We start from the raw sequence: 57,671 nt of genomic DNA on the forward strand, positions 1-57,671 counted from the left end.
TTAGAGATGTTCTTTAGTTACCGTGCTAAAGCAAAAAACTATGACTTTAAAGATACTTCAACAAATGTTTATTTTGCTCTTCTAAACTTTGGTTTAGATCTTTTAATGAAGGTAACTTCATTTGCTATTATGGGCTTTTGTTATCAATATAGAATTATTGATTGGGAAGGTAACATGTCTTGGGCATACTGGTTATTAGCTTTTATTGGGCAAGATTTCTTGTATTATATACATCATTACGTAGATCACCATTCACGTTTTTTCTGGGCTGTGCACGTAACCCACCACAACTCTGAATATTATAATATTTCAACAGGTTTCCGCTCACCTGTGTTACAACCACTATTCCGTTATATGTTCTTTCTGCCATTAGCCTTTTTAGGTGTAATGCCATTACATATCATGTTTGCGTATGCAATGAACCAAAACTACGGAACTCTGTGTCATACAAACTTTATTAAAAGCAAATTAGGATGGTGGGGTTATTTTTTCGTTACTCCTTCTCATCATAGGGTACATCATGCTTCCAATACAAAGTATTTAGACAAAAATATGGGGATGGTATTGATTATTTGGGATCGTATTTTTGGTACTTTTCAAGCAGAAGAAGATGAAGTTGAGTATGAAAAACTAAAATACGGTTTAACTAAACCATTAGAAGATAAAGGCCCTATCAATATTATTTTTCATGAATGGAAAGAAATTTTTAAAGATTTTTTTCAACGAAAGAAAAGTCTTCCTTTAGGTACTCGTCTTAAGTATGTTTTTATGCCACCAGGTTGGAGTCATGATGGAAGTACAAAAACAAGTAAAGAATTACAGGAAGATTTAAAAAGTGAATCAAAAGAAGAGTTAGAAATATTACCAAAAGAATTAAGGGTCCAAGAAATAAAAGTCGAGTAAAAACTCGACTTTTTCTTTTATAAATATCTGATTTGTTACTTCAATATCTGATTTGCGTGTTCTTTTGTTTTCACTTTTAAAATTACATCTTCTATCACTCCATTTTCATCAATAACAAAAGTAGTTCGGTGAATTCCGTCATATTCACGTCCCATAAATTTTTTAGGCCCCCAAACTCCAAAAGCGTTAATTACTTCTTTGTTCTCATCAGCCAATAAAGGATAAGGCAATTCATTCTTATCTATAAAATTTTGTTGACGCTTTCCTGAATCGGCACTCACACCAAGCACATCATATCCTTTCGCTAAAAAAGTTTGATAGTTATCACGTAAATCACAAGCTTCTGCTGTACATCCTGGTGTACTTGCTTTTGGATAAAAGAACAATACTAATTTTTTCCCTTTATAATCAGAAAGCTTTACTGTGTTTCCTTTTTCATCTACCGATTCAAAATTTGGGGCTTTATCTCCTACTTTTAATGTTGTCATTTTAATTTCTTTTCTAAATTATTCCTTCAAAGTTACAAAGTAGATTTTGATTATCTATAAATATAAAACGCTTCTTCGTACATTTGAGTCTTTTAAACAACAGAAAATGACCAAAGCTGAAAAAGTTCAATTTGTAATAAATACTTTAGAAGACTTATATCCTGAAACTCCCATTCCGTTAGATCATAAAGACCCTTACACCTTATTAATTGCTGTGTTGATGTCAGCTCAAAGTACAGATGCTCGTGTAAACACCATCACTCCCTTACTATTTGAAAAAGCTGACAATCCTTACGATATGGTGAAACTTTCTGTTGATGAAATTCGAGACATTATCAAGCCTGTTGGCTTATCTCCTATGAAATCAAAAGGAATTTATGGATTGTCAAAAATTTTAATTGAAAAACACAATGGAGAAGTTCCTGCTGATATGGAAGCTTTAGAAGCATTACCTGCCGTAGGGCATAAAACAGCTAGTGTGGTAATGTCACAAGCGTTTGATATTCCAGCTTTTCCTGTAGACACTCATATCCATAGATTAATGTATCGTTGGAACTTATCTAATGGAAAAAATGTTGTTCAAACAGAAAAGGATGCTAAACGTTTATTCCCTGAAGAATTGTGGAACAAACTGCATTTACAAATCATTTATTACGGGCGCGAATACTCACCTGCTCGTGGTTGGAAACTAGAAAACGATATCATTACTCGAACTGTGGGAAGAAAATCGGTAATAGACGATTACCTTCAAAAGAAAGCTTAAAAAAAGCCCCAACCTAGTTGAAGCTTTTTCCACTCTTAATTCAAATTCAATTCAATGAGATAGTTTGATTTCGTTTTAACTACTGTTAGCGATTTAGAAAAATTAATCAAATATTGAACTGTTTCTTGTTTTGGTTCCATTCTAAAATCCGAAGATTTTTCAGAGTAAATCTTTATCATATATAATCCCTTTTATTATTTATAATCAATGATTTAACGAGGGATTTTTATAAATATTGTCTAATTTACTAAAATAATTTTATTTTTTTCAATTATTTTTCTAAGGTTGATTAAAGCATAACGCATTCTACCCAATGCTGTGTTTATACTAACTCCCGTATTCTCTGATATTTCGTTAAAACTCATATCATTATAAATACGCATTTTCAATACTTCTTTTTGTTCTTCAGGAAGTTCCTCAACCAATCCTTTTACATCAGATAAAATCTGTTCTTTAATAATTTTATTCTCTGCATTTAATGCTCCATCACTCAATACCGAAAAAATATCAAACTCTTCACTATTATTGTTGAATGTTGGAATTCTATTATTTCTTCTAAAATAGTCTATAATTAAATTATGAGCTATACGCATAACCCAAGGTAAAAACTTTCCTTCTTCGTTGTAATTTCCTTTTTTTAGCGTACGTATTACTTTTATAAAAGTGTCTTGAAAAATGTCTTCTGTAGTATCTCGATCTTGTATTTTACTGTAAATAAAGCTATACAATCTCTGTTGGTGTCGTTTAATCAATAGTTCAATGGCTTGTTCTTTACCATTAATGTAGTCTTTTACCAATACACTGTCATCTACTATGTTTTGCATAATAATTACTTTTTTTAAAAGAGTAACTAGGTAGTTCTCTTTTGGTTAGGGGATTTTAAGTTATAAAAGTAATTATCTAATCTATAGGCTTTATTTATTGATTAATAACGAGTTACAAATATTAAATTTTTTATTATAAAATACAAAAAAAACTATTAAAAAAGAGAAAAATACTGTTATTTACTCAATAAAATCACTATAAATTGGTATTTTTATCGCTTATTTTTCGAGCACATGAAGACCGATATTTCAACAGTAAACCCTAAAGAAAACATCATTATTAAAGGAGCTAAACTCCACAATTTAAAGAACATCGATGTCGTTATTCCTAGAAATAAATTAGTAGTAATAACTGGACTTTCTGGTTCTGGAAAATCTTCTTTAGCTTTTGATACTTTGTATGCCGAAGGACAACGACGTTATGTTGAAAGTTTAAGTTCATATGCTCGTCAGTTTTTAGGAAAACTACACAAGCCAAAAGTAGATTATATTAAAGGGATTGCCCCGGCCATTGCTATTGAGCAAAAAGTAAACTCTACCAATCCTCGTTCTACCGTAGGAACTTCAACCGAAATTTACGACTATATTAAGTTACTATATGCCCGTATTGGTAAAACCTTCTCTCCTATTTCTGGTGAAGAAGTAAAAAAACATACGGTTTCAGATGTTGTCAATCATGTAAAAACTTTTGATGAGCGCACCAAACTTTTACTACTTGCACCTATTGCTATTAACGAAAAAAGAGATGTTAAAACCGTTTTACAAGTACTTAAACAACAAGGATATGCGCGTTTGAAGTATAAAGATACGGTTTATAGAATTGAAGATTTTCCTGCGGATGATTTTAATGGTGCTACCCTATTTTTAGTAGTTGATAGAATTGTTGTTCAGGATGAAGAAGATTTTTATAATCGTTTAGGAGATGCTATTCAAACAGCTTTTTTTGAAGGAAAAGGAATCTGTTATATTGAGAATTTATCAGATGACAGCACTACTGAGTTCAGTAATAAATTTGAGTTAGACGGAATTTCTTTTTTAGAACCTAACACACACTTGTTTAGTTTTAACAATCCGTATGGAGCTTGTCCAACCTGTGAGGGTTATGGAAATGTGATAGGTATTGATGAAGATTTGGTAATTCCTAACACAGGATTATCCATTTATGAAGATGCTATTTTTCCGTTTAAAACAGATAGCTATAAAAAATACAAAAACGATTTAATTATACATGCCGAAGAGTTCGGAATTTCTATTCACAAACCTTGGTTTGAATTTTCCGAAGAACATAAAAATTTAATTTGGAACGGGACCAAAAAGTTCAAAGGAATCAATCACTTGTTTAAAAAGCTAGAGGAGAAAAGTTACAAAATTCAAAACAGAGTAATGCTTTCTCGCTATCGCGGAAAAACAAAATGTACCGAATGTGAAGGTAAACGTTTACGCAAAGAAGCTAATTATGTGCAAGTATATGGTAAAACAATTTCCGAGTTAGTTACACTTCCGCTAGACGAGTTAGCTGTTTTTTTCAATAGTATCCAACTAAACAAATATGAAGAAAAGATAGGAAAACGACTATTAACCGAAATCAACAATCGTTTACAATTTTTAACCAATGTTGGATTGAGTTACCTAACCTTAAACCGTACCTCGAACACACTATCAGGAGGAGAAAGTCAACGAATTAATTTAGCCACTTCCTTAGGAAGTTCCCTTGTAGGTTCGATGTATATTTTAGACGAACCTAGTATTGGACTACACCCAAGGGACACAGAAAGGTTAATTGGAGTATTAAAAAATTTACGTGATTTAGGAAATACTGTTATTGTGGTAGAGCATGATGAAGACATCATGAAAGAAGCTGATTATATTATTGATATAGGTCCTGAAGCTGGAACTTACGGAGGAAATGTAGTTGCAGAAGGCACTTTTGATGAAATTCTACAATCCGACTCGTTAACCGCTAAATACTTATCCGAAGAATTAAAAATTGAAGTTCCTACAAAACGAAGAAATTCAAAGAATTTCATCAAAATTATTGGTGCACGTGAAAACAATCTCAAAAACATCGATGTAGCTTTTCCTTTAAACAATCTAACAGTAATTACGGGAGTTTCAGGTAGTGGAAAAAGTACCTTGGTAAAGAAAATCTTGTATCCTGCAATGCAAAAAAAGCTAATAGGCTACGGTGATAAACTAGGACAACATACAGATGTTACTGGAAGTTTTGACACTTTAAAACATGTAGAGTTTATTGATCAAAACCCTATTGGACGTTCGTCTCGTTCAAATCCTGTTACTTACATCAAAGCATACGACGATATTCGTAAATTATTATCTGACCAAAGATTATCAAAAATCAGAAACTACCAACCCAAACATTTTTCTTTCAATGTAGAAGGTGGTCGCTGTGAGGTTTGTAAAGGTGAAGGTGAAGTAACCATCGAAATGCAATTTATGGCAGATGTGCATTTAGAATGTGAAACTTGTGGAGGAAAGCGCTTTAAAAAAGAAGTGTTAGAAGTTACTTTTGAAGGAAAAAATATCGATGATATTCTAAACCTAACTATAGACGATGCTGTCGCATTTTTTACAGCACACGAACAAACAAAAGTTGCTAAAAAACTAAAACCTTTGCAAGATGTTGGTTTAGGTTATGTACAATTAGGACAATCATCGTCTACACTATCAGGTGGTGAAGCGCAGCGGATCAAACTAGCTTCCTTCTTAGTAAAAGGAAATACCAAAGATAAAGCGCTATTTATTTTTGATGAACCAACAACTGGATTGCACTTCCACGACATCAAAAAGTTATTAGCTTCTTTTAACGCTTTGATAGAAAGAGGACACTCTATTATTGTTATTGAACACAATATTGAATTAATTAAATGTGCCGATTATATCATAGACCTCGGTTTAGAAGGTGGTAAAAAAGGTGGCAATTTGATTTTTGCAGGCACCCCAGAAGAACTAGCTAAAAATAAAGAATCGTACACCTCTAAATATTTGAGGGAAAAATTAATTTATTAAAAATTATCCTATTTTTTAACTAATACTAGCTTCATATTTCATTTATAATATGGAGCTAATTTATTTTATAAAAGAGTCTTTACTTATCTTTTCTACGAATTCTAATTTATCCTCTACGAATTCTAATTTACTCCCAATTTACCTGTACTTCTCTTGTAATTTTGATCATATAAAAACAACAATTATGTGGTCAAATAACAATTATTCATCGGTATTAAAAATGTATTTAGGAAAATACACAAGCTTAAAATTACAAGTTAACACAGACGGATTAATCGCTTCTGTTGAAAAGCAAGAAAACGGTCAATGGATTAGCGATAGAAACCTTCCTAACATCTTAAATAAGCTATCAACTGACTTTAATTTAGGAAAAGATGTAACCATCATCTTACAACAATAACATTATAACTATAACCTTAAAACAAAAACTATGAAACAAAACATTTTAAAAGTAGGTACAGTAATGGGATTACTACTACTTATCGGAGTATTTGCTAGCTGCAACAACACTAAAAAAAACGACAAAAGCCAAGAATTGGGAAACATTGCTCAACTAGAAGAAACTACTGAAAAACCAGTAGTAGAACCAAGAAAGCCTGTAGTTTTCATCACTGAAAACGACAAAGGAAACAGTCATTTTTACGACAGTGCTCGTGTGTACTTTAAAGAAAAAAACTATGAAGTTATTAACGGAAAGTACTCTGTAGAAGAAATTATTTCTTGGATGAACAAGAATGCTACCGAAAACCCTTACGGAGAAGTTCATATTGTAAACAACAACAATCCGTTTAAAGCAATGAACTTAGAAACAGTAGTAAATGGTGAAAAGGTGACTGTAGAGAGTTTACAAAAAGCTATAAATGAAGACAGATTACCCTCTTTAAAAGATAAAGCAATAACAGACGATACAAAAATTATTTTCCACACCAATCAGTTAGCTACAAATACTGATTTAATAAACACCTTAAAAAGTGCCTTTATTACAGAAAGTAAGATTCCACAAGTAGTTGCTTCACCATATTACAACATTTTTGGAGGAGAGTTTTCAAACCATTATTTAGCACAGCCATACTATGTATTTTACCCAACTGCTAACTCACCTGGAAAAGTAGATTTGTCTAAAGAAATTGCAAAAAAGTATCCAGAAGAGAAAGAAATTGATTGGTACAACGCTTTGAATAATGAAAGAGAACGCTATGTTGGGGAACCATATACAATTCAGTATAGCATTCCTGTAAATCTTGAATTAGACTATCATAATTCAGATAATGAGATTCCACATTTTGTGATGCAAGAAGAAATTATGGATTTTATTGCTGGCGAAGAAGCCTTAATGAAAGAAGTAGAAAAAACGAATATTCCTGTTGAAAAATTTAGATGGACGTACATCGTAAAAGATAGTCAATTAATTATCAAAGGAAAGTCATCAGCTTTATGTGTATTAAAACCACTAATTAAGCCATACGGTGATTTAGAACACGTAAAACCAGATACCAATAACAAACGTTTATACGCTATGAAATGAGCACTTAACAAAAGTGAATAGTAACTAAAAAAATTATTAGCGAATTACATCTGACCTTTTACAAACAATAAAAACTAACAGATGAAATAACAAATAATTGTTGAACAAACGTCATTACGAACAAAGCAAAATCAATTGATTAAGAATGATAACTTCACCCTCTTGCTTTCGTAATGACGTTTAAATTAAGTATGTTTGTTACAATGAAGTTTTTTAACCACACAATTACTACAACAACCTCTAAAATTAATTTTGTATTGAAAGCTCACATGCTCCAAATACAAAATTTTGTTTGTACTTTTTTGTGTTTTTTTTTCTTCGGAATTATAAACTCTTTAGCCCAAAACCATCACCTAAAAAACTTCTCTAAAAATGAAGGGCTCCCAAGCTTACGCATACAAAATTGTACGCAAGACAATACTGGCTATTTGTGGTTAGCCTCTAACAAAGGGTTAGTTCAATACGATGGAAATGAATTTGTAACTTTCACTACAAAAAATGGTTTAATCTCTAACAACGTTACCATTGTTTCTGCTAAAAACTATACACTATTTATTGGAACAGACAAAGGACTCAGCATCAAAAACCACAGTGGTTTCCAAAATTTAGAAGGCAACAAAATCAACTGTATTTTAACTGTTAACAACAGTACTTTTTTAGGAACAGACAAAGGAATTGTCCGTGTTCGTGAAGGTTACCTGTCTCCTATTCGTACCAATTTTCAAATCGATTTAAACTTAATAAATGATATACAGTTTGACGGAAATTTTTATTGGATTGCTACGAACAAATCTCTTTGGAAACTTGATAAACTTATCAATCCAACACTTTTAAAGAGAATCGATTTAGATAATTACACCTCTATTCTTATTGAAAACAAAACCATAGTTGCCACCTCTTATAACAATGGTATTAAACTCATTACTGGAGACGCCATAAAAACAATAACCACTACCGCACAAAACATAACGGAGATCAAAAAAATTGATAACCAATTTTGGATTGTTTCTGAAAATGACGGTATTGAAATTCTGGATATCAATTTTAATTTTGAAAGAAGTATTAACAAATACAATACATTAAACACAAACCAAATAACCTCTGTTTTTCAAGATATTGAAAAGAACACTTGGATTAGCACATCCAATAATGGTCTTTACCTTATTAAAACAGACAGTCCAACACAAAAAAAACCTGCCATTGCTTTTGAAAATATTTCAGTTGTTTATCAGTCATTGGATAGTATTAACATTAATAACTATCCAAAAATCTTACAGCTTCAACCTGACAAAAACCATATTTCATTTTACTTTAAAACAGTCGATATTAACAACCCTAACAACATAGAATATCGTTATAAATTAAATAATCAAATAAGTCCTTGGACTACTAAAAACTCAGTTGACTTAGCTTATTTAACTCCTGGGAATTACACTTTTTCTGCTCAATCAAGAATTGGTAAATCGGAAAGTACCCCTATCGAGTTTAATTTTTTTATCGATACTCCTCTGTATAAAAAAAAGTGGTTTATAGCATCTTGTTTTGCTATTGTTTGTCTGGTTCTTGGCATTTTTATTTGGTTATATATTAGAAAAATACAAGCAAAAAACAAAGCCAAATTAGCTAAACTACAATTAGAAAATCATTTGTTGGCTCTAGAACAAAAAGCGTTGCAATTACAAATGAATCCGCATTTTATTTTCAATGTTTTAAATGGGATTAAGGCTTTAGGAAATTCAGGAAATTTAACCGAATTGAATTCTACAATAAGCAAATTTGCAACACTCTTACGTGGTGTTTTACACAATTCTAGGCAAGAAGAGATAAGTTTAGCTGAAGAAATCAACACTTTAAAAAACTACATTGAGTTAGAACAACAAATGAACTCAAATACATTTGATTATACAATAAACACTCAACTTTCGGTAGACGCTGAAGAGGTATTAATTCCTCCAATGTTGATTCAACCCTTTGTTGAAAATAGTATCAAACATGGTATTTCTTCGGTAAAAAATGGAAAGATTGATATTAACTTTTCTATTAAAAATGATTTTTTATATTGTGAAATACTAGACAATGGTATTGGTATTCATCAATCAAAGAAACTAAAAAAAACAAGTACTCATCAATCGATTGCTCTAAATATTACACAAGAGCGAATTCAAAGTTTATCAAAAGAAAGTACTATTTCTATAAGTGAAACATCTGAAAACAACAAAGTAACTGGAACCAAAATTGTATTTAAAATTCCTTTAAAAACTGACTTTTAACTATGAAAAAACTTACTGCAATTTTAGTAGATGATATGCCTACAGCTCTAGAGATGTTACAAAACGACCTTACCCTATTTCATCCCGAGATTGAAATTATAGGTACCGCTAAAAGTGTAGTAGAAGCTTCAAAAGTTTTGCGAAAACAACAACCTGACATCTTATTTTTAGACATTATGCTAGGTGATGGTACTGGATTTGATGTGTTGGAAATTCACCCAAACCTTTCTTCAAAAATTATTTTTGTTACTGCAAGTGACGAATACGCCATCAAAGCCTTTAAGTTTGCTGCTATTGACTACGTTTTAAAACCTTATTCTAATGAGGATTTAACCAATGCTATTCATAAAGCTAAAAATCAAATTCAACCAGATAAAGAACAACTAACAGTATTACAACAGTCCATTACACAACCCAATCAACGACCTAAAAAAATATCATTAAATACTTCTGATAAAATATTGGTTGTAAATTTAGATGATATTATTCGTTGTCAATCTGATAATAATTATACTGAATTTTTTATGAATGATGGGCAAAAAATATTGGTTGGTAAAACCTTAAAATATTTTACCGACATACTCAAAGAATATGGTTTTATAAGAGTACACCAAAGCCATCTTGTTAATACTCAATTCATTAAAGAATTCATTAAATCTGATGGTGGATATTTAGTTTTGAAAAATAAAACTACGATTCCTGTTTCTGTTCGAAAAAGAAATGAAGTTATTGATATTTTAGCTAAAATATAAGCACGGTTTTTTTCCTCTTTTTCCTCGTATTTTAACACTATTGTTAAATTTTTATTAAATTTTTATTTACCTTAGTGTTTATAAATTACAAAGCATGGTCGTACTTAAACCAGAAAAAGGTAGATTGTTAATTGCTGACCCAGCAATTTTGAATGATTGTTCTTTTAAGAGAACCATTGTATTGCTTACTGAACATACTTCAAAAAGTTCAGTAGGTTTTATTTTAAATAGACCTTTGAACTATGCGCTTAGTGATTTAGTACCTGATATAGACTGTGATTTTACAGTTTATCAAGGAGGTCCTGTAGAACAGGATAACTTATATTTCATTCATAAAATACCTCATTTACTACCTAACAGTATTGAAATAGCCAACGGTTTATATTGGGGCGGTAATTTTGAACTTCTAAAAGAGCTTTTAAATAATAAACAGCTAAAATCGACAGATATTAGATTCTTTTTAGGGTATTCTGGTTGGGCTCCAGACCAACTAGACGAAGAACTTTATATAAATTCATGGTTTGTTGCTGAAAACGATTATGAAAACATCTTAGCTGCCAATGATCAAGATTTCTGGAAAGATAAGCTACTTCAAAGAGGAGGTAAATATAAAATATGGGCAAACGCTCCTAGTGATATTCAAATGAACTAACTCGTTACCGTTGCTAGCTGTAAACTATTCTTTATCTTTTCTGTAATCTCAGTTACAAACTCTTTTTTTCGATAATTAGTCACCGATTGAATTCCAATAATTGCATTAGTAATAAAAACCTCGTCTGCTTTTTGAATTTCAAATGGAGAAATTACAGTTTCTTCAATAGTATATTCCGGATGCTTCTCTATAATTTCAATTACTTTTTTTCTAATAATTCCTTTAATACACCCTTCTTCTAATGCAGGAGTTTTAACCACATTTCCTTTTATAATGAAAAGGTTTCCATTAATAGCTTCCACTACTCCTTTTCGCTCGTTCAATAAAATACAGTTATCTAAATCATTTTCATCAGCAAAAACCGCTGCTAAAGTATTCAACATTCGGTTGGTTGTTTTTACTGTTGATAACAAGCCTGAATAATTATAAAAATCTTTAAAAACATCTATTCTGTAAACTTCTTTAGTACTTACTTCCAAAGGAGCTCCTTCAATTATATAATCTACCTCATTAGTAATAGGTGTATACAAACCACCATCTTTTCTAAAAACAGTCAATCGTATTCTATATGTTGAAGAACTTGGTAATTCTTTTGTTAGCTTTAAGATTTCTTCTTGTAAAAACTCAAAGGTAAATTCCATAGGAATTCTCATGCGAAGCATACGCATTGAAGCCATTAATCTAAAATAATGATCTTCAATAAAAACAACTTTACCATTTACTACTTTTATGGTTTCAAAAATGGCATCACCATATTTAAACCCTCTATTTTGAGTTGAAAGTTGCACTTTGCTATCTGCAATTAAAGTTCCATTAAAATTTACCATTCTTATAAAAATTTAAATGCAAACTTACAATTTAGGTAAGTATTAGCCACAAAAAAACTCGACAATTTGCCGAGTCTATATTTTATCAAAATATAATTAGTTTAAGCTCCTATAGTATGTTTCAATTCTTCAATTTGGTTCTCCCAAAGCATTTTAGCCTCTTCAACATCATCTTCATCATCAGCAAAATCTGTAATAATTACAGCAACATCTTTTGTTAATGGATCTACCTGAATTTTAAATTCAAAATAACTTTCATCGTCTTCACTTTCAGTCCATTTAAATTTAATACGCTCATCTGCTTTTTTGGTAATTATTTTAGCTTCTTCTTCAGAACCATCCCAAAAAAAAGTAATTATTTTACCTCTTGAATTTACTTTGTCTGCAAACCACTCTTCTAAACCTGCAGGTGTTGCAAAATATTGATATAACATGCTTGGAGAAGCATGGATAGGAAACTCTAATTCAAATTTAACCTTGCTCATCTATTTTTTTGTTTAACCGCCAATATATATAATTATTTTTTAAAAAAAAATTATAATGTTTGTTGTCTAAAACCAAAAAGTATTTATATTTGCACCCGCAATCAGGCGAGGTAGCTCAGTTGGTTAGAGCGCAGGATTCATAACCCTGAGGTCACGGGTTCAACTCCCGTCTTCGCTACAAGACCCAAATCATTCAGATTTGGGTTTTTTTATACTTATATTTTAGCATACATTTTATAATGAGGACCTACTTTTATCACTTCAAATTCCTCTCCTATAATTTCAAAATCTAGACCTTCATAAAATCCAATAGCTTCTTTTCTAGCATTACACCATAAAACAGCAATTCTCTTTTCTTTTAAAATGCTTTTTGCCTTTTCAATCAATAGTCTTCCTGCTCCTTTACCTCTTACTTCAGGCAAAGTCGCCATTCCTCTTAGCTGATAATGCTTTCCTTCAAAACTTTCTAAATCTTTTTTTACAAAAGTTGCAATTCCTACCAATTTCCCTTGGTAAAAAGCTCCTAAATGAAAAGTACTTTCATCTTTATCTCCTTCAAATTTAAAAGGCAAATCAATATTATTTCGCAAAACAGTTAATCGTATGTTATACGTTTCTTGCGCCGATATATTTTTTATTTTTATCATGTAAACTCTTTAACTCAAAAATACAGAATGAATATACATTTTAAGTCCATAAACAAAAAAGATATCCTTAGTATTCTTCCGCTTTTACAAAAAATCAATACAACTACTCCTCATGATATATTAAAAGCAAGAGTTTTAGAAATGATTGAGTGTCCAAATTATGAATGCGTTGGAACATTTGACGGAAATAAACTTATCGGTATTTCTGGTCTCTGGTATAGTATTAGACATTATGTTGGTAAAAGTGTAGAACCTGACCATGTTATAATTGATGAGACTTACAGAGGTAACAACATTGGTAAACAGTTTTTTAACTGGATTTACGAATATACAAAATCAAAAGGCTATGAAGCTATTGAATTAAACACTTATACTGGCAACCGAAAATCTCATAAATTTTATTACAACGAAGGATTTGAAATCTACGGCTTTCATTTTGTAAAAGTTTTAAGAGAAGACAATACCTTTTACTAGCAAAGACATTAAAAAAAGCATCATAAAACCATACTTATATTATGGCTTATTTAACTTGTTAATCATTCAACCTATACTATTATTAGGGCTACAAAAATTACAGTTAAAAAGATTTTTTTACGGTTAAACCATACTTTATTTATGGTTTTTTCATTCTCCTATTCATTAAATTCTAAGTAGCTTTGTAGTCACTTAAGAGACGTCTTAAGTTCTTTTTCATAGCAATTTTCCCACTCAATCTTTTTGAGTGGGTTCTTTTTTTATCACTCATGCTATTTTTTTATTTATAAATTAATTTTATATGTTTAATAACACAACATATAATCGATATTATATTTATAACTCTTTTATTACTCTTGAGCTTTGAGTTTAGATTTTCTTTTTATTTTAAAGGATGATTAGTTTAAAAATTGAACATAAAAAAAGACTATCTTTTCAGATAGTCTTTCTCGTATAATTATGTGTAGGTTATAAACTAACCACAACTTTAATCTACAACTTCTACATTAAAAGCGTTTAAGCCTTTTCTACCCTGTTCGGTATCGTAACGTACTTTGTCATTTTCTCTAACATCGTCAATCAAACCTGAATTATGTACAAAAATATCTTCTCCTGATTCTGATGATGTAATAAACCCAAACCCTTTTGAGTTATTAAAAAATTTTACGGTGCCTTCTTGCATCTTACTTAAATTTTAAATTATTATATAATGTTGTGTAAAAGAAGAACCTTTATATAATCTTTTATAATGTTATTACACAACTATAAAAAACTATTATACTTATAAACACTTAAAAAATAAAGGAATAATGAAATAAAAAAAAGACAAGAAGAGAATAAACTCAAAAAAACTAATTACTATATACTACCACGAAATAATTAAGGTGTTCCACTTGAACGTGACAAAGATAGTCCTTTTTTATTGATTATGGGGAAACTAGCTTCTTTTTTAATTTTTAAACCATGTAAACTTCATAATTCATAATACTATACAGAAGTATTAAAACAGGTTTTAGTACCTTTTATTACCGTAAAAATTAGATTTTATGTTCATATCCATAAATACTCTTGTAGTCTATAAAATATTTTCAAACTTATATCATTCACTTTCTGAAAGTTATAAATAAGCACTAAAATTTTATTAATTTTTTCAAAAAAATTCTTTGCAGATATTAGAAACAGTCTTATATTTGCAACCGCTTTACTGCGGGAGTAGCTCAGTTGGTAGAGCGTCAGCCTTCCAAGCTGAATGTCGCCGGTTCGAACCCGGTCTCCCGCTCAAAAAAACCGAAACAAATGTTTCGGTTTTTTTTATTTACTTATTTATCTATTTAACCTTAATTTACCTCCAAAGAAAAATAATCCCGCAATAATCAATGCCATTATACCAACCATAATTGTATGGTTAGACACTACACTTGGTCTTAGTATCAATGTTATTAAATACCCTCCTATAGCTCCTCCTAAATGCGCTGAGTGACCAACATTTCCTACTTGATTTTTCATTCCGTAAATTGAATACAACAAGTAACCAACTCCAAAAACATATCCTGGAATCGGAACAGGAATAGGCAACATAATTAACTCCATACTTGGGTACAACATTATTGAAGAGAAGATAACTCCTGAAACCGCTCCTGACGCTCCCACAGCACTATAATACAATTCTCTTTTGTGTTGATACAACGAATACATACTCCCAGCTATTAAACTGGCAAAGTATATTAACACAAAATTGATTGTTCCAAAACTAGAATCTACCACCTTACCAAACAGATATAAAGCATACATGTTAAAACCTAAATGCAACCAATCAACATGTAAAAAACCCGATGTCAACATTCTTATTTTCTCTCCTCCTAATATTTTTTGAACCTGAAATTTATATCGATCAAAAAATACTGAGTCGCTAAACCCTTTAATCGACATCAACACATTTGCTACAATTAATCCTATTATTATTTGACTCATAATTTATTTATATACCCACAAACATAAACAAAAGTTAATAAAGTAAATGATTGATAATTTAATGCGATATTTGCCCAAAATATAACTTAATGAAACTACTCATATTTATTATTGTCTACCCACTAATATGGATATTATCAATTCTACCCATGAGATTATTATATATAATTTCTGATTTTTTTCGTCTTGTTGTTTTTAATTTTATAGGATATCGTAAAAAGGTGGTTATTCAAAATTTAAAAATGGCTTTTCCTGACAAAAATGACAAGGAAATAAAAAGCATTGCAAAGAAATTCTACAAACATTTTATCGATTTAATTTTTGAAAGTATTAAATCTTTTACCATATCAAAAAAACAAATTGAGAAAAGATATGTGTATAAAAATATAGAGGTAATAAACAACCTTGCTGCTAAAGGTAGAAGTATTATTTTATCTGGTTCTCATCAAGCGAATTGGGAACTGTCTTTCGGACTTCCTCTTAAAGCTAATCTTAGCTGTTATGGAGCATACACTAGAATTCAAAACCCTTATTTTGAAAAAGTCATCAAATCATCAAGAACAAAATTTGGCTACGATGGTGTACCTACAGGGCTTTTCAATAAAAAGCTAGAAGAACGAGTAAAAAACAACATCCAAAGTTTATATATTTTACTAAGCGACCAATCTCCCCAAGTACATAAAACTAGGTATTGGGCTACTTTTTTAAATAATTGGGTTCCTGTACATACTGGAATGGAGGTTTTAGCAAAAAAATACAATTTTGCTATTGTAAATATGAACATCACCAAGGTAAAGAGAGGTTATTACGAAGCGAACTTTGAACTTATAACAGAAAACCCTAAAGAACACGATAATTTTGAAATTACCGATAAATACTTAAAAATTACTGAAGATCATATTCTCAAACAACCAGAATACTATTTGTGGACTCATAAACGTTTTAAGCATAAAGACAAATACGAACAATGGCTAGAAAACAGAAAAGCTTCTCAATAAACTGAGAAGCTTTTTTTATTCAATCCTAATTTTAAAAAGTAAATTTAAAACACAAAAAAACCTTCTCAAATTGAGAAGGTTTTGGGTGAAAGACCGGGTTCGAACCGGCGACCTCCGGAACCACAATCCGGCGCTCTAACCAGCTGAGCTACAATCACCATGTAACTTGCGGGTGCAAATATACAAGCTTTTCACATTGTGACAAAATTTTTTTTAAATTAATTTACTAAAATTTTCTACAGCCACATAACGTTCTGAGGTAAAGCCTTCTGCAAAATCAACACCAATCAATCTTCCTAAATCTCTTGCTCTATATTCTATACTATCTGTAAAATTTTTGCTTGTAATTGGGGTTTCTGGCTCATCACTTTTCGGATCATAAAACTGTGATGAGTATGCCATTACTGAAGCTACTTTCTTATCTATAAAACCAGTTACATCAATCACAAAATCAGGTTCTATATTTTTCCATTGGATGTAATGATACACTTGCTTTGGTCGCCATTTTTCTTGCTGCTCTCCATCCAATACTGTTTCTATCTTTAACAACCCACTTAAAAAACAGGCATCTGAAACCAACTGACTCCCTTTGGGATGATCAATATGACGATCATCAATAGCATTGCACAACACTATTTCTGGTTGATACTTGCGTATCATTTTGATGATTTTTAACTGATGTTCTTTATCATTTCTAAAAAAACCATCTGCAAATCCTAAGTTTTCTCGTACTGAAACTCCTAAAATGTCGGCTGCTATTGATGCTTCTTTATCTCGTAACTCTGCAGAACCTCGCGTTCCTAATTCACCTCGAGTTAAATCGACTATTCCTACTTTTTTTCCTAACGAAATTTCTTTGGCTATAGTGGCAGCACATCCCAATTCAACATCATCAGGATGTGCACCAAAAGCTAATATATCTAGTTTCATTTTATATATTTAATGAGATTTTTGATGAAAAATAATACTCATTGTCTAATTTATAAATTGAACAATCAAAAGTATCTTTTTTTACTTTATTTAAAACTTTGAATTCCTCAATTACATCATAAGAATTTTCAACATTATAATTAAATTCTTTTAAGTTTAGAACTCTAAAGTTACTAGTATCAATCTTGTTTTTAAAACTCTTAATAACTTCTTTATTAATTTTAAGAATATAATTCCTCCAAGTTACTTTACTCTTTTTACAAATAGTATTTTGTTGTTCCTTTATATTTCCCCAAACCAAATTATATATTGAATCTGACAAAACTAAAGGATCTTGACTTAAATATTGTTCATGCTTTTCATTTCTTTTTACAGTATCAATTTCTACTTCTTCTTCAAAATATTCTTCTTCATTAAAAATTATTTCTTGGTGAACTTCATAATAAATAACAGTATCTTGGCTTTTCTTTCCCAATAATGTTACATCTACTCCTGGAGACCATTTGTATCCATTCTTATACAAAACATCACACGTTACATTTTTATCTATAACAAAAGGTAGGTTAGATAGTTTTTTCTTTTTACAAGAATAAAAAACCAATATAAATATTAAAATTTTTAAAATATTCTTTATCATTTTTTTCTAGCTAATCTACTAAATCACAATTAAACTTGAACTGTTTTCCATTTTCCTTTTCTAAATAGCCAAATTCCTACAATCGCAATTAAAACTTCCGCTAATGTAATTGCTGTAAATACACCAACAGGACCAAAGTCAAAGGTTATTGCCATCAGATACGCAAACGGTAATTGGAACAACCAAAAACACACAAAATTGATATAAGTTGGTGTTTTGGTATCTCCTGAGCCATTAAACGATTGAATTACCACCATTCCATAAGCATAGGCAATATACCCTGCTGCAATAATCTGTAAACATAAGGCTCCATTTTCAACTACTTCGGTATTATCTGAGAACCAATCTAAGAATGTAGGAGCAAAAAATATGTAGATTACCGAAACAGCTCCCATAAAAAAGGCACAATATTTACTGGTTATCCAAACCGACTTCTCTGCTCTACTAGGTTGTTGTGCTCCTAAATTCTGGCCTACCAATGTAGCCGCTGCATTACTCATTCCCCATGCAGGCATCAAAGTAAACATCATAATACGTATTGCAATTGTATAACCAGCTAAAACTTCACTACCAAACTCAGAGATAATACGCATTAAAAATACCCAACTAGAAGTACCGATAATAAACTGTCCTATGCCACCTAACGATACTTTGATTAAGTTAACCATTACTGAAACTCTTATCATCAAGTCTTTTAGAACTAGTTTTATTTTTCCAGCTCCAAAAAACAGCACCGATAATTGCGCAACTACTGCAGTTCCTCTACCAATAGTTGTTGCAATCGCCGCTCCTTCTACTCCATAAGCTGGTATGGGACCTAAACCAAAAATGAATATTGGATCTAAAATAATATTCAATCCGTTTGACAAAATTAAGGTCCACATAGCTATAGAAGCATTTCCTGCTCCTCTAAAAATGGCATTAATTAAAAAGAGTAGCATCACAGTTATATTCCCTCCTAATAATACACGAGTATACCCATAGCCTTCTGCGATTAAACTAGGTTCCCCTCCCATCAATCTTAGTATTTCTTTCGGATATACAATTCCGACAATACTGATAAGAATTGAAATAAATATTCCTAAAAAGATAACTTGTACAGCTGTTTGGTTTGCTCCTTCACTATCTTTTTCTCCTGTTCTTCGAGCCACCAATGCAGTTGCTGCCATACTCAATCCTATAGCTACGGCATACACTAAAGTCAACACCGATTCGGTTAATCCAACTGTAGCTACCGCATTCACACTTACCCTAGAAACATAAATAATATCTACCAAAGCAAAGATAGATTCCATTAACATTTCTAAAATCATCGGAATTGATAGCATGAAAATTGCCTTTTTTATGCTTCCTGTGGTAAAATCTTGCTGTTTACCTAAAACAGCGTCTTTAAAAAGTGAAAATATAGTTTGTTTTGAAGTTTGATTGTTATCAGTCATTATAAGTTTTTTAAATACATAAATTACCTTAAGAAAAAACTTAAGGTGTAACTATTTGTTGCTCAAGCAACGGTGCTATGTGGGCGACTTAGACAATCATAATGATACAAATATGCGAAAATAATTTTAATTAAATTCAATATCTTCGTGCTATGATTAAGATTGTCATTATAGGAGGCGGTAATGTAGCCACACATTTAGCCAATGCTTTTAGTAAAACAAACGATGTATCTTTGGTACAGGTTTATGCTAGAAATATTGAGCAAATTGAGCATTTAAAAGCAATTACTTCTATAACAAATAGCACAGAGCTTTTAAAAGAAGCCGATGTATATATTATAGCGGTTTCTGATGATGCTATTGGAAGTGTTTCAAGCAAAATTAATCACCCAAACAGTTTAATAGTTCATACTTCGGGGAGTGTAGAAATGCAATCGATTCAAACCAAAGGTCGCAAAGGTGTTTTCTATCTTTTACAAAGTTTTTCAAAAGATAAAAAAGTGAATTTTGATGAAATTCCTTTTTGTTTAGAAGCCGAAAATGATAGTGATTTACAGCTATTAGAAACCTTAGCTAAATCCATCGGAAAAAAGATATATCATATCAATTCAGAACAACGAAAACGATTACACGTTGCCGCAGTTTTTGTAAACAACTTTACGAATCATATGTATAAGATTGGTGCTGATATTTGCAACGAATACCAAGTTCCGTTTGAAGTACTACAACCTTTAATACAAGAAACTGCAGAAAAAATAACAACACTGAGTCCTGAAGCTGCACAAACAGGTCCTGCTAAGAGGAATGATCAAAAAACCATTCAAAACCACTTAGCATTACTCAATACTGAACAACAAGAAATTTATAAACTCATTACAAAATCAATCCAACAGAATGGAAAAAAGCTATAAAGAATATTTACCTCAAATAGATACGTTTATTTTTGATGTAGATGGTGTACTAACTAACGGAATCGTAACTGTTTTTCCTGACGGACAATTGGTACGTCAAATGAATATTAAAGATGGCTATGCTTTAAAAACTGCTGTTAAAGCTGGTTTTAAAGTGTGCATTATCTCTGGAGGTAAAAACGAAGGAGTTCGTACTCGTTTAGAAAACTTAGGGGTTACCGATATCTATTTAGGAGCTCACGACAAAATTCAACAATTCAACGAATTAGTAAAAAAATACAACTTAAATCCTGAGAATGTAGTGTACATGGGGGACGATATACCTGATCTTCCTGTAATGAAACTTGTAGGTATGCCTGCTTGTCCTAATGATGCCGCTCGTGAAATACAACAAATTTCAAAGTATGTTTCTGATAAAACTGGTGGTAATGGCTGCGCACGCGACATTATAGAACAGGTTTTACGTGTGCAAGGAAAATGGGATAGCAACTTTGATGCACAATACGATTAATTGGAACAGTTCTTGTAAATAATAACACATAAAAACTTATAACTATGATTAAAAGAATACTTTTTACTTTAGTACTTACGACCATCAGCTTTTCAGTAAACGCTCAATCTATTTTTGGTAAATGGGAAAACCGTGATGAAGAAACCAATAAAGTAGATTCAGTAATTGAAGTATATGAAAAAGAAGGAAAAGCCTATGCTAAAATTGTAGAAATTACTGATAAAAATCGTCAAGAAGCTGTTTGCGATAAATGCAGTGGGAAACTTAAAAACAACCCTATTTTAGGTATGAATATCTTAACCGGCTTATCAAAGGATGGTGATGAATGGAGCGGTGGGAAAATTTTAGATCCTAAAAATGGTAAAGAATATAAGTGCTATATAAAATTAGATGGCAAAAATAAACTAAAGATTAGAGGTTATATTGGGTTTTCAGCATTTGGTAGAACAGCATACTGGCATCGAAAAACTAAATCTTAAGATACTATTTAAAGCATCATTTTTAATGGTGCTTTTTTTATAAAAAAATAAAAGACAAATATATCTTTTATAAAAGAAATTAATATCTTTGTAACATAAATTAAATATATGTTTTCCAAATCTTGTGAATACGGTTTAAGAGCAACCATTTTTGTTGCAGAACAATCTAGCTTAGGAAATAAAGTTGGGGTAAAAACCATTGCCGCTGCCATAAACTCTCCTGAGGCTTTCACAGGAAAAATATTACAAATTTTAACTAAAAACAATATCATTGATTCGATTAAAGGACCATATGGAGGGTTTGTAATAGCCAAAGCAAACCTAAAAATGATTCGATTAAGTGATGTCGTTCGTGTATTAGATGGTGATAGTATTTATACAGGTTGTGGCTTGGGTTTAAAACAATGTGACGATACCTCTCCCTGTCCTCTTCACTTTAAATTTGTAGAAATAAGAGATAACTTAAGAAAAATGTTAGAAGGAAACACGCTACATGATGTACTATATACTAATGACAAGAAAAATACTTTTTGGCTAAAACGGGAATAAAAAAATTTACAACAATAAAAGACAAAAAGGTCTTTTTATTATTTATAAAATATAAACTGAAACAAAATGGAAATAAATAACAACTCAGTAGTGGCAGATATAGTTGCGAATAACTATAAAACAGCTACAATTTTCAAGCTTTATGGTATAGACTTTTGTTGCAATGGTAACAGAACTATTCAGGAAGTTTCTACGAAAAAAAACATTGTCCCTGAGACTTTGATAAACAAACTTATCCGCATAGACAGAGGCTCTAAGTCAAATAACGATTACCAAAACTGGTCGTTAGATTTTTTATGCGATTATATCTACCAAAATCATCATACTTATGTAGAAAAACAAATTCCTGAGATTCTAGAATATCTTACTAAAATTGCCAAGGTTCATGGCAATAATCACCCTGAGCTACACGAAGTTTTACAACTTTTTAAAGAAAGTGCGGGTGAACTCACCACACATATGAAAAAAGAAGAACTCATCTTATTTCCTTTTATTAAAAAATTGGTTACAGCTAGTAACAGCAATACTACTCTTGCTCCTCCTCCATTTGGCACAATAGAAAATCCTATCAACATGATGCATGATGAGCACGATAATGAAGGAAACAGGTTTAGAACCATTGCAAAATTGACCAACAACTATACTCCTCCTGCAGATGCATGTAACACTTACAAAGTTGCTTTAGCTATGCTACAGGAGTTTGAAGAAGACTTACACAAACACATTCATTTAGAAAACAACATCTTATTTAAAAAAGCAATCAAATTAGAAAATCAATTAAATAATTAATAATGAGAAAAATTTGGACTGGATTTATTGCAGTAGTGGTGCTATCATTTATTGCATTGATATGGGTAGGTACAGAAATTTACCAAACCCAACCCCCTATACCTGAAACAGTAAAAATTAAGGGAAATAATGAAATTATTTATACAAAAAAAGACATTCAAGATGGACAAAATGTATGGGAGTCAATTGGAGGAATGGAAGTGGGTTCTATCTGGGGACACGGAAGTTATGTAGCTCCAGACTGGACAGCGGATTGGATTCATAAAGAAGCTGTTTATTTATTAAACTATTGGGCAAAAAAAGACTTTAATATTGATTACGAAACTCTAGATGAAGAAAATAAAGCCGCTTTAAAAGCTCGTTTGGTAAAAGATATTAGGACTAATACTTTTAATCCTAAGGATGAATCAATAACGATTTCAAAAGAACGAAAAGAAGCTATTGAAGCAAACTCTATCTACTATGCAAATATCTTTTCAAAAGGGCATGAAAAATATGCTATTCCTGAAGGAGCTTTAACTGATACTGAAAAACTAAGCAAACTGAACGCTTTCTTATTCTGGACATCTTGGGCTGCAAGTACACAAAGACCTAGTCAAGAATACACCTATACTTCAAACTGGCCTCATGAACCCTTAATTAACAATACAATTACCCCAGATTCACAAATTTGGTCAGGGTTCTCAATTATCTTATTGCTCCTATTCATTGGAATATTGACCTACTATTATATTCGAAATCATGAAAAAGGAGAAGCTGTTACCAATCCTGGAACAGATCCATTACTTGATTTGAAATTATTCAGGTCACAAAAAGCTGTATTGAAGTACTTTTTAGTCATTTCTCTGTTAATTGTACTACAGGTAGTTTTAGGAATTATTACGGTACACTACACAGTAGAAGGGCAAGCCTTTTTCGGGTTTAATTTATCAAAATTGCTTCCCTATTCGGTTTCTAGGACATGGCACACCCAACTTGCTGTTTTCTGGATTGCTGCCACTTGGCTAGCTACCGGTTTATTCTTAGCACCTATTATTAGTGGTAAAGAAATGAAGTATCAAGTCTTTGGCATTAACTTCTTATTCATTGCCTTATTAGTTATTGTCTTAGGATCAATGTTAGGAGAATGGTTAGGTGTACATCAGTTTTTAGACTTAACCACCAATTTCTTCTTTGGTCACCAAGGGTATGAATACATGGATTTAGGAAGATTCTGGCAAATTTTCTTGGGCATCGGTTTAATTTTATGGGTAGTTATGGTAGGTAGACACGTGTTATATGGCATCCGTAAAAAAGACGATTCTAAACATTTACTTTCTATCCTATTAATAGCCGTGGTTGCTATTGGCATGTTCTTTTTCTCTGGATTGATGTACGGTGAAAACAGCTCACTACCTGTTATTAATTATTGGAGATGGTGGCTCGTACACTTATGGGTAGAAGGATTCTTTGAGGTATTTGCTACGGTAATCATCGCCTACATCTTCTCACGAATGAAAATTATTTCAACCAAAACAGCAGGAAAAACAGCTATTGCTTCAGCAACTATTTTCTTAGCGGGAGGTATCATTGGTACCTTACACCACTTGTATTATTCAGGAACTCCTGTACAAGCCATTGCTTTAGGAGCTACCTTTAGCGCTCTAGAGGTGGTACCACTTACCTTAATGGGATTTGAAATTAGAGAAAATTGGAATTTATTGAAAAAGAATACCTGGATTCAACGTTACAAGTGGCCTATCTTCTTCTTTATCGCAGTAGCTTTTTGGAACATGGTAGGGGCTGGTGTTTTCGGATTCTTGATTAATCCACCGATTGCTCTATACTATATTCAAGGGTTAAATACAACCGCAGTACATGCGCACACTGCCTTGTTTGGAGTATACGGAATGTTAGGTATGGGCTTTATTTTAATTTGTTTACGCCTGTATTCAAACATTTCATGGAACGAAAAACTCGTGAAAAATGCGTTTTGGTTTTTAAATGGTGGATTGATACTAATGGTTGTTTTAAGCTTGCTACCAGTAGGTATCATTCAAGCATACACCTCAATTACTAAAGGCTATTCTTTTGCTAGAGACCCTGAATTACTATACAATCCAACGGTACAAACCTTAAAGTGGATGCGAATGGTTGGTGATATTGTTTTCTCTGTAGGTATTGTATTTTTCTGTTGGTTTGTGGTAAAAACTACCATCAAAGCAATAAAACAAAAATAATAACTCCTCTTTATTTTACTAAAAACCCTGTGCAGATAGTATCTGCACAGGGTTTTATTATATCAATAACTTAGAATTTATTTAAAACTCTTCTTGGACAAGCTCCATATTCACAACTGCTCCTGCTACATTTCCTGCATATACAGCATTACTCACTGACCTCATCATCGTTACATTATCACCACAAGCAAACACACCTTCTACCGATGTTTTTTGAGCGAAGTCTACTTTAATATACCCATCTTCCGTCAATTCACAACCCAATGAAACAGGAATCTGTGAGTGTTGTTGAAAAGGTAATGTTGCATAAACAGCTGAAAATGATATCTTTTCTCCATTTTCAAAAACTACATTCTCTAGCTTTCCATTAGTATGCTCAACTTCTAAAACCTTAGACTCTATAATATTTATATTGTTCTTTTCAATTTTAGCTAATTGTTCACTACTAAAAGTAGCCTTTCCATTAGTTAAGATACTTAAACCGTCTGTAAGATTGTTAACTAACGAAGCTAAATGAAAAGCACTATCTCCGTTAGATAGAATACCTGTCTTCTGTCCTTTAAACTCATATCCATGACAATATGGACAATGGATAACTGAAATACCCCAAGCAGCAGAAAAACCTTTTATTTCAGGCATTATATCTTTTATCCCGGTTGCAAAAATTATTTTTTTGGAGGTAAACTTCTTTCCCGATTGGGTAGTTATAAAAAATTTATTTTCTACTCTTTTTCCTGTTACTGCAAAATCTTCCAGAAATTGTACTGTACCGTACTTTAAAACTTGCTCTTTCGCTTTTCTGGATATTTCATCAGGTTTGGATCCATCATGCGTAATAAAATTATGAGAATTTGGTGTTTGCTTATTGCAAGGCGAACCTCCATCGATTATCAAAACATTTCTCAACGAACGGCCTAATGCCATGGCTGCTGAAAGTCCAGCATAACTACCTCCTATAATTATTACGTCGAAATTTTTCTTGGCTATCATCATATAATTCAATTGTTTAAAACAGCGCAATTACATTTTAAAATTATTACAAGCTGCTTATTTTATTTTTCCTTTTAAAAATGTTTTTATTTAAACGCGACATTGTCGCAAAACAACAAAGCAAACATATTTCATAATTTTCAATTACGCAACAAAGTCGCAATAAACAATGAAAATATTTTATGTCTTTACCTTACTTTTTTTACGGTTTTATCAAACAACTTAACAAATTCAATACTTTAAATTTGAGAAATTATAAATTCAAATTATGTTAAAGAACATTTCAAATTTAGGCTTTGCTCTGGACAAAAAAGAGCAAAAAAACATTAAAGGTGGTACTTATCGTGAAGACGACGATTCAAAATGCGGTAGAGATATGTCAGCAGAAGAGCACAATCATTGCTGTTTAGTTGATCCATTTAACATTTATTGTTAAAAATCTTTTTAAGCGAACTTTTGTTCGCTTTTTTTTTACTTACACTTTATTTAATACCTTCTTACAAGTTAACTATTACATTACGGAAATCCACATGTATTTCTTCATACTTCACCTTTTTATTCATCGTATTAACAGATAATTTTGTGGTATCTAAAATGTAAATTATGGAAGAGATTGTTTTTAAAGCCTTGTTATCAGATAACAAGTTCAACAGAATAGAAAACTTTATTCAAGAGGTAATTAACACAAATAAAAATAACGGAGCTACCTATGAAGAAGTAAGGGAGTCTCTTATAAAACTAATTTTATATCGATTAATCAAAATAGATACTAAAGCCTCTAACGATTGTATTTTACGAGAAACTAATTTTTATCAAGCTCGTGAATTAGGGAGTGTGAACTCTTGGTTAGAAAATAAACGTGCTTATAGATCTTATTAATACAATTACACAATAGTCCCCCACTTCTAAAAGGGTTTAATGCTTTCTTCTCTGATTGCCAATAAACCCTTTTTAGATTTCAGAAAGCGAACTTCGGTTCGCTTTTATTTATAGTACAATATCATTTTAGGTTAACATAACCTATTAAAACAAAACAGGCTATCTTAATAAAACTAAGGAAAATCCTTACTTATTTTATGGTTTTTTAAAAACTTAAAATACACTTAGGTTCTATTTTTAAAAAACTAAAAAACAACTTATTATGTTAAAAAATATTTCAACTTTAGGTATAATCTTACACAAAAAAGATCAAAAACATATTCATGGCGGTTCATTTGCTATTTGCACGGAATGCTTTAATTATTGCAGATCTCAAAATTTTCAAACCAAAGAAGAGTTTAATGCTTGCTTTTTAGATTGCAAACTAGAACTTTGTTAAATTTTAAAAGCGGACTTCTGTTCGCTTTTTATTTATAACATAGCAAAAAGAAATATTTAAAAAAAAACATAAAGCCTTACTATTTCTAGTAAGGTTTTATCTGATTGCGATAGAATTCAAATCTGTGACAGCATTACTAATATTTATACTATCTGTATAATCTCTAAAATTTAAATAAGGAGGAGAGCTTATTACTAAATCTATCTCTTCCTCTAATTCTTTTATTTCTTTTATCCTAAATATACTTTTAAAGCATCTGATCTAAACTTTAATCTCCTAATAGCCTTTTCTTTTATTTGCCTTACTCTTTCCCTAGTTAGATCAATCTCTTCTCCTATTTCTGTTAAACTCATGGGATCATTCTCCTCCAACCCATAAAACAGTCTTATAACAGTAGCTTCTCTAGGTGATAAAGTATCTAAAGCTCTATGTATTTCTATTTGTAAAGATTCTAGTAATAATCCTTTATCAGGATTTGGCAATTCTCCTGCACTATAAACATCATATAAATTAGAATTCTCACCTTCAATTAAAGGAGCATCCATTGAAACATGCCTTCCAGATATACTTATAGAGTCTTTAACATCTGTAATAGTCATTTCTAGTTCTGTAGCAATTTCTTCCACTGATGGTTTTCTTTCTACTCCTTGTTCTAAACGGGCTACAGCTTTATTAATCTTATTAATGTTACCAATCTTATTTAAAGGAAGTCTTACTATTCTAGATTGCTCTGCTAGAGCTTGTAGTATTGATTGGCGAATCCACCATACTGCATAAGAGATAAATTTAAACCCTCTTGTTTCATCAAAACGTTGAGCTGCTTTTACCAATCCTATATTGCCTTCATTTATAAGGTCTGGAAGATTTAACCCGTGATTTTGATATTGTTTTGCTACTGAAACAACAAACCTTAGATTTGCACTAACTAGTAACTCTAATGCTCTTGTATCACCAGATTTAATTTTTTGAGCTAATTCTACTTCTTCTTCAGCAGTTATCAACCCTATCTTACCAATATCTTGCAAGTACTTATCTAAAGACTTTGCTTCTCTATTTGTTACCTGTTGTATTATTTTTAACTGCCTCATATTTAACGTTTTTAAAATCTTATATATGAAGCTGTTTTTATTAACTTAGTATATAAAAGAAGTTTATTGAGTTATTTCTTAAGAAATAATTCTTCTGTTTTAGATTAAAAATATTAGTATTAGATTTTTTTATAAAAAACCCACTCAAAAGTTGAGTGGGAAATTGCTATGAAAAAGAAACTCCAAACGTCTTTTGAGATTCTTTAAATATTGTTATAAGATTTTATCTTATTACTTCAACATTAACAGCGTTCATTCCCTTTTTTCCTCTTTCTGTGTCATACTTGACCTTATTTCCTTCATTAATATTATCTATTAATCCTGAATTATGAACAAAGATATCTTGTCCTGTTTCTGATGAAGTTATAAATCCGAATCCTTTCGAATCATTGAAAAATTTTACTGTACCTTCTTGCATTTTTGTGTTATTTAATAATTATAATAATTTGTTAAAGAAGAACCATTAGTAACTTCTTTAAATATGAAACACCAACATGCTTATTTCTAAACACTTAAAAAAGATAAAGTAATTATGGAATAAAAATAAAGAGGAAAACTCAGAAAATTATTTCATTGTAGTACCCTAAAATCATCAAGGTTGTTCAACTCGAACATTGTAAAGGTAAACCTTTAATTCTGATATACTATTAATTAAGTCGGTTTTATTTAATTATCCCAACTACAAGTTACAATAAACTATCACCTAAAAAACAAAAAAGCCTTACTATTTCTAGTAAGGCTTTATGTGATCGCGACAGGATTCGAACCTGTGACCGTCTGCTTAGAAGGCAGATGCTCTATCCAGCTGAGCTACGCGACCTTTGTTTGTCGGGGTGGCAGGATTCGAACCTGCGACCTCCTGCTCCCAAAGCAGGCGCGATGACCGGGCTACGCTACACCCCGATTGGGTCATCTACAATTTTTTGCGGAGAGACCGGGATTCGAACCCGGGCATCCCGAAGGATGACAGCTTAGCAGGCTGCTGCATTACCACTCTGCCACCTCTCCTTAATTCTTGTCGAAACGTGAATTAAAAATTGCGAGTGCAAATGTATAACTATATATACGTTTCTACAAACTTTTTTTCGAAAAAAATTCACTATTCTGGATACTCAATACGTAAGTGATAGATATTCATTAACTTATTCTTTATAATTTTTTTTATTTTTTCTATTTCTCTAAATGTAATATCTGAATTTATGAACTGATTATCGTTTTTTTGCTTGTCAATGATCTTATCTATTAGCTGATCTATAGATTGTGCTGTTGGATTTTTCAAGCTCTTAGAAGCCGCCTCTGCAGCATCACACATCATTAAAATAGCAGTTTCTTTAGAAAAAGGAATAGGTCCTTGGTATTGAAACCTCTTAATATCAACATCAGGATTATTCTCTAACTCCATTTTGTAAAAATAATACGTAACACTTGTTCCATGATGCGTTCGAATAAAATCGATAATCCTATCTGGCAACTTATTCTTTTTAGCTATTTCTATTCCGTTTATAACATGATCTAAAATAATACGAGCACTATCTACAGGCAACAAATCGTTATGCGGATTCACTCCTGTCGATTGATTTTCGGTAAAGTACATCGGGTTCACCATTTTTCCTATATCATGATACAAGGCTCCTGTACGCACTAACATAGAGTTTGCCCCTATTTCATTCGCTGCAGCTTCTGCTAAATTTGCCACTTGCATAGAATGCTGAAAAGTCCCTGGAGCTTTTTCATTTAAATCTCTCAACAACTTAGAGTTTGTATTCGACAACTCTAACAATGTGACATCAGAAACCAATCCGAATAGTTTTTCGTAAAAATAAATAAAGAATACGGCTAAAAATGATAACAATCCATTTGCAGCAAACAATCCGAAATACATCCAATTTATTTTATCAGCATTTCCTTCTTTTAAAATAGAAAATGCAAAATAAGTAAGCATATAAATCAACGTGATTTGCCCTATCGACATAAACAAGCTCGCGCGTTTATAGAGTTCTGAAACTGTTAGGATTGTTACAATTCCCGCAATAATATGCAGATAAATAAACTCAAAACTATTAGGCACTATAAACCCTAATAATAACACTGTAAGTACATGCGTAAATAAACCTAATCGTGCATCAAAAAAAGCTTTTAAAACAATTGGTAAAATACTTAGCGGAACAACATACAAATAATCTGAATTGTATTTTACTACCATGGTTTGCACCAAAATCATCATAAAAACATTAAAGAAAATAAACGTTACTTTATTATTATCATTGAATATCTCTAGTCTGTATTTTTCTAAAAAGAGTAATAACATCAACAAGGCAAATGCCACTAAAATGGTATAACCAAATACTATCCAACTATAGTTTGATTTTGTCCAGATTTGAGAACTCGATGCTACTTCGTACGATTTTAAAACATTATACTTTCTGCCTTCAACAATATCTCCCTTTAAAATGATTAATTCTCCTTTTGACACCTTTCCTTTAGCATATGAGATACTTTTTAAACGTTCATTTAATTCTTTGTCACTATACTTATAATCGTACGTTACGTTTGGTTTTAAATTACTTGATAGGTAGTTTACTAATATTCTTCTTTTGTTATATTGAAGCTCTTCTGTATTGGTTCGTAAAAATTTTAAAATATCTTTCGACTGTATCAATTTAGAAAATGGAACATCATCTATCGAATTTCCTTTTCTTAAAACCACCACATCTCCCCTATTCGCTTTATTATTACTAGCATCATCCAAAAAACCATACGTATATATTTTATCAATTATACTTTCTCCTTCTTTAATTAAATCTCTTATGGTATAAGTTGATAACGAGTCTAAAGAATTTATATCTCTTGAAAAAGAACTCAGTACTTCATTTTTTATATCGGTATCAACCACAAAGTATTTTTTAGAACTTTGTTCAAGTTCCTTCCTCTCTGCTTCAATCTCTTCTGAAGTCTTTTGAATAGCAAAATCAAAAGGAGCATATAAATTATCATACTGCCAAGGTTTTCCTAACGGAAAATCATATTTAAACTGTCCTCCTTTCGGAAATAAATACACAATAGCTATCACTGTTATTAAAAACAATAGCACTTTGTAAATTATCGTATTGTTTTTGTATAACCTATTGATTAAATCGTTCATTTTTGATGTTTATAAAATGTAAATATAACCTTTCTCTATTATTTGAGTACTTATTATAAAATGGTTATTTTCGCAAAACAAATCTTAACACAACATATTCGATACAATAAACCTGCTTAGTAAAGGTTTATGGGTAGAGAATAAAATTAACAATATAAGCACATGAAAGAAGTAGTAATAGTATCAGTAGCTAGAACTCCTATTGGTAGTTTTTTAGGAACTTTATCAACTACACCTGCACCAAAATTAGGTGCTGTAGCTATTAAAGGAGCCTTAGATAAAATTAACTTAAAACCAGAAATGGTTGAAGAAGTTTTTATGGGAAATGTAGTTTCGGCAGGTTTGGGTCAAGCACCAGCTCGTCAAGCTGCTATTTATGCAGGAATTCCTAACACTGTACCTTGTACTACTGTAAACAAAGTTTGCTCTTCAGGAATGAAAGCTATCATGTTAGCTGCGCAAACCATTGCTTTAGGTGATGCTGAAATTGTTGTAGCTGGTGGTATGGAAAACATGAGTATGATTCCTCATTACCAACACGCTAGAACAGGTAGTAAATTCGGTCCTATCAAAATGGAAGACGGAATGCAGAAAGACGGATTAGTAGACGCTTACGAGCAAGTAGCTATGGGGGTATGTGCTGACGAATGTGCTGTAGAATATGAATTTTCTAGAGAAGATCAAGATGCTTTTGCTGTTGAATCATATAACCGTTCAGCTAAAGCTTGGAGTGAAGGTAAATATGCTGATGAAGTAGTTCCTGTAGAAATACCTCAACGTCGTGGAGAGCCTATCATTTTTTCTGAAGATGAAGAATACAAGAACGTAAAAATGGATAAAATACCTGCTTTACGTCCTGCATTTACAAAAGAAGGAACAGTAACTGCTGCCAACGCTTCAACTATTAATGATGGTGGAGCTGCTTTGGTGTTAATGTCTGCTGAAAAAGCTGCTGAATTAGGTTTAACTCCTTTAGCTAAAATTAGAGGGTATGCTGATGCTGCTCACGAACCAAAATGGTTTACAACTGCCCCTGCTAAAGCTTTACCAAAAGCCTTAGCAAAAGCTGGTGTTGCTATTGAAGATGTTGATTATTTTGAATTAAATGAAGCATTTTCGGTAGTAGGATTAGCTAATATGAAAATCTTAGGATTATCAGCTGATAAAGTAAATGTAAATGGTGGAGCTGTATCTTTAGGACATCCATTAGGAGTTTCAGGAGCTAGAATTATTATCGCTTTAACTTCAATTTTAAAACAAAACAACGCTAAAATTGGTGCTGCTGCTATATGTAACGGTGGTGGTGGTGCTAGTGCAATGGTAATTGAAAGAATTTAATTTAAAGCCCTGTTTTTTAAATGTCCTTTGGAATTTGTAATTTAAGTATTGTTCCTCTCCGATTAGAACCTTCTGATGCTTCAGAAATGGTAAATCAGATTCTTTTTGGTGAACACTTTGAAGTTATAGAAAAATCAAAAAAATGGAGTAAAATTCGTTTAGATTTTGATGACTATGAAGGATATATCGACAACAAACAATACGAAGAAATTTCAGAAGAAATACATACGCTTTTATCAAAAGAAAAAAAGCATTATGCTGGTGAATTGATTGATTTTATTACTGACAATAACAGTAATCTAACAACAATTCCTTTGGGAGCTCGTCTCCCTTTGTTTAAAAACAATACAATCAGCATTAATGATACTTCTTTTTCTTATGAAGGTAAAGTATGCAACAGTAAATTAACCAAGTCTTCTATAGTAGAAACGGCTTTTTTATTTTTAAATGTACCATACCTATGGGGAGGTAAATCTCCTTTTGGAATCGACTGTTCAGGTTTTACACAAACAGTATATAAACTATGCGGATATCATCTTTTACGTGACGCGAAACAACAAGCTACTCAAGGTGAAGTTTTAAGTTTTATAGAAGAGAGTGAACCAGGAGACCTAGCTTTTTTTGATAATGAGGAAGGTGTCATCACTCATGTTGGAATTATAATGAACGATTACAACATTATCCACGCACATGGAAAAGTTCGTATAGATAAATTAGATCACAGCGGTATCTATAATGTAGACACCCACCAACATACACATAAGCTAAGAGTTATTAAAAGATTAATAGAATAAAAATCCTTTAAAACATAACACAAAAAAAACCGAAACTAATTAGTTTCGGTTTTTTTATTGATTAATCAATAAAATTATTTCATTGATTTGTATAATTCTCTGTATTCAGATGCTTTATCACTCATCTCTAAAACTTCATATAAGTTCATTAAAGTTTTTACAGTATCAACAGATCTTTTCAAACCATCCGCTTTTTCTAAAAATGGTAACGCTTGTTTGTATACTTCTTTTTGTTTAGCAGCTAACTCATCATACTTTTTAAAGTTATTTAAGTTTTTGTTCATTTCCTCAACAATTGCCTTCTCTTGATCTAAAACTACTACAGCTAGGTTCATATAAGCATCAGCATAATCTGGTTTTAATTCAACCGCCTTTTCGTAATACTTCTTAGCATCTTCCATTCTACCTTGGTTAAAGTTAACAACTCCTAGGTTGTAGAATAATGTAGGATTACTTGGATCTAAAGCAATAGCTTCATTCATTAATTCACCAAACTTATCCATTTTCCCTAACTTCACATACATATCTGCTTCATTAAGTAATAAGTTTAAATCTTTTGGATTTGCCTTTCTTGCTTCAGCTAAAGCTTCAATAGCCTCATCTGTTTTTCCTTGTTCTTTTAATATTAAAGCTACATTTTTAACTATGGTAGCTGTTTTTGATTCTGATGCTTTCGTTTCAGGTTTTACATAACTCCCTGACTTTACCATTAAATCTCTTTGTTGTTTTGATCCCAAATCTTCAACCTTACCCGTAGCTTTGTTCGTTGCTAAATATTGAGTTTCTATACCAGTATATCCGATTCTCTGTAACTCTTTGTAGTACTCAACTGCTTTATCGTAATCTTGAGCTTGTGTAGCTGAAACAGCAGCATTATAAGCAAAAGACGTATCTCTTGGACTTAACACATACGTTAAATAAAAACTTTCAGCCGCTCCTTTATAATCTTTTTTATTATTATATAAATCAACCGCCTTATTTGATACTTCTTGAATCATTTGATTTAAGATAGGCTGAGCTTCTCCTGCATACTTACCTTCTTTCATTGCTAATAACGCGTTGAAAGATTCAGCTGCTCCTTTATAATCTTTTTTTGCTGCTAAAGCTTTACCTTTTAAAAAATAAAACTTAGACTTATACTTATCTTCACCATTCATCATTAAAGACCCCTCAATAGATTTAAGGGTATTTAATGCCGTAGTAAAATCTTGTTTTTTTATTGCTTTTTCAGCATCTTTTAGTTCTGATTTCTGAGCCACTGCCCCTAACGACATTAATCCTAAAGAAAGGGCTAAAATTTGATTTTTCATTTTTAGTTATGATTTATTTATTGTTGTTCTTGACTTTCGTTTGTTTCATTTTCAATTTCCATGCCATTTTCTTCTTCATCTTTTTCATGCATAACTTTTGCCACTGCAGCAATATCGTCGCTATCTTTAATATTGATTAACTTAACTCCTTGAGTTGCTCGTCCCATAACACGTAAATCCTCTACAGCCATACGAATAGTTAACCCAGATTTATTAATAATCATCAAGTCATTTGAGTCATCAACATTCTTAATTGCGACTAAATTACCTGTTTTTTCTGAAATATTCAATGTTTTCACTCCTTTACCTCCACGGTTGGTGATTCGATAATCATCTAATTTAGAACGTTTTCCATATCCTTTTTCAGAAACCACTAAGATATCACTTTCCAAGTCATTAACCGCAACCATACCAATTACCTCATCTTTATCATGTGCTAAAGTAATACCACGAACACCAGAAGCCGTTCTACCCATTGGACGTGTTTTCTCTTCTTCAAAACGAATCGCTTTCCCTGATTGTAACGCTAACATTACTTGGCTATCTCCTGTCGTTAATTTAGCTTCTAACAACTCATCTCCTTCTTTAATAGTAATTGCATTGATACCATTAGCTCTTGGACGAGAATATTGCTCTAAAGGTGTTTTCTTAACTTGACCTTGTTTTGTAGCCATAATAACGTAGTGATTGTTGATATAATCTTCATCTTTTAAATCACCTGTAACTAAGAAAGCTTTAACCTTATCGTCTTGTTCAATATTAATTAAATTCTGAATAGCTCTACCTTTAGTATTCTTTCCTCCTTCAGGAACTTCATACACACGCATCCAGAATACTTTTCCTTTTTGTGTAAAGAATAACATGTACTGGTGGTTTGTACCTACAAATAAGTGCTCTAAGAAATCTTCATTACGAGTTGTAGCTCCTTTTTGTCCACGTCCTCCTCTATTCTGAACTTTATACTCATCTAAATTAGTACGTTTCACATAACCCGCATGTGAAATAGTAACTACCACTTTAGAATCCGGAATCATATCTTCAATACGCATATCTCCTCCTGCATATTCAATTACTGAACGACGCTCGTCTCCGTACTTTTCTTTCACATGATTCAACTCTTCTTTGATAATCTCGTAACGTCTTGGCTCGTTTGCTAAAATATCTTTTAAATCAGCAATAGTCTTGATAATTTCATCATACTCAGCACGTAACTTATCTTGTTCTAGTCCTGTTAACTGACGCAAACGCATTTCAACAATAGCACGTGCTTGAATTTCTGTCAATTCAAAACGTTCCATTAATTTCTCACGAGCTTCATCTGCATTTGAAGAACCTCTAATAATTGCAATTACTTCATCAATATTATCAGATGCAATAATCAATCCTTCTAAAATATGTGCACGAGCCTCCGCTTTCTTTAATTCAAACTCTGTTCTACGAACAATTACTTCGTGTCTGTGCTCTACAAAATAGTGAATTAACTGCTTTAAGTTTAATTGCTCTGGACGCCCTTTAACTAACGCAATATTATTTACACTAAACGATGTTTGTAACTGCGTATATTTAAACAACTTGTTCAATACAATATTAGGAATTGCATCACGCTTTAACACGTACACAACACGCATCCCTTTACGGTCAGACTCATCACGAATACTCGCAATACCTTCTAATTTTTTATCGTTTACCAAGTCAGCAGTTTTCTTAATCATTTCTGCTTTGTTAACTTGGTAAGGAATCTCAGTTACAACGATGCACTCACGACCTTTCACTTCTTCAATCGTTGCCTTAGCTCGCATTACAATACGACCACGTCCTGTATGAAAAGCTTCTCTTACACCATCATATCCATAAATGATACCTCCTGTTGGAAAATCTGGAGCTTTGATGTGTTGCATTAACTCATCAATTTCAATATCTCTGTTGTCAATATAAGCAATCGTACCATTTATAACTTCTGTTAAGTTATGCGGTGCCATGTTGGTTGCCATACCTACTGCAATACCTGAAGCTCCGTTCACTAATAAATTAGGAATACGAGTTGGTAAAACGGTTGGTTCTTGTAAAGTATCGTCGAAGTTTAACTTATGATCAACAGTTTCTTTCTCTATATCAGATAACATTTCTTCTGATATTTTTTGCATACGCACCTCGGTATAACGCATTGCCGCAGGACTATCACCATCAACTGAACCAAAGTTCCCTTGTCCATCAACCATCATGTAACGTACACTCCAGTCTTGTGCCATACGCACCATAGAATCGTATACCGAAGTATCTCCGTGAGGGTGGTACTTACCTAACACCTCTCCTACAACTCTTGCAGATTTTTTATATGCTCCAGTAGCTTTAATTCCTAACTCATGCATACCAAATAACACTCTTCTATGCACTGGTTTTAAACCATCTCTTACATCTGGTAATGCTCTGGATACTATCACCGACATTGAATAATCGATGTATGCTGACTTCATTTGCTCTTCAATGTTGATAGGGATCAACTTTTCGCCATCTGCCATATATTTTCTTTTAAAATATTAGTATTTATTTTCGTCAAAAAAGTGAATTTTACACTCGATAAAACTCACTTTTTAAAATGCCTTTTACATTGTCGCATTTTCTAAAACATTGCAAGATACTACAACCCTCAGTTTTACACAAAAAATATCCCCATTCTTTTAAGATACTTATTAACAATTTTACATAATTTTAAACATTAAAACCACTCTGTTTTACGGGTCAGATTGTCAGTTAAAAACTATTGGCACCTTTTTTGTAATTTTTAAGAAAAAAACTTACTAAATTTACAAAGACAGAAAATAAATTTATGGACGATAATTTTTCACCACAGGTTAGAGATGTAATTACTTTCAGTAAAGAAGAGGCCTTACGATTAGGACACGACTTTATTGGAACAGAGCATCTATTGTTAGGTTTGATAAAGAAAGGAGACGGAAAAGCCATCGAAATATTAACTACTTTTGATGTAGACTTAGATTTAGTTCGTAATAAATTAGAAAAATTAAATCCTACAACTCCATCTATAGCAAACTCACAACGAAAGAGTTTACACCTTACTAGACAAGCAGAAAAAGCTATAAAAACGACGTTTTTAGAAGCTAAGTTATATCAGAGCAATGCTATTGACACTGCTCATTTATTGTTATGTATTTTACGTAACGAAAACGACCCTACAACGAAGTTACTTCAAAAGTATGATGTAGATTATGAGCAAGCAAAAAGCTTATACAAAGAGCTACATGTTGATGATGACACCTATATTTCTCCAGTAGATGAAACTCCTTCTGAAGATGATTTTGCTGACGAAAAAAATCCTTATGGACAACAGCCACAAAAAGGAAAACAAGTAAAAAAATCTAAAACTCCAGTTTTAGATAATTTTGGTCGCGATTTAACAGCTTTGGCTATTGCTGGAAAATTAGATCCTGTTGTAGGTCGCATCAAGGAAATTGAACGTGTCTCTCAAATCTTAAGTCGTCGTAAAAAGAACAACCCTATGCTAATAGGTGAACCGGGTGTTGGTAAATCAGCTATTGCAGAAGGATTGGCTTTACGTATTGTTAATAGAAAAGTTTCTAGAATTTTATTCGACAAACGTATCGTTTCTTTAGACTTAGCAAGCTTAGTAGCTGGAACAAAATATCGTGGTCAGTTCGAAGAACGTATGAAAGCGTTAATGAACGAGCTTGAAAAAAATGATGATATTATCTTATTCATTGATGAAATTCACACCATTGTTGGTGCAGGTGGAGCTACTGGTTCTTTAGACGCTTCAAATATGCTAAAACCAGCTTTAGCAAGAGGAGAAATTCAATGTATTGGAGCTACAACCTTAGATGAATACAGAACCAATATTGAAAAAGACGGTGCGTTAGAGCGTCGTTTTCAAAAGGTAATTGTAGACCCTACTACTGTTGAAGAAACCATACAGATTTTACACAATATCAAAGGAAAATATGAAACACATCACAATGTAATTTTTACAGATGAAGCTATTGAAGCCTGTGTAAAATTAACCAACCGATACATGACGGACCGTTTCTTACCAGACAAAGCTATTGACGCTTTAGATGAAGCGGGCTCGCGTATTCATATAACCAATATTGTAGTACCACAACAAATTTTAGAGCTTGAAGAAAAGCTTGAAGAAATTCGCGAACGCAAAACCAAAGCGGTTAGCGGTCAAAAATATGAGGAAGCTGCAAAGCTGAGAGATGATGAAAAGAATATTGAAACAGCTTTAGAATCTGCCCAACATCAATGGGAGGAAGACTCTAAACTACATCGTGAAACTGTTACTGAAGATAATGTAGCTGAAGTAGTTTCAATGATGACTGGTATTCCTGTAAATCGTGTTGCTGAAGCCGAAAGCAGTCGTTTAGCAGAATTACCTCAATTAATTAAAGGCAAAGTAATTGGCCAAGAAGAAGCCGTTACCAAAGTAGTTAAAGCAATTCAAAGAAACCGTGTAGGATTAAAAGATCCTAACAAACCGATTGGATCATTCATCTTCTTAGGTTCTACAGGGGTTGGTAAAACACAGTTAGCAAAAGTTTTAGCACGTGAGTTGTTTGATTCTGACGATTCTTTAATTAGAATTGACATGAGTGAGTACATGGAAAAATTTGCTATTTCTCGTTTAATTGGAGCGCCTCCAGGATACGTTGGTTACGAAGAAGGCGGTCAGTTAACAGAAAAAGTACGTCGTAAGCCTTACTCTGTTATTTTGTTAGATGAGATTGAAAAAGCGCATCCAGATGTATTTAACATGCTGCTTCAAGTATTAGATGACGGACATATTACTGATAGTTTAGGTCGAAAAATTGATTTCAGAAACACCGTAATCATTATGACTTCAAACATTGGAGTTCGTAAATTAAAAGACTTTGGTAGTGGTGTTGGTTTTGGTACCTCTTCTAAAAAAGAGCAAGAAGACGCCAATGCAAAAAGCATTATTGAAAATGCGTTAAAGAAATCATTTGCTCCTGAATTCTTAAATCGTATCGACGATGTTATTGTTTTCAATTCATTAGATCGTGAAGACATTCACAAAATTATCGATATCGAGTTAGACAAATTATTAAACCGTATTGAAGATTTAGGATATAAATTAACCTTAAGCGAAAAAGCTAAAGATTACATTGCTGACAAAGGCTTTGATAAACAATATGGAGCAAGACCTTTAAAAAGAGCTATTCAAAAATACATTGAAGATGCTTTAGCAGAAGAAATTGTGAGCTCTAAATTGAATGAAGGTGATACCATTTTTATGGATTTAGATGAGAAAGACCAAAAACTACTCATCAAAATAGAAAAAGGTGAAAAACCTAAAGAGTCTAGAACAGAAATAGACGAAGACAAATAAAATAAAAATCCCAAGTACATAACGCTTGGGATTTTTTTTACCCTTGATTTTCCCCTGCTCATAAAACAGTTTCATTTATCCCTAATAATTGAACTTATATATTACTAAAAAGATTAATTATTAACTATAACAACTAAACTATGAACTCAACTAATGAAAATCAAATTACTCCTTCAAGAATTATGGAAGTGGGAATGGGATTTTGGGCTTCCAAAACCTTATTAACTGCTGTTAAAATGGGGTTGTTCACACATTTAGCCAACGGAAAACTATCAGGAAAAGAAATTCAAGAAAAACTCAAACTTCACGACAGATCTCTTTTCGACTTTCTTGACACACTGGTTGCTTTGGGCTTTTTAAATCGTACTGGATTAAAAGAGAATGCTACCTATAGTAATTCTGAAGACTCCAACGTATTTTTAGATAAGAACAAGCCAAGTTATATGGGAGGTATATTGGAAATGTCTAATAACAGATTGTACCCTTTTTGGAACAACTTAGAAGAAGCTTTAACAACAGGAAAACCGCAAAATGAGGCAAAAAATGGAGGTAAACCACTATTTGAAGTTCTTTATACAGATGAAAATAGACTCAGAGAATTTATACACGGAATGTCTGGTGTTCAGGCTGGAAATTTTATGAAATTAGCTCGCGATTTTGATTTTTCTAAATACAATACCCTATGTGATGTTGGTGGTTCTGGAGCAGATTTATCCATACATATCGCAAAGAATAACCCACACATAAAATGTATTTCTTTTGACCTTCCCGAAGTAGAACCCATAGCCAAAGAAAATGTTAAACACCATGGTTTAAACGACCGAATAGAAATTCGTTCAGGTGATTTCTTTACCGACGAACTACCCAAAGCAGATGTCATTACTATGGGAAACATTTTACACGATTGGGGTACAAAAGATAAATTGATGCTTATAAAAAAAGCCTACAACGCCCTACCTAAAGAAGGAGCACTCATTATTATTGAAAACATTATTGATGATGACAGAAACAAAAATGCTTTTGGTTTAATGATGTCACTAAATATGCTTATTGAAACAGATGAAGGTTACGATTTTACACTCTCAGATTTTAACGAATGGGCAAAAGAGGTTGGTTTTAGTAATACTAGAATGATGCATTTAACGGGTCCTGCAAGTGCCATCATTGCTATTAAATAATTTTAAAACTAAAGAGTCATATACTAAAACAGAATAAAAACACTGAGAATGAAAACCTAAGCAAGTGCTTAGGTTTTTTGTTATATTTAGTTCTCAAAAATTGAATAAAGAATAAAATTGCTGAAATACCACATATACTTTCAAACAAGTAATGTCATAGTAATTTTATTAGGTATATAAACTAGTTATAGTGCTTTATGACAAACTACTCTCAACAATACTTTGGAAAAGACTTAGATTATTTAACATTTCAAGATATAACTGATTTTTTTATCGAAGAAAAAGAGGAATCAGATAAGATTGAATTTAAAGCTTTTCACCCAGACTTTGGGAATTTTAATAAAAATTTAGAAGGAGTGATTCGTGGAATTTGTGCATTTCTAAATTCAAATGGAGGCATTTTGATCTGGGGTGCACCACTAGGTCAAAAAGTTGATGAAAGAATTATTTTTAAAGGTGACTTATCACCAGTAACTGAATTTAAAGAAAAAGATGCCCTAATAAGTAAAGTATCTGATTCAATCACACCACTTCCTATTAATATAAATGTTCAAATACTGGAAAAAGACGGAAGTTATTTATATATATTTGAAACTCAAATAAGCACATATAGTCCTCATCAATTTAAAAATACATATTGGGCACGACTTGATGGACAAACCAAACCTGCACCGCATTATTTAGTAGAAGCTCTTTTCAAAAAAATTAGCTACCCCAACATAGAGGCATACATTAATTTCAATAAGTTCGGTACTCTACCAGATGGAAAATGTTATTTGGATATTGCAATACTGGTGTTCAATTTTTCTGAATTACAAAACGCTCATAATTTAACCTATCGTCTGATGTGCGGTCAAGGTATTTTTGCTGGAAGTTTAAACCCAAACACAAGTAATAATTATATTTATGAAGGTCATATGTATGTTCATAAAAATTTAAACGAGATTTTACATTTTGGCGCACCAGATAGAAATACTCAGAAAATTATATTTAATATGGACACGTTAGCGGATGAGCACAATTACGAAATGGATTTGATTTTAACTTTTGGAGGAAGAAAATCGCCACTCAAACTTTCAGAATACAAATTGGATTTTAGTGCTAGTATCGCAGCAAATAATCCAGTAGGCATTATTAAGAGTTTGAGTGAAAATAAACTAATGTCGGAACGCCAAAGAGAAATAGGCTCAACGAGAGAAAATCAATTAGAGAATATCCTAAAGAGGTAATGCAGTATAACAACACATAGCTAATAAGAGCCAAAATGTATGGTTAGTACTTATTAATAAAGACCCCAAATTTTTTAAACTTGGCTTTTAAGAATTACAAGTTAAAAACAAAATATAAAAATTCGTATCTGTACTCTTCCGTAAAGTTAACATCTTTTTACACGCTACATTTCATATACAAAACGTTAAAACACAAAAAACTCCAGCTGTTATTTACAGCTGGAGTTTTTGATATAATTTCATTGTTTCTTAAAACAACTCTTCTACTTCAACAGTTAAGTTATTAATAAAGCTTTCTGCATTTTTAATATCGTTATGCAATACTCTATCGTCGTTTACTAAAGGTACATCTTGTCTAAACATTCCCACAAAAGAAGCTAAGAACTCAGAGGTGTTGTGCTTCCTAAAAGACAATCCTTGTGAGGCATTCATTAACTCAATAGCTAATACCGAACACACATTGTCAATTACTTTTTTAGCTTTTACAGCTGCATTTGCTCCCATACTTACATGATCTTCTTGTCCGTTACTCGACACAATAGAATCAATACTCGATGGTGTACAGAATTGCTTATTGGCACTTACAATACTTGCTGCTGTATACTGTGGAATCATAAATCCACTATTCAATCCTGGGTTAGAAACCAAAAAGGCTGGCAATCCTCGTAATCCAGAGACTAACTGATAGGTTCTTCTTTCTGAGATATTCCCTAACTCAGCAACAGCAATTGCTAAATAATCTAACGCTAAGGCTAAAGGTTGCCCATGGAAATTCCCACCAGAAACAATAATATCTTCATTAACAAACACATTCGGGTTATCGGTTACCGAATTAATTTCTGTAACAAATGTTTTCTTCACAAATTCTAAGGTGTCTTTCGTTGCTCCGTGAACTTGTGGCATACATCTAAATGAATACGGATCTTGTACGTGTTCTTTTAGTTGTTGAATCAATTCGCTACCGTCTAGTAATTCAGAAATACGTTTTGCAGTAGCTAGTTGTCCGTTGTGTGGACGTACTAAATGAATCAACTCATTAAAAGGTTCTATTCTTCCATCAAAAGCTTCTAAAGAAACTGAACCTATTACATCTGCCAAGTATGATAATTTATAGGCTTTTAATAAATTATGTACTCCATAAGCACTCATAAATTGAGTTCCATTTAACAATGCTAACCCCTCTTTAGATTGTAAATTGATTTTCTCCCATCCAAACTTCGCTAACAACGCTTCGCCTGAAATTCGCTCTCCTTCTACATGTACTTCTCCTAAACCTATTAATGGTAACGATAAATGCGCTAACGGTGCTAAATCTCCTGAAGCTCCTAATGACCCCTGCGTATAAACAACAGGAAGAATATCGTTATTGTAAAAATCAATCAAACGTTCAACTGTTGCTAATTGCACACCAGAATGTCCATAGCTTAACGATTGAATTTTTAACAACAACATTAACTTTACAATTTCACTTGGTACTTCATCACCTGTACCACACGCGTGACTCATTACTAAGTTCTCTTGCAGCTGTTGTAAATTTTCTCCGCTAATCTTCACATTACATAGCGAACCAAATCCTGTATTAATTCCATAAATTGGGTCGCTATGAGTTTTCATTTTTTCATCAAGATATGCACGACATTTTTCTATCTTTTTTCTTGATTCATCTGATAATGAAAGTTTTTTATCTAGTAACAAAATACTATGAATATCCTCCAAACCTACTGGTTGTGAACTTATTATATGTGTAGTATTCATTTTATTATTTTTAAGGTGTACAAAGAACCTAAAAAAAGATATAATTTCAAGGTCTTTTCTCTTAAAAAATAAGCCAGCATTCAAATAATATGTTAAAATCTTTGATTAAAACGTTAAAAAAACTAACTTCGGCGCCTTAAACACCATAATCACCTAAACCTTAAATGATGAAAAGATTAGTACTTTTAGCCCTTATAGGAGTAAGCGTAATCTCATGTAAGAAAGAAGAACCAGTTAAAGATTATTTAGTTTTATCTGGTAAAATTGAAAACTTTAAAAAGAGAGATGTTACCTTAACTGGTTTTCAATTTGAAAAGAAAATAAAATTTGATAAAAAAACAGGTTTCTTTACAGACACTTTAAAAATTGACAGAACTGGATTTTATACATTAATATGTGATAAAAGACCTATTAATTTATACTTAACAAAAACAGACGACACAGGGATTATTTTTGACTATAAAAACCCTAACATAATTAATTTTGAAGGTGCAAATGCAAACATTGATGATTACTTTCAACAAAAGCAAAAAACTTGGGAAGAGATATTAGTGAATGCTAATAAATTATTCTCACTAGAAGAAGAAGAGTTTTTAACTAAAATAGAAGAGTATAAAGATGCATTAACAGAACTTTCTATTTCAAAAAAATTACCAGCAGAGTTCTTAAAGCAAGAAGTAAAAAACATTGATTATGAATGTTTAAGAAACTTATACAATTATCAAGACTACCATGCTACTTTAACTGGAGATAAAGATTTTAAAGTTTCGGAAAATTTCCCTAACCCATTAGAAAACTTTAACTATAGCAGTGGTAATGATTATATGGATTCTTACTCATATAGAGCTATGCTTGAAGCTGAGTTAAAGAACATTGCCAAAGAGAAAAATAAAGAAGGGGAAGATTTACCCTTAACTTATTTAGAAACAGTTCAAACAGAAGTTACCGATACGATTGTAAAAAATGATTTATTATACAATAGCGCTGAAAGCAGTATAACATACACTAGTGACTTAAAAGAGTTTTACAGAAAGTTTATGGCATATTCAACAAATGAAGCACATAAAAAACAGGTTACTGCAGAATATGATATGTTAAAAACAACAGCTAAAGGACAACCTGCCCCTAAATTTAAAGACTACGTTAATTACAACGGCGGTACAACTTCAATGGATGAATTATTAGGTAATGGTAAGTACTTATTTATTGATGTTTGGGCTACTTGGTGTAGTTACTGTAAGAGAGAAATTCCTTTATTAAAAAGGATGGAACAAGAGTACCATGGTAAAAACATTGAATTTGTAAGTATAAATGTTGATGACAAAGGCAACGAAGAAAAGTGGAAAGAAACTATCCAAGATAGAGAAATGACTGGAATACAGTTAATGGCAGGCGATAGTCACTTAAAATTAGAATGGGCTCAAAACTTTTTAATTAAAGGATTACCTAGATTTATCTTAATTGACCCTGATGGAAACATTGTGAGTCCAAATGCTCCATTTCCTTCTGAAGGAGAGAAATTAGTAAATATGTTTGAAGAATTAGGTATATAAAAACCTACTCCATAAAATAAAAAAGACCGCTAAAATTTAGCGGTCTTTTTTATTTTTTTAATTATTAAAATCGGTTGTCTCCATCCAAAAGATCTCCTAAACCTCCCAAAACACTACCTTCTCCTCTATCTCCTTTTCCTGTTTGTGGAGCCATTGCTAACACTCTACCTGCTAAACGACTAAATGGTAACGATTGAATATATACAGTTCCTGGTCCTTTAAGAGTGGCAAAAAATAAACCTTCTCCTCCAAATATGGTGTTTTTAATTCCACCAACAAATTCAATATCATAATCTACACCTTGAGTAAATCCTACAATACAACCGGTATCTACTTTTAAAACCTCACCCGGTTGCAAAACTTTCTTTGCCATAGTACCTCCAGCATGCACAAATCCAATTCCGTCTCCTTCCATCTTTTGCATGATAAAACCTTCTCCTCCAAACAATCCTCTACCTAAACGTCTTGAAAACTCAATCCCGATTGACACTCCTTTTGCAGCACATAAAAAAGCATCTTTTTGGCAAATAAATTTCCCTCCAAATTCGGTTAAATCGATAGGTATTATTTTTCCTGGATATGGAGAAGCAAAAGAAACTTGCTTTTTTCCTTGACCAGTATTTGTAAATACGGTCATAAATAAACTTTCTCCTGTTAAAATTCTTTTTCCCGCTGAAAAAATCTTTCCTAATATTCCTTTATCTTGATTTGAGCCATCACCAAAAATGGTATTCATAGTTACACCAGCATCCATCATCATAAAGCTACCGCTTTCAGCGACAACTCCTTCTTGCGGATCTAATTCTACTTCAACATACTGCATTTCTTCTCCAAAAATGCGATAATCTATTTCGTGTGCGTTCATAATTTTTTAGTTTTATCTATTAGACTTCAAAAACCGCAGTTTGTTACGATTTTACTTTCAAACTCCATTCGTATTCAAACTTAGATACAGAAATTCCTTCCTCATTAAAACCTTCAGAAGTAACGGTTACCGTTTGCCCTTCTCCAGTATCAATGGCTTTTTGTATAGTAGTTCTAATTAACTCACCATCGTTGCATTCAAAACGAATTTTACCCGTAGCTTTTTTAGTAAACGTTCCATTCATATTGGTAACTAACATCGATATCTTTTTGTTAGACTCAGCTATTTCTTTCATCACCAATATTCCTGTTGTGAGTTCAGACGCCATTCCTTGAACTGCCCAAAACATAGACTTAAAAGGATTTTGATTTACCCACCTATGAGTTACTTTAACAACCGCTGTATCCTTTGAAAGCGACTTAACTCGTACTCCTGTTAAAAAAGCTGAGGGTAATTTAAAAAATAAAAAGGCATTAATCTTTCGAGGTGTAAACTTCATTTTTTTCAGTATTTATGGGCAATGTACTGCTTTTTTATTCAATTACATAAAATTATTTAAATGTTAAATTACGTTAATTTTAGTACTATGTATTGCATAATACCATTTAAAAGATATATATTTGCATTGTAAAGTATTATATAATTCATTTTATCATGCAACACAATAACCAAAATACCAACGCTTTTTTAATACATATATCTGCATTTGCAGGGTACTTGTTTCCTTTAGGGAGCATTTTAACACCTCTAATATTGTGGCAAACCTTAAAAGAAAGAAGTACTTATTTAGATGAACATGGAAAAGAAGCTGTGAACTTCAACATCAGCTTCGGATTGTACATTTTTATTTTAAGCGCCTCTTTTATTCCTTTCTTTTTCGGAAACTTATTTAACTGGTTTAATGGGGTTGACTTCGATTTTGATGGACATCATGGATTTAGAGGTTTGTTCGGATTTATAGGAATAGCTTCTTTAGCAGGTATTATTTCACTTATTAAAATAGCATTAATCATCATAGCAGCGATGAAAGCTAACAAAGGAGAAATGTATCATTATCCTTTTACTATAAAATTTATAAAATAACCATAAACCGCATTACATGAAGATAGAAAACACAAAAGCACAAATGCGTAAGGGCGTTTTAGAATATTGCATCTTATCCATCTTACAAAAAGGTGATGCTTATACTTCTGAAATACTCTCTAACCTTAAAAGTGCAGAAATGATTGTGGTTGAAGGAACCATTTATCCGCTACTTACCCGCTTAAAAAATGCTGGTTTGTTAAGTTACCGATGGGAAGAATCAACCTCTGGACCTCCAAGAAAATATTACGTCCTAACAGAAAATGGCGGAATGTTTTTGAAAGAATTAGACAAAACATGGATTAATTTAGTAAACGCTGTAAACCAAGTAACAAGCACAAAATCAACTAAAGATGAATAAGACAATAAATATAAATTTAGGCGGATTTTTCTTCCATATAGATGAAACTGCCTACCAAAAATTAAAACGCTATTTAGATGCTATAGCACGCTCTTTAAACGATGATCCACAAGGAAAAAATGAAATTATTGCTGATATAGAAGCTCGTATAAGTGAGTTATTATCAGAAAGAATAACCGATGCTCGTCAGGTAGTAAACGAAAGCGATATTGATGAAATTATTGCTATTATGGGACAACCTGAAGATTATGCTGAAGCTGAAGAAGCTTATAACGAAAGTACTTCATACAACTACAAAAGAAACGCCTCTAGCAAAAAAATGTTTAGAGACGGTGATGATAAGTTTTTAGGTGGGGTTTGTTCTGGACTTGGACACTATTTTAATATTGATGTAGTTTGGATACGTTTGGCTTTCCTTGTTTTAACCTTAGCTGGGTTTGGTTTCGGAATTATAGGATACATTGTTCTATGGGTTATACTGCCTGAAGCTAAAACTACTTCTGAAAAATTACAGATGGAAGGTGAAGCGGTAAATATTGATAACATTGAAAAAAAAATTCGAACTGAATTTGAAAACCTTTCTTCAAAGGTAAAGGAAGGCGCCCATGAATTATCAGATAAGATTTCGAATGCTGATTATCAAAAGCTACGTAACCAAACGAAATCAGGATTACAAGATTTTTTAGATACTATGGGTAAAATTATACTAACTCTATTTAAAGTGTTTGGTAAATTCATGGGCGTTTTACTAATCTTTATTGCTGGTATTACTATTATTTCACTATTGTTAGGTCTATTCTCAGTTGGAAGTTTGGAGTTTCTAAATTTTGATGGAGACATCATTCACTATCCTCCATTTTTCTACGATACAGCAATGCCAAAATGGTTACTAATGACCTTTTTATTCTTCTTAATAGGAATTCCGTTCATTGTACTATTCATTTTAGGATTACGAATATTATCACCTAATGTAAAAAGATTAAGTACCGCTGCTATCCTAACTTTATTTGGACTTTGGTTAGTATCATTATTAGCAATTGGCTTTTCAGGAATCGAATATTTTACTACCCATGCTTATGATGGTACTCATGTATCAAAACATAGCATTACCTATAACCCAGAAGAACCTTTAAAAGTGCGTGTAGTAAACGATGATAACATTTATTATCTGCACAATTTACGTAGCAGAGACAATTCTTTAACCGTAACTGTTAATGATAAAGAAATGAAATATTCAAACGATGTGAATATTGATGTTCGTAAGAGCGAAACAGGCAATGCCTATATCGAAATCAAGAAAAGCTCGGAAGGAAGAAAACGTGATAATGCCAATAACAATGCAGAAGCTATTGAATATAAATTTAAAAGCGACAACAATACGATAGTTTTTGATGCTTTCTTTTTAAGTGAGTACAAAAACATCTGGAAAGATGAAGAAATAGATGCTGTATTGTACATTCCTGAAGGAACTACAGTATATTTTGAAGGATCGTCTCGTAATTTCTTAGACGATGTAAAAAATACCCAAAACATTTACGATCGAGATATGGCTAATCATCATTTTAAAATGACTTCTAAAGGTTTTGAATGTACTGATTGTAGTGAGGAAGATACTCATAATGATAACGATGATAGCTGGAACTCTGATAATGATGAAGATGTAAGCTTTTTATTTGACAGTACAATCAATGATGTAAAAGCTGAACTAATTATCACAAAAGAGACTACTAAAAAGCAATTAGAAAAACTAGCTGAATGGTTTAAAAACCGTAAGGATATTGACATTGATTTTTCCGATTCTGAATTTTACCCTGATGGAAAAATTAAAACCTACTCCTTAACAGTAGATTGTAATGATGGGTTTAACGGAGAAAGCACTTTCAAAGGGATTATTGTGAATGATGGTAAACATGGGTTTACAAGAAAATATAATGAAGAAGATAAAAGCTTAGCTTTTAAAATTTGGTAATCGTATAAACTGAAAAACTATGAACGATTTATTTGACTTCTTTTTTAAAGGAAATTTCTTTATGAAAATACTTACGTTACTATATACCCTATTGCTATCATGGGTAATGAACGGGCAAGTACAAGAAATTCCAAATTACAAACCTGTTGATCTTGATTTACATAATCAAATTGTGAAAATGGATAGTATTTTCTTCAACGCTTACAATACTTGTGATATACAAACACAAGCTGATATGTTAAGTGATAACATTGAGTTTTTTCACGACAAAGGAGGACTATCAACTTCTAAAAGTGAAATCGTGGCATCTACAAAAAAGAATATTTGTGGTAAAGTTACCCGTACTTTAATAAAAGGAAGTATTGAGGTATATCCTATACATCAATACGGAGCTGTGGAGATTGGATATCATAAATTTTTCAACAATCAAGAGCCCGATGCCAAATCTATTCCTAGTAAATTCATTGCTATATGGAAAAAAGAACATGACAAATGGCTTATGACTAAAGTTATCAGTCTGCATTAAAAATATAGTTGACACTAACAACATTAGTTCATTGGTTAGCTAACTCCGATGACACTAATACTTGGTTTTATTAGTTTAAAAGTCAAAGCTGCATAGCTTTGGCTTTTATTTTTTGTAGTAATCTAACCTTACTACTCCTCTTGTTTTAATATATTTGAAAAGAATAAAATTGCTAAAAACTTTTATTTATCCTACATAGTAAAAATATAATAGTAAGTTTATTTTACAGATAAACAAGTTACCCGCAAGTTGAAAAAAACTGTACTTCAAATATTGACATTAATAATATCGTTGAGTTCTATTGCTCAAATTAATGGAAAATTCAAGCATAACATTTGTGAATTTGGACCAAACTGTTTTGTTTATGAATTCAAGAAAAATGGAACTTTTGAATATCAGTATCATCAGGATATTCTTGGTAGTGGTATATTAACTGGAAAGTATCTAAAAGTTGGCGACACTCTAAAACTTAGACCTAACAAATTTCTCTATGCATCTGAGTCAAAAATTATTGAAAAAAATTATCCAAATACCGATTCGATAAAAATTCAAATTTCACTTCAAAGACTTTCTCCTAAAGGAAAAGTAAATATTGATAAATTGCATTGGTACATTTCAATTAATGATGGTGAATATATTGAAACTAATGAAAATGGAATGATTTTAATTTCTAAAACTAAGATTGAGAAAATAGAGCTTAAAGATATCTTTCAGGTTGAATTGAAAAATAGCAAACCAATGCTAAAATTGACTGACTCTATTTTCAGTCCGAAAACTGACAAAAATTATATTGAAATTTTTGCATCCGAAAGTGAGGAAAATGGAGATATGGTAATAACTGAATGGATGACAAAAATGTTTATCTTAAAGGGTAGAAAATTATATCCAATAACCTTTGAACCAGAAGTTGGACTTTTAGGACAGAAGAAAATATATTATAAAAAAACAGAATAAAAACCAGCTGGTAACAATGGCTATAAGTAATTACTTATTATCACATACTTCTGAAAATCTAGTAAGATTTTCAATTCAGTACATATTTGTAAAGTTAAGTACTAAACCACGCAACTTCTAATATCCAAAACCACCAACCACAAGCTAAAAACTACCATGATCAAACCTAAAAAATTACAACAAGGAGATAAAGTAGCTACAATTTCTTTGTCTTGGGGTGGTGCTGGAGAAATTCCAAGCAGATATAAAATTGGTAAAAAGCAGATACAAGATAATTTTGGGTTAGAAGTTATTGAAACTAAAAATGCCTTGAAATCAGCTAAATGGATTTATGAAAACCCAAAAGCAAGAGCTGAAGATTTAATGGAAGCACTTGAGGACACCTCAATAAAAGCGATTATTTCCAACATAGGAGGTGATGACAGCATACGAATGTTGCCCTTTATCGATTTAGATGTTATTAAAAGAAATCCTAAAATCTTTATTGGGTTTTCTGATTCTACGATAACACATTTTTGTTTCTATAAAGCAGGTGTAACCTCTTTTTATGGAACCTCAACTCTTGTTGGGTTTGCCGAAAATAATGGAATGCATCAATATCAAATAGCTGATATTAAACGAACCTTATTTTCGAATGAAATCATAGGTGAAATTCAACCCAATACAGAAGGTTGGACCTCTGAACGATTGGAATGGAACAATCCAGAAAACCAAACCATCTCAAGACAACTAACAAAATCTGGTGGCTGGAAGTTTTTACAAGGCACGAAAACCGTTTCAGGAGAATTGTTAGGAGGCTGTTTTGATGTTTTGGAGACTTTAAAAGACACAAAACTGTGGGTACAGCCTTCCGATTGGAAAGGTAAAATAATGTTTTTTGAAACCTCTGAAGCCATGATACCTCCTCATTATTTTCTTTGGATTTTAAGAAATTATGTTGCTTCAGGAATCATGCATAATATTAATGGACTAATCGTAGGTAGGCCTTATAACAATCAATATGTAAAAGAATATGAGGATGCTTTAATTAAAGTAATTAGAAACGAAGCTGGTTTAACAGACTTACCAATCATTACTGAAATGGATTTTGGGCACACCTGCCCTATTTTCACTATTCCTTATGGAATCAAAGCCAAAATAAACCCTACAAATAAGACTTTCTCGATAATTGAAAATGCTTTAGAAAAATAAAAATGAATACCAAATTAAAAATAATTGGAATTTGCGGAAGTGCTAGCCGAAATTCTGGAAATCTATCTATTTTAAAACACATCGCTAATTCTGAAAAATCAGAATTCGATATTGAAATAATTGAAGATTTAACTCAATTCCCTCATTTTAGAACGGAGTTGACAGATGAAGACACACCAGAAGAAATTGTTACCCTAAGAAATAAAATACATCATGCCGACGGAATTATAATCTGTACACCAGAATATGTATTTAGTATCCCAAGTGGATTAAAAAACATCATTGAATGGTGTGTATCTACTACAGTATTCTCTGACAAACCAACAGGATTGATAACAGCTTCTGCTAATGGAGAAAAAGGGCACGAAGAACTAAAATTGATTATGGAAACAATACAGGCCAACTTTACAGAAAACACTACTCTTTTAATACAAGGAATTAAAGGAAAGGTATCTCGTGAAGGAGACATAACCAATGAAGTAACAGAAGAAAAAATACTTGACTTTATTACCTCTTTTAAAAAACTAGTTAAAAAACAACAGATAATAATATAGCTAAGGCTATGATTAGTTAAACTCTTCCCAAATTACATTAATCTAAAACCATAAATGATTATTAAAATTATATTTGATAGCTAAACAAAACCATTATAACTAAAAAAACAATGTTATGAAAAAAACATTTTGGGCTTTAGCAATTATTCTTTCTACAATCAACTTATCAATTGCTCAAACTAAAAAAGAAAAATTCTTAGCTGAATTACAACAAGAAATACAAAAAGAAAAAATACCAGGTTGTGGAATTGTTGTCGTTAAAAATGGCAAAACAATAATTTCAGAGTCATTTGGAATGGCTGATTTTGCATTTTCAGTACCTGTTAATGATTCTACAATTTTCTCCATCAATTCTTTATCTAAAATATTTGCTGGCACAGCTATTATGCAATTAGTAGAAAAAGATAAAATCAATTTGTCAAATCCTATTTCTACATACTTAGACAACCTACCTGCTGAATGGCAAAAAATAACAATACGACAACTTCTAAGTCATACATCAGGACTTCCCGATATTGAAGACACAGAAAATGGTGGATTAATTGGTGGAAAAGGAGAAGAATTTGCTTGGGATAAAGTAACAAAAGAAAGTATTCGGTTTAAAGCTGGTGAAAATTTTGACTACATTCAAACCAACTATGTTTTAATTCTAAAGTTGATTGAAAAAATCAGCGGAATGAACTACTTAGAATTTTTGCAAAAAAGTCAATTTGATAAAATCGGAATTACCAATGAGATTGTTTTTGGAAGCTCTTTTGATGTGATAAAAAATAAAAGTACCACTTACAGTTATTATAAGAAGGACAAACTGACAAAGAAATATGTAAAGGGAGAAAAATTATATGAAATATCTGAAGAGTTCTCTCCTATTGTTTGGGCTGATGCTGGTGCATTCTCTACTGTAAATGCATTAAAAAAGTGGGTAATCGCTTTGAAGAGTGGCAAATTTATAAACCAAAAAAGTATTAAAGAAATGTGGACCGCTGTACCATTAAACAATGGAAAGTATAAAGGTTTTGGAGGTTTTTTAAATGGTTATGCTTATGGATGGCCCGTTATAATGAGAGACAATCACCCAGCAGTAGCTCCTATTGGAGGTGGACGAGCTTCTTTAATTGTTTATCCTGAGGATGACCTAATAATTATTCTTTTAACAAATTTAACGGGTAGTTCTCCTCAAAAAATCATCGAGAAAATAGCACATCATTATTGGGAATAAAAAACTAAGAAAAAAAAATAAAACAAACTTTTACCTAATATAATTATGAATAAAAGCTTCTTTACATTATTAATAACAACGATTTTAATCTATAGCTGTAAAAAAAACTCAATTTCATATTTTGATCAGGTCCCCCCTTCTAATAAGCAACAATTATTTGCGCCATCATTAGTCAACACAGATAGTATAGAACTTAATGTTGTTTTTAATGCTACTAGTACAGAAATGTTTTTCTCTAGAATTGTAGATCGTAGTTTTGTAATTCACCATACTGAACTAATAGATGGAAAGTGGTCTACTATAAAGCCTATTCAAATGTACCCAGATAGTATAGCTATTTCGGTAGCTTGCGATCCTACAATAACACAAGATGGAAAAACCATGTATTTTTTAGGAGTAGATCCTAAAAACTATACAAATAACGTAACTCCAGATAAGCTATATACCATTCCTCCTGATATTTACATGAGTAAAAAAGTAAACGGGAAATGGCAATTAGCTAAAAAAGTAGAATTTTCTATTTCTACAGAATACCTAGAATCCTATCCAGTTGTTGTTGCTGATGGAAGCATCTATTTTCAATCAAATCGACCAAATAATGGCGAAAGAAAAAGAAGTACCTATAGAGCACAGTATTTAGGAAATGATAAATTTGATACTCCTGTTATTGTTAATTCAAAAGAACATAATTTAGTCTATTATGTTTCTCCAAATGAAGACTACGCCATTACAAAAGACAACAAAAAATTTAAAATCGCATATAAGAAAGATGGTATGTGGACACCTTCAAAAGAAATACCATTAAATTATGAAAAAGACTTGGTTTATACTTGCCCATATATGTCTTCTGATGAAAAGTACTTTATTTTTTCAACAAGGTATTACAACCCTTTAAAAAAAGGATGGGTTGGTGTAGAAAAAGGAGAAGTCTATTGGGTAAGTTCTGATATCATGTTCAACTCCGATAAGAATTAAGCTTTGGATAATAATAAACATAACTACTTAAAATGAACAGACTTCTTTTAACCTTACTAACCATTTTTAGTTTTTCTTATGCTCATTCACAAGAGAATAAAATCAATCAAACAAAAATCAAAGAAGATTTAAATGAAATTTTAACCGATTTATCACAAAACTATATCTATTTAGAAGATAAAAATGTGGATTTAAATTGTATTAGAGAGTATTACAAAAAACAAATTCCTAATATTAAAACCAACGAACAAACGGTTCTTTTTTTTGAATACCTGTTGAACGAGTTTTACGACAGTCATCTTATTTTAAATACAAACCGAAAATCTTCCTTCAGATTGTATTCTCCAATTTATGCTACGATAAAAAATGGGAAAGCTAGCATCTCAAATATTTGGCAAACTCAAATAGAAAATAGTAATCAAAACCTTGTTGGTGCAGAAATATTAAAAATAAACGGAATCGATTTAGATAAGGCTATAGAAGAATTTCCTTCTCATTGTAATGATAAAAACTCTCCTAATGTACGACAGTGGATTGTCAACAAAATTTTGGCAGGTCGATACAATCAGCCAAGAATATTAACCTTAAGGTTAAGTAATAAAAAAATTATTGAACTTGATTTAGATAAGCTAAAGCTAAAATCAAACGCTAGTCTTTTAACATCAACAGTTGAAAATGGAATTGGTATAATTCGCATTCATAATTCTTTAGGTAACAACAACCTAGTTAGTGAATTTGACAAAGCTCTTAATGAACTAAAAAACACAAAAGGGTTAATCATAGATTTAAGAAATACTGTTGATGGTGGAAATTCTTATGTCGCTCGTGGCATTATGAGTAGATTTATCGATACTCCTAAAGCCTACCAAAAACACTGGACTGTAGAGGAATATAATAGAAATCCTAAAGTAGAAAGAAGTTGGTTTGAATATGTAAGCCCGAGAAAAGAGCAATACAAGAAACCCGTTGTTATTTTAGTTGGTCGTTGGACTGGAAGTATGGGAGAAGGTCTTGCGGTTGGATTTGAAGGAATGGAAAGAGCTCAAATCGTAGGTTCGGAAATGGAAAGACTTGCAGGAGAAATGAGTTTATTTTCATTCAAAAATCAAAAATTTGGTTACCGTCTTTCTACCGCTAAACTTTTCCATGTAAATGGAACACCTCGAGAAAAATACATTCCGACAAATTATGTAAAACAAAGGACGACAAAAAAAGATGAAACTCTTAAAAAGGGAATTGAAATAATAGAAAAAGAGGTTAAATAAAAACTCCTCTGTTTTTATACATCTGAAATAAATTAAAGGGCTTCAAACTAATTAGCACTAAATATTTAATTCGTTTGAAGCCCTTTATAAATAATACATTATAAATCAATATTACCAAGCTTAACCCTTACTTAACCTTTTTACAATTGAAACATACAAAACCGCTTGCGGAAAAGTTATGAATACACTAAAGAGGAAACGACTAAACCAACCCGATATAAAATAGGTTGGAACTATACTTAAAATCAAACTATTGAAAAAACAAAGAGGTAATGCTATCATTGATACAAACCTTATTGTAGCTTTTAACTCTTTACTCATTAATAAACGCTTCTGTTTTTAAATGTTGGCCAAAATGATGAACTATCTCTTCTATTACATAATTCTGTTGAATACGGTTAAAAGCCGAGGTTGCATCTTCTAGTAAAATTGGATTATACCCTCTATCGTGCGCATCTCTCAGGGTACTTTCTACACAAACGTGGGTAGCGTACCCTACTAAATAAACATCTTCTATTTTGTTATTTCTCAACCAAATATCCAAATTAGAACCTGAAA

55 protein-coding genes and 6 tRNA genes (2 of these 61 only partly in view) are annotated in these 57,671 nt (G+C 31.9%); 36 read left to right on the forward strand and 25 right to left on the reverse strand.

What is annotated here, in order from left to right; genetic code table 11:
• Positions 1–903, forward strand: the 3' portion of a protein-coding gene (locus tag ACQY6M_RS01245) for a sterol desaturase family protein (protein WP_428742880.1). The gene continues 69 nt to the left of window position 1, outside the view; only the last 903 of its 972 coding nucleotides appear in the window; the start codon falls outside the window, past its left edge; its stop codon occupies positions 901–903.
• Positions 904–938: 35 nt separating this feature from the next.
• Here ACQY6M_RS01245 and bcp read toward each other — a convergent pair whose 3' ends face one another.
• Entirely contained in the window at positions 939–1,391 is a 453-nt protein-coding gene (bcp, locus tag ACQY6M_RS01250) for a thioredoxin-dependent thiol peroxidase (protein ID WP_428742881.1), read from the reverse strand.
• Positions 1,392–1,497: 106 nt separating this feature from the next.
• Between bcp and ACQY6M_RS01255 the strand changes: the two genes are divergently transcribed.
• Positions 1,498–2,154 (forward strand): endonuclease III domain-containing protein, encoded by a 657-nt coding sequence (locus tag ACQY6M_RS01255; RefSeq protein WP_428742882.1) that lies wholly within the window; start codon positions 1,498–1,500, stop codon positions 2,152–2,154.
• Positions 2,155–2,189: 35 nt separating this feature from the next.
• On the opposite strand, the gene ACQY6M_RS01260 is transcribed toward ACQY6M_RS01255, so the two are convergent.
• Together ACQY6M_RS01260 and ACQY6M_RS01265 are read right to left on the reverse strand one after the other, a co-directional pair.
• Positions 2,190–2,333, reverse strand: a complete 144-nt coding sequence (locus ACQY6M_RS01260) for a hypothetical protein (RefSeq protein ID WP_428744899.1) — start codon at positions 2,331–2,333, stop codon at positions 2,190–2,192.
• A 60-nt stretch (positions 2,334–2,393) separates the two neighbouring features.
• The gene (locus ACQY6M_RS01265; protein WP_428742883.1) at positions 2,394–2,978 is read right to left on the reverse strand and encodes an RNA polymerase sigma factor; all 585 of its coding nucleotides are present in this window, start codon (positions 2,976–2,978) and stop codon (positions 2,394–2,396) included.
• A gap of 234 nt (positions 2,979–3,212) precedes the next feature.
• On the opposite strand from ACQY6M_RS01265, the gene uvrA reads away from it, so the two are divergent.
• From uvrA to ACQY6M_RS01295, 6 genes are all read left to right on the forward strand, one after another.
• Complete coding sequence (gene uvrA / locus ACQY6M_RS01270; RefSeq protein ID WP_428742884.1) at positions 3,213–6,005, forward strand: excinuclease ABC subunit UvrA; 2,793 nt, start codon at positions 3,213–3,215, stop codon at positions 6,003–6,005.
• 184 nt (positions 6,006–6,189) lie between these two features.
• Entirely contained in the window at positions 6,190–6,405 is a 216-nt protein-coding gene (locus ACQY6M_RS01275; protein WP_428742885.1) for a hypothetical protein, read from the forward strand.
• A 30-nt stretch (positions 6,406–6,435) separates the two neighbouring features.
• Positions 6,436–7,530, forward strand: a complete 1,095-nt coding sequence (locus tag ACQY6M_RS01280; protein ID WP_428742886.1) for a hypothetical protein — start codon at positions 6,436–6,438, stop codon at positions 7,528–7,530.
• 203 nt (positions 7,531–7,733) lie between these two features.
• The gene (locus tag ACQY6M_RS01285; protein ID WP_428744900.1) at positions 7,734–9,800 is read left to right on the forward strand and encodes a histidine kinase; all 2,067 of its coding nucleotides are present in this window, start codon (positions 7,734–7,736) and stop codon (positions 9,798–9,800) included.
• Positions 9,801–9,802: 2 nt separating this feature from the next.
• Positions 9,803–10,552 carry a LytR/AlgR family response regulator transcription factor gene (locus ACQY6M_RS01290; RefSeq protein WP_428742888.1) on the forward strand — a complete coding sequence of 250 codons (750 nt, stop codon included), beginning with the start codon at positions 9,803–9,805 and terminating at the stop codon, positions 10,550–10,552.
• Between the two features lie 94 nt (positions 10,553–10,646).
• Entirely contained in the window at positions 10,647–11,204 is a 558-nt protein-coding gene (locus ACQY6M_RS01295; RefSeq protein ID WP_428742889.1) for a YqgE/AlgH family protein, read from the forward strand.
• Here ACQY6M_RS01295 and ACQY6M_RS01300 read toward each other — a convergent pair.
• Together ACQY6M_RS01300 and ACQY6M_RS01305 are read right to left on the reverse strand one after the other, a co-directional pair.
• Positions 11,201–12,031 carry an aminotransferase class IV gene (locus ACQY6M_RS01300; RefSeq protein ID WP_428742890.1) on the reverse strand — a complete coding sequence of 277 codons (831 nt, stop codon included), beginning with the start codon at positions 12,029–12,031 and terminating at the stop codon, positions 11,201–11,203. The genes ACQY6M_RS01295 and ACQY6M_RS01300 overlap by 4 nt on opposite strands.
• A 101-nt stretch (positions 12,032–12,132) precedes the next feature.
• A complete protein-coding gene (locus ACQY6M_RS01305; protein ID WP_428742891.1) occupies positions 12,133–12,516 on the reverse strand; it encodes an START-like domain-containing protein in 384 nt (127 codons plus the stop codon).
• A 104-nt stretch (positions 12,517–12,620) separates the two neighbouring features.
• Here ACQY6M_RS01305 and ACQY6M_RS01310 point away from each other — a divergent pair.
• A tRNA-Met gene (locus ACQY6M_RS01310) sits at positions 12,621–12,694 on the forward strand.
• Positions 12,695–12,731: 37 nt separating this feature from the next.
• Here ACQY6M_RS01310 and ACQY6M_RS01315 read toward each other — a convergent pair.
• Positions 12,732–13,163, reverse strand: a complete 432-nt coding sequence (locus tag ACQY6M_RS01315; protein ID WP_428742892.1) for a GNAT family N-acetyltransferase — start codon at positions 13,161–13,163, stop codon at positions 12,732–12,734.
• Positions 13,164–13,190: 27 nt separating this feature from the next.
• Here ACQY6M_RS01315 and ACQY6M_RS01320 point away from each other — a divergent pair, with 27 nt between their 5' ends.
• Positions 13,191–13,637, forward strand: a complete 447-nt coding sequence (locus ACQY6M_RS01320) for a GNAT family N-acetyltransferase (protein ID WP_428742893.1) — start codon at positions 13,191–13,193, stop codon at positions 13,635–13,637.
• A 487-nt stretch (positions 13,638–14,124) separates the two neighbouring features.
• Here ACQY6M_RS01320 and ACQY6M_RS01325 read toward each other — a convergent pair whose 3' ends face one another.
• Positions 14,125–14,319, reverse strand: a complete 195-nt coding sequence (locus ACQY6M_RS01325; RefSeq protein ID WP_428742894.1) for a cold-shock protein — start codon at positions 14,317–14,319, stop codon at positions 14,125–14,127.
• A gap of 524 nt (positions 14,320–14,843) precedes the next feature.
• Between ACQY6M_RS01325 and ACQY6M_RS01330 the strand changes: the two genes are divergently transcribed.
• A tRNA-Gly gene (locus tag ACQY6M_RS01330) sits at positions 14,844–14,916 on the forward strand.
• A gap of 44 nt (positions 14,917–14,960) precedes the next feature.
• Here the strand turns inward: ACQY6M_RS01330 and ACQY6M_RS01335 are convergent.
• Positions 14,961–15,608, reverse strand: a complete 648-nt coding sequence (locus ACQY6M_RS01335) for a rhomboid family intramembrane serine protease (RefSeq protein WP_428742895.1) — start codon at positions 15,606–15,608, stop codon at positions 14,961–14,963.
• A gap of 89 nt (positions 15,609–15,697) precedes the next feature.
• Between ACQY6M_RS01335 and ACQY6M_RS01340 the strand changes: the two genes are divergently transcribed.
• Positions 15,698–16,606, forward strand: coding sequence for a lysophospholipid acyltransferase family protein (locus ACQY6M_RS01340; RefSeq protein WP_428742896.1), 909 nt, complete (start codon positions 15,698–15,700; stop codon positions 16,604–16,606).
• Between the two features lie 83 nt (positions 16,607–16,689).
• Here the strand turns inward: ACQY6M_RS01340 and ACQY6M_RS01345 are convergent.
• The 4 genes from ACQY6M_RS01345 to ACQY6M_RS01360 all read right to left on the reverse strand — a co-directional run bounded on the left by ACQY6M_RS01345 (position 16,690) and on the right by ACQY6M_RS01360 (position 19,612).
• Positions 16,690–16,765 (reverse strand) — tRNA-His (locus ACQY6M_RS01345).
• Between the two features lie 54 nt (positions 16,766–16,819).
• Positions 16,820–17,536, reverse strand: a complete 717-nt coding sequence (gene bshB1 / locus ACQY6M_RS01350) for a bacillithiol biosynthesis deacetylase BshB1 (protein WP_428742897.1) — start codon at positions 17,534–17,536, stop codon at positions 16,820–16,822.
• A gap of 1 nt (position 17,537) precedes the next feature.
• On the reverse strand, positions 17,538–18,173 hold the full coding sequence (locus ACQY6M_RS01355; RefSeq protein WP_428742898.1) for a hypothetical protein: 636 nt from the start codon (positions 18,171–18,173) through the stop codon (positions 17,538–17,540).
• Positions 18,174–18,202: 29 nt separating this feature from the next.
• Positions 18,203–19,612 (reverse strand): MATE family efflux transporter, encoded by a 1,410-nt coding sequence (locus ACQY6M_RS01360; RefSeq protein ID WP_428742899.1) that lies wholly within the window; start codon positions 19,610–19,612, stop codon positions 18,203–18,205.
• Between the two features lie 152 nt (positions 19,613–19,764).
• Between ACQY6M_RS01360 and ACQY6M_RS01365 the strand changes: the two genes are divergently transcribed.
• The 6 genes from ACQY6M_RS01365 to ACQY6M_RS01390 all read left to right on the forward strand — a co-directional run bounded on the left by ACQY6M_RS01365 (position 19,765) and on the right by ACQY6M_RS01390 (position 25,070).
• Positions 19,765–20,523 (forward strand): Rossmann-like and DUF2520 domain-containing protein, encoded by a 759-nt coding sequence (locus ACQY6M_RS01365; protein WP_428742900.1) that lies wholly within the window; start codon positions 19,765–19,767, stop codon positions 20,521–20,523.
• Positions 20,507–21,034 (forward strand): KdsC family phosphatase, encoded by a 528-nt coding sequence (locus tag ACQY6M_RS01370; RefSeq protein ID WP_428742901.1) that lies wholly within the window; start codon positions 20,507–20,509, stop codon positions 21,032–21,034. Before ACQY6M_RS01365 ends, ACQY6M_RS01370 begins: the two co-directional genes overlap by 17 nt.
• A 44-nt stretch (positions 21,035–21,078) precedes the next feature.
• A complete protein-coding gene (locus ACQY6M_RS01375) occupies positions 21,079–21,513 on the forward strand; it encodes a DUF2147 domain-containing protein (protein WP_428742902.1) in 435 nt (144 codons plus the stop codon).
• Positions 21,514–21,621: 108 nt separating this feature from the next.
• On the forward strand, positions 21,622–22,062 hold the full coding sequence (locus ACQY6M_RS01380) for an RrF2 family transcriptional regulator (protein WP_428742903.1): 441 nt from the start codon (positions 21,622–21,624) through the stop codon (positions 22,060–22,062).
• 66 nt (positions 22,063–22,128) lie between these two features.
• On the forward strand, positions 22,129–22,851 hold the full coding sequence (ric, locus tag ACQY6M_RS01385; RefSeq protein WP_428742904.1) for an iron-sulfur cluster repair di-iron protein: 723 nt from the start codon (positions 22,129–22,131) through the stop codon (positions 22,849–22,851).
• A gap of 2 nt (positions 22,852–22,853) precedes the next feature.
• Complete coding sequence (locus tag ACQY6M_RS01390; RefSeq protein WP_428742905.1) at positions 22,854–25,070, forward strand: nitric-oxide reductase large subunit; 2,217 nt, start codon at positions 22,854–22,856, stop codon at positions 25,068–25,070.
• A gap of 81 nt (positions 25,071–25,151) precedes the next feature.
• Here ACQY6M_RS01390 and ACQY6M_RS01395 read toward each other — a convergent pair whose 3' ends face one another.
• Complete coding sequence (locus tag ACQY6M_RS01395) at positions 25,152–26,060, reverse strand: NAD(P)/FAD-dependent oxidoreductase (protein ID WP_428743001.1); 909 nt, start codon at positions 26,058–26,060, stop codon at positions 25,152–25,154.
• Between the two features lie 268 nt (positions 26,061–26,328).
• On the opposite strand from ACQY6M_RS01395, the gene ACQY6M_RS01400 reads away from it, so the two are divergent.
• Positions 26,329–26,496, forward strand: a complete 168-nt coding sequence (locus ACQY6M_RS01400; RefSeq protein WP_428742906.1) for a hypothetical protein — start codon at positions 26,329–26,331, stop codon at positions 26,494–26,496.
• Between the two features lie 167 nt (positions 26,497–26,663).
• Positions 26,664–26,939, forward strand: coding sequence for a hypothetical protein (locus ACQY6M_RS01405; RefSeq protein WP_428742907.1), 276 nt, complete (start codon positions 26,664–26,666; stop codon positions 26,937–26,939).
• 669 nt (positions 26,940–27,608) lie between these two features.
• Here ACQY6M_RS01405 and ACQY6M_RS01410 read toward each other — a convergent pair.
• The 6 genes from ACQY6M_RS01410 to ACQY6M_RS01435 form a co-directional block, all read right to left on the reverse strand.
• On the reverse strand, positions 27,609–28,466 hold the full coding sequence (locus ACQY6M_RS01410; protein WP_428742908.1) for a sigma-70 family RNA polymerase sigma factor: 858 nt from the start codon (positions 28,464–28,466) through the stop codon (positions 27,609–27,611).
• Positions 28,467–28,689: 223 nt separating this feature from the next.
• Positions 28,690–28,884: a cold-shock protein gene (locus ACQY6M_RS01415; protein WP_428742909.1), complete on the reverse strand. Its 195-nt coding sequence runs from the start codon at positions 28,882–28,884 to the stop codon at positions 28,690–28,692.
• Between the two features lie 328 nt (positions 28,885–29,212).
• Positions 29,213–29,286 (reverse strand) — tRNA-Arg (locus ACQY6M_RS01420).
• An 8-nt stretch (positions 29,287–29,294) separates the two neighbouring features.
• Positions 29,295–29,369: transfer RNA gene (locus tag ACQY6M_RS01425), tRNA-Pro, on the reverse strand.
• A gap of 23 nt (positions 29,370–29,392) precedes the next feature.
• Positions 29,393–29,474, reverse strand: a tRNA-Ser gene (locus ACQY6M_RS01430).
• Between the two features lie 91 nt (positions 29,475–29,565).
• Positions 29,566–31,608, reverse strand: a complete 2,043-nt coding sequence (locus ACQY6M_RS01435; protein ID WP_428742910.1) for an HD family phosphohydrolase — start codon at positions 31,606–31,608, stop codon at positions 29,566–29,568.
• Between the two features lie 162 nt (positions 31,609–31,770).
• On the opposite strand from ACQY6M_RS01435, the gene ACQY6M_RS01440 reads away from it, so the two are divergent.
• Complete coding sequence (locus tag ACQY6M_RS01440) at positions 31,771–32,946, forward strand: acetyl-CoA C-acyltransferase (protein ID WP_428742911.1); 1,176 nt, start codon at positions 31,771–31,773, stop codon at positions 32,944–32,946.
• Between the two features lie 20 nt (positions 32,947–32,966).
• On the forward strand, positions 32,967–33,740 hold the full coding sequence (locus ACQY6M_RS01445) for an NlpC/P60 family protein (protein ID WP_428742912.1): 774 nt from the start codon (positions 32,967–32,969) through the stop codon (positions 33,738–33,740).
• Between the two features lie 74 nt (positions 33,741–33,814).
• On the opposite strand, the gene ACQY6M_RS01450 is transcribed toward ACQY6M_RS01445, so the two are convergent.
• Positions 33,815–35,050, reverse strand: a complete 1,236-nt coding sequence (locus ACQY6M_RS01450) for a tetratricopeptide repeat protein (RefSeq protein ID WP_428742913.1) — start codon at positions 35,048–35,050, stop codon at positions 33,815–33,817.
• A gap of 17 nt (positions 35,051–35,067) precedes the next feature.
• Positions 35,068–37,569, reverse strand: a complete 2,502-nt coding sequence (gyrA, locus tag ACQY6M_RS01455; RefSeq protein ID WP_428742914.1) for a DNA gyrase subunit A — start codon at positions 37,567–37,569, stop codon at positions 35,068–35,070.
• A 308-nt stretch (positions 37,570–37,877) separates the two neighbouring features.
• On the opposite strand from gyrA, the gene ACQY6M_RS01460 reads away from it, so the two are divergent.
• The 3 genes from ACQY6M_RS01460 to ACQY6M_RS01470 all read left to right on the forward strand — a co-directional run bounded on the left by ACQY6M_RS01460 (position 37,878) and on the right by ACQY6M_RS01470 (position 42,843).
• Positions 37,878–40,436: an ATP-dependent Clp protease ATP-binding subunit gene (locus ACQY6M_RS01460; protein WP_428742915.1), complete on the forward strand. Its 2,559-nt coding sequence runs from the start codon at positions 37,878–37,880 to the stop codon at positions 40,434–40,436.
• Positions 40,437–40,576: 140 nt separating this feature from the next.
• Complete coding sequence (locus ACQY6M_RS01465; RefSeq protein ID WP_428742916.1) at positions 40,577–41,614, forward strand: methyltransferase; 1,038 nt, start codon at positions 40,577–40,579, stop codon at positions 41,612–41,614.
• A gap of 197 nt (positions 41,615–41,811) precedes the next feature.
• On the forward strand, positions 41,812–42,843 hold the full coding sequence (locus ACQY6M_RS01470; RefSeq protein ID WP_428742917.1) for an AlbA family DNA-binding domain-containing protein: 1,032 nt from the start codon (positions 41,812–41,814) through the stop codon (positions 42,841–42,843).
• A 249-nt stretch (positions 42,844–43,092) separates the two neighbouring features.
• Here ACQY6M_RS01470 and hutH read toward each other — a convergent pair whose 3' ends face one another.
• Positions 43,093–44,598 carry a histidine ammonia-lyase gene (gene hutH, locus ACQY6M_RS01475; protein WP_428742918.1) on the reverse strand — a complete coding sequence of 502 codons (1,506 nt, stop codon included), beginning with the start codon at positions 44,596–44,598 and terminating at the stop codon, positions 43,093–43,095.
• Positions 44,599–44,765: 167 nt separating this feature from the next.
• Between hutH and ACQY6M_RS01480 the strand changes: the two genes are divergently transcribed.
• Entirely contained in the window at positions 44,766–46,151 is a 1,386-nt protein-coding gene (locus tag ACQY6M_RS01480) for a TlpA family protein disulfide reductase (protein WP_428742919.1), read from the forward strand.
• Between the two features lie 64 nt (positions 46,152–46,215).
• Here the strand turns inward: ACQY6M_RS01480 and ACQY6M_RS01485 are convergent, their stop codons facing one another.
• Both ACQY6M_RS01485 and ACQY6M_RS01490 read right to left on the reverse strand, forming a co-directional pair.
• Entirely contained in the window at positions 46,216–47,016 is an 801-nt protein-coding gene (locus ACQY6M_RS01485; RefSeq protein ID WP_428742920.1) for a TIGR00266 family protein, read from the reverse strand.
• A gap of 43 nt (positions 47,017–47,059) precedes the next feature.
• Positions 47,060–47,515, reverse strand: a complete 456-nt coding sequence (locus tag ACQY6M_RS01490) for a DUF4442 domain-containing protein (RefSeq protein WP_428742921.1) — start codon at positions 47,513–47,515, stop codon at positions 47,060–47,062.
• A 155-nt stretch (positions 47,516–47,670) separates the two neighbouring features.
• On the opposite strand from ACQY6M_RS01490, the gene ACQY6M_RS01495 reads away from it, so the two are divergent.
• The 10 genes from ACQY6M_RS01495 (at position 47,671) to ACQY6M_RS01540 (ending at position 57,113) form a co-directional block, all read left to right on the forward strand.
• Positions 47,671–48,099 (forward strand): DUF4870 domain-containing protein, encoded by a 429-nt coding sequence (locus ACQY6M_RS01495; RefSeq protein WP_428742922.1) that lies wholly within the window; start codon positions 47,671–47,673, stop codon positions 48,097–48,099.
• A gap of 16 nt (positions 48,100–48,115) precedes the next feature.
• Positions 48,116–48,460: a PadR family transcriptional regulator gene (locus tag ACQY6M_RS01500; RefSeq protein WP_133534515.1), complete on the forward strand. Its 345-nt coding sequence runs from the start codon at positions 48,116–48,118 to the stop codon at positions 48,458–48,460.
• Positions 48,453–50,429 (forward strand): PspC domain-containing protein, encoded by a 1,977-nt coding sequence (locus ACQY6M_RS01505; protein WP_428742923.1) that lies wholly within the window; start codon positions 48,453–48,455, stop codon positions 50,427–50,429. The genes ACQY6M_RS01500 and ACQY6M_RS01505 overlap by 8 nt, the downstream gene beginning before the upstream one ends.
• A gap of 19 nt (positions 50,430–50,448) precedes the next feature.
• Positions 50,449–50,955, forward strand: a complete 507-nt coding sequence (locus ACQY6M_RS01510; protein ID WP_428742924.1) for a nuclear transport factor 2 family protein — start codon at positions 50,449–50,451, stop codon at positions 50,953–50,955.
• 273 nt (positions 50,956–51,228) lie between these two features.
• Positions 51,229–51,909 carry a hypothetical protein gene (locus ACQY6M_RS01515; RefSeq protein WP_428742925.1) on the forward strand — a complete coding sequence of 227 codons (681 nt, stop codon included), beginning with the start codon at positions 51,229–51,231 and terminating at the stop codon, positions 51,907–51,909.
• Positions 51,910–52,065: 156 nt separating this feature from the next.
• Positions 52,066–53,100, forward strand: a complete 1,035-nt coding sequence (locus tag ACQY6M_RS01520) for a S66 family peptidase (protein WP_428742926.1) — start codon at positions 52,066–52,068, stop codon at positions 53,098–53,100.
• Between the two features lie 2 nt (positions 53,101–53,102).
• On the forward strand, positions 53,103–53,654 hold the full coding sequence (locus tag ACQY6M_RS01525) for an NADPH-dependent FMN reductase (protein WP_428742927.1): 552 nt from the start codon (positions 53,103–53,105) through the stop codon (positions 53,652–53,654).
• A 115-nt stretch (positions 53,655–53,769) separates the two neighbouring features.
• Positions 53,770–54,873: a serine hydrolase domain-containing protein gene (locus ACQY6M_RS01530; RefSeq protein ID WP_428742928.1), complete on the forward strand. Its 1,104-nt coding sequence runs from the start codon at positions 53,770–53,772 to the stop codon at positions 54,871–54,873.
• A gap of 45 nt (positions 54,874–54,918) precedes the next feature.
• Positions 54,919–55,848 carry a hypothetical protein gene (locus ACQY6M_RS01535; protein ID WP_428742929.1) on the forward strand — a complete coding sequence of 310 codons (930 nt, stop codon included), beginning with the start codon at positions 54,919–54,921 and terminating at the stop codon, positions 55,846–55,848.
• A gap of 32 nt (positions 55,849–55,880) precedes the next feature.
• The gene (locus ACQY6M_RS01540) at positions 55,881–57,113 is read left to right on the forward strand and encodes a S41 family peptidase (protein WP_428742930.1); all 1,233 of its coding nucleotides are present in this window, start codon (positions 55,881–55,883) and stop codon (positions 57,111–57,113) included.
• A gap of 313 nt (positions 57,114–57,426) precedes the next feature.
• Here the strand turns inward: ACQY6M_RS01540 and ACQY6M_RS01545 are convergent, their stop codons facing one another.
• Positions 57,427–57,671 carry the 3' portion of a cysteine hydrolase gene (locus ACQY6M_RS01545; protein WP_428742931.1) on the reverse strand. The gene runs 337 nt beyond the window's last position, so only the last 245 of its 582 coding nucleotides appear in the window; its start codon lies off the right edge, out of view; it ends in the stop codon at positions 57,427–57,429.

Source organism: Tenacibaculum sp., from assembly GCF_050290165.1.
GTDB lineage: Bacteria > Bacteroidota > Bacteroidia > Flavobacteriales > Flavobacteriaceae > Polaribacter.

What these genes read in the sequence shown, in the direction of transcription:
- bcp (WP_428742881.1), bottom strand. Translation starts at nt 1,391, where the DNA reads ATGACAACATTAAAAGTAGGAGATAAAGCCCCAAATTTTGAATCGGTA.
- ACQY6M_RS01255 (WP_428742882.1), top strand. Translation starts at nt 1,498, where the DNA reads ATGACCAAAGCTGAAAAAGTTCAATTTGTAATAAATACTTTAGAAGAC.
- ACQY6M_RS01260 (WP_428744899.1), bottom strand. Translation starts at nt 2,333, where the DNA reads ATGATAAAGATTTACTCTGAAAAATCTTCGGATTTTAGAATGGAACCA.
- ACQY6M_RS01265 (WP_428742883.1), bottom strand. Translation starts at nt 2,978, where the DNA reads ATGCAAAACATAGTAGATGACAGTGTATTGGTAAAAGACTACATTAAT.
- uvrA (WP_428742884.1), top strand. Translation starts at nt 3,213, where the DNA reads ATGAAGACCGATATTTCAACAGTAAACCCTAAAGAAAACATCATTATT.
- ACQY6M_RS01275 (WP_428742885.1), top strand. Translation starts at nt 6,190, where the DNA reads ATGTGGTCAAATAACAATTATTCATCGGTATTAAAAATGTATTTAGGA.
- ACQY6M_RS01280 (WP_428742886.1), top strand. Translation starts at nt 6,436, where the DNA reads ATGAAACAAAACATTTTAAAAGTAGGTACAGTAATGGGATTACTACTA.
- ACQY6M_RS01285 (WP_428744900.1), top strand. Translation starts at nt 7,734, where the DNA reads ATGAAGTTTTTTAACCACACAATTACTACAACAACCTCTAAAATTAAT.
- ACQY6M_RS01290 (WP_428742888.1), top strand. Translation starts at nt 9,803, where the DNA reads ATGAAAAAACTTACTGCAATTTTAGTAGATGATATGCCTACAGCTCTA.
- ACQY6M_RS01295 (WP_428742889.1), top strand. Translation starts at nt 10,647, where the DNA reads ATGGTCGTACTTAAACCAGAAAAAGGTAGATTGTTAATTGCTGACCCA.
- ACQY6M_RS01300 (WP_428742890.1), bottom strand. Translation starts at nt 12,031, where the DNA reads ATGGTAAATTTTAATGGAACTTTAATTGCAGATAGCAAAGTGCAACTT.
- ACQY6M_RS01305 (WP_428742891.1), bottom strand. Translation starts at nt 12,516, where the DNA reads ATGAGCAAGGTTAAATTTGAATTAGAGTTTCCTATCCATGCTTCTCCA.
- ACQY6M_RS01315 (WP_428742892.1), bottom strand. Translation starts at nt 13,163, where the DNA reads ATGATAAAAATAAAAAATATATCGGCGCAAGAAACGTATAACATACGA.
- ACQY6M_RS01320 (WP_428742893.1), top strand. Translation starts at nt 13,191, where the DNA reads ATGAATATACATTTTAAGTCCATAAACAAAAAAGATATCCTTAGTATT.
- ACQY6M_RS01325 (WP_428742894.1), bottom strand. Translation starts at nt 14,319, where the DNA reads ATGCAAGAAGGCACCGTAAAATTTTTTAATAACTCAAAAGGGTTTGGG.
- ACQY6M_RS01335 (WP_428742895.1), bottom strand. Translation starts at nt 15,608, where the DNA reads ATGAGTCAAATAATAATAGGATTAATTGTAGCAAATGTGTTGATGTCG.
- ACQY6M_RS01340 (WP_428742896.1), top strand. Translation starts at nt 15,698, where the DNA reads ATGAAACTACTCATATTTATTATTGTCTACCCACTAATATGGATATTA.
- bshB1 (WP_428742897.1), bottom strand. Translation starts at nt 17,536, where the DNA reads ATGAAACTAGATATATTAGCTTTTGGTGCACATCCTGATGATGTTGAA.
- ACQY6M_RS01355 (WP_428742898.1), bottom strand. Translation starts at nt 18,173, where the DNA reads ATGATAAAGAATATTTTAAAAATTTTAATATTTATATTGGTTTTTTAT.
- ACQY6M_RS01360 (WP_428742899.1), bottom strand. Translation starts at nt 19,612, where the DNA reads ATGACTGATAACAATCAAACTTCAAAACAAACTATATTTTCACTTTTT.
- ACQY6M_RS01365 (WP_428742900.1), top strand. Translation starts at nt 19,765, where the DNA reads ATGATTAAGATTGTCATTATAGGAGGCGGTAATGTAGCCACACATTTA.
- ACQY6M_RS01370 (WP_428742901.1), top strand. Translation starts at nt 20,507, where the DNA reads ATGGAAAAAAGCTATAAAGAATATTTACCTCAAATAGATACGTTTATT.
- ACQY6M_RS01375 (WP_428742902.1), top strand. Translation starts at nt 21,079, where the DNA reads ATGATTAAAAGAATACTTTTTACTTTAGTACTTACGACCATCAGCTTT.
- ACQY6M_RS01380 (WP_428742903.1), top strand. Translation starts at nt 21,622, where the DNA reads ATGTTTTCCAAATCTTGTGAATACGGTTTAAGAGCAACCATTTTTGTT.
- ric (WP_428742904.1), top strand. Translation starts at nt 22,129, where the DNA reads ATGGAAATAAATAACAACTCAGTAGTGGCAGATATAGTTGCGAATAAC.
- ACQY6M_RS01390 (WP_428742905.1), top strand. Translation starts at nt 22,854, where the DNA reads ATGAGAAAAATTTGGACTGGATTTATTGCAGTAGTGGTGCTATCATTT.
- ACQY6M_RS01395 (WP_428743001.1), bottom strand. Translation starts at nt 26,060, where the DNA reads ATGATAGCCAAGAAAAATTTCGACGTAATAATTATAGGAGGTAGTTAT.
- ACQY6M_RS01400 (WP_428742906.1), top strand. Translation starts at nt 26,329, where the DNA reads ATGTTAAAGAACATTTCAAATTTAGGCTTTGCTCTGGACAAAAAAGAG.
- ACQY6M_RS01405 (WP_428742907.1), top strand. Translation starts at nt 26,664, where the DNA reads ATGGAAGAGATTGTTTTTAAAGCCTTGTTATCAGATAACAAGTTCAAC.
- ACQY6M_RS01410 (WP_428742908.1), bottom strand. Translation starts at nt 28,466, where the DNA reads ATGAGGCAGTTAAAAATAATACAACAGGTAACAAATAGAGAAGCAAAG.
- ACQY6M_RS01415 (WP_428742909.1), bottom strand. Translation starts at nt 28,884, where the DNA reads ATGCAAGAAGGTACAGTAAAATTTTTCAATGATTCGAAAGGATTCGGA.
- ACQY6M_RS01435 (WP_428742910.1), bottom strand. Translation starts at nt 31,608, where the DNA reads ATGAACGATTTAATCAATAGGTTATACAAAAACAATACGATAATTTAC.
- ACQY6M_RS01440 (WP_428742911.1), top strand. Translation starts at nt 31,771, where the DNA reads ATGAAAGAAGTAGTAATAGTATCAGTAGCTAGAACTCCTATTGGTAGT.
- ACQY6M_RS01445 (WP_428742912.1), top strand. Translation starts at nt 32,967, where the DNA reads ATGTCCTTTGGAATTTGTAATTTAAGTATTGTTCCTCTCCGATTAGAA.
- ACQY6M_RS01450 (WP_428742913.1), bottom strand. Translation starts at nt 35,050, where the DNA reads ATGAAAAATCAAATTTTAGCCCTTTCTTTAGGATTAATGTCGTTAGGG.
- gyrA (WP_428742914.1), bottom strand. Translation starts at nt 37,569, where the DNA reads ATGGCAGATGGCGAAAAGTTGATCCCTATCAACATTGAAGAGCAAATG.
- ACQY6M_RS01460 (WP_428742915.1), top strand. Translation starts at nt 37,878, where the DNA reads ATGGACGATAATTTTTCACCACAGGTTAGAGATGTAATTACTTTCAGT.
- ACQY6M_RS01465 (WP_428742916.1), top strand. Translation starts at nt 40,577, where the DNA reads ATGAACTCAACTAATGAAAATCAAATTACTCCTTCAAGAATTATGGAA.
- ACQY6M_RS01470 (WP_428742917.1), top strand. Translation starts at nt 41,812, where the DNA reads ATGACAAACTACTCTCAACAATACTTTGGAAAAGACTTAGATTATTTA.
- hutH (WP_428742918.1), bottom strand. Translation starts at nt 44,598, where the DNA reads ATGAATACTACACATATAATAAGTTCACAACCAGTAGGTTTGGAGGAT.
- ACQY6M_RS01480 (WP_428742919.1), top strand. Translation starts at nt 44,766, where the DNA reads ATGAAAAGATTAGTACTTTTAGCCCTTATAGGAGTAAGCGTAATCTCA.
- ACQY6M_RS01485 (WP_428742920.1), bottom strand. Translation starts at nt 47,016, where the DNA reads ATGAACGCACACGAAATAGATTATCGCATTTTTGGAGAAGAAATGCAG.
- ACQY6M_RS01490 (WP_428742921.1), bottom strand. Translation starts at nt 47,515, where the DNA reads ATGAAGTTTACACCTCGAAAGATTAATGCCTTTTTATTTTTTAAATTA.
- ACQY6M_RS01495 (WP_428742922.1), top strand. Translation starts at nt 47,671, where the DNA reads ATGCAACACAATAACCAAAATACCAACGCTTTTTTAATACATATATCT.
- ACQY6M_RS01500 (WP_133534515.1), top strand. Translation starts at nt 48,116, where the DNA reads ATGAAGATAGAAAACACAAAAGCACAAATGCGTAAGGGCGTTTTAGAA.
- ACQY6M_RS01505 (WP_428742923.1), top strand. Translation starts at nt 48,453, where the DNA reads ATGAATAAGACAATAAATATAAATTTAGGCGGATTTTTCTTCCATATA.
- ACQY6M_RS01510 (WP_428742924.1), top strand. Translation starts at nt 50,449, where the DNA reads ATGAACGATTTATTTGACTTCTTTTTTAAAGGAAATTTCTTTATGAAA.
- ACQY6M_RS01520 (WP_428742926.1), top strand. Translation starts at nt 52,066, where the DNA reads ATGATCAAACCTAAAAAATTACAACAAGGAGATAAAGTAGCTACAATT.
- ACQY6M_RS01525 (WP_428742927.1), top strand. Translation starts at nt 53,103, where the DNA reads ATGAATACCAAATTAAAAATAATTGGAATTTGCGGAAGTGCTAGCCGA.
- ACQY6M_RS01530 (WP_428742928.1), top strand. Translation starts at nt 53,770, where the DNA reads ATGAAAAAAACATTTTGGGCTTTAGCAATTATTCTTTCTACAATCAAC.
- ACQY6M_RS01535 (WP_428742929.1), top strand. Translation starts at nt 54,919, where the DNA reads ATGAATAAAAGCTTCTTTACATTATTAATAACAACGATTTTAATCTAT.
- ACQY6M_RS01540 (WP_428742930.1), top strand. Translation starts at nt 55,881, where the DNA reads ATGAACAGACTTCTTTTAACCTTACTAACCATTTTTAGTTTTTCTTAT.